Source organism: Streptomyces sp. NPDC054757 (assembly GCF_053612185.1).
This window is the reverse complement of record NZ_JBSHBW010000019.1, coordinates 117,123-158,983: the sequence shown is the minus strand read 5'-3', so window position 1 is coordinate 158,983 and position 41,861 is coordinate 117,123. Positions and strand designations below refer to the sequence as shown.

At 71.2% G+C, this 41,861-nt stretch carries 40 protein-coding genes and 5 tRNA genes (1 of these 45 only partly in view); 34 read left to right on the top strand and 11 right to left on the bottom strand.

From position 1 onward, the window contains the following. The first annotated feature begins 106 nt into the window (after positions 1–106). The 6 genes from ACWGKJ_RS22580 to ACWGKJ_RS22555 all read left to right on the top strand — a co-directional run bounded on the left by ACWGKJ_RS22580 (position 107) and on the right by ACWGKJ_RS22555 (position 1,448). Positions 107–826 carry an HAD family hydrolase gene (locus tag ACWGKJ_RS22580; RefSeq protein WP_385021606.1) on the top strand — a complete coding sequence of 240 codons (720 nt, stop codon included), beginning with the start codon at positions 107–109 and terminating at the stop codon, positions 824–826. 85 nt (positions 827–911) lie between these two features. Continuing rightward, positions 912–983: transfer RNA gene (locus ACWGKJ_RS22575), tRNA-Gln, on the top strand. 46 nt (positions 984–1,029) lie between these two features. Then, positions 1,030–1,102, top strand: a tRNA-Glu gene (locus ACWGKJ_RS22570). A gap of 61 nt (positions 1,103–1,163) precedes the next feature. Continuing rightward, positions 1,164–1,236 (top strand) — tRNA-Glu (locus tag ACWGKJ_RS22565). Positions 1,237–1,244: 8 nt separating this feature from the next. Continuing rightward, positions 1,245–1,316 (top strand) — tRNA-Gln (locus tag ACWGKJ_RS22560). 59 nt (positions 1,317–1,375) lie between these two features. Next, positions 1,376–1,448 (top strand) — tRNA-Glu (locus tag ACWGKJ_RS22555). A gap of 84 nt (positions 1,449–1,532) precedes the next feature. Here ACWGKJ_RS22555 and ACWGKJ_RS22550 read toward each other — a convergent pair. Beyond that, positions 1,533–2,174: a MerR family transcriptional regulator gene (locus ACWGKJ_RS22550; protein ID WP_385021609.1), complete on the bottom strand. Its 642-nt coding sequence runs from the start codon at positions 2,172–2,174 to the stop codon at positions 1,533–1,535. Positions 2,175–2,281: 107 nt separating this feature from the next. On the opposite strand from ACWGKJ_RS22550, the gene ACWGKJ_RS22545 reads away from it, so the two are divergent. Beyond that, entirely contained in the window at positions 2,282–2,797 is a 516-nt protein-coding gene (locus ACWGKJ_RS22545) for a DUF4188 domain-containing protein (RefSeq protein WP_385021612.1), read from the top strand. 90 nt (positions 2,798–2,887) lie between these two features. Here the strand turns inward: ACWGKJ_RS22545 and ndgR are convergent, their stop codons facing one another. Further along, entirely contained in the window at positions 2,888–3,604 is a 717-nt protein-coding gene (ndgR, locus tag ACWGKJ_RS22540) for an IclR family transcriptional regulator NdgR (protein WP_164265352.1), read from the bottom strand. 173 nt (positions 3,605–3,777) lie between these two features. Here ndgR and leuC point away from each other — a divergent pair, with 173 nt between their 5' ends. The 4 genes from leuC to ACWGKJ_RS22520 all read left to right on the top strand — a co-directional run bounded on the left by leuC (position 3,778) and on the right by ACWGKJ_RS22520 (position 6,936). Then, positions 3,778–5,202, top strand: coding sequence for a 3-isopropylmalate dehydratase large subunit (leuC, locus tag ACWGKJ_RS22535; protein WP_385021616.1), 1,425 nt, complete (start codon positions 3,778–3,780; stop codon positions 5,200–5,202). A gap of 5 nt (positions 5,203–5,207) precedes the next feature. Beyond that, on the top strand, positions 5,208–5,801 hold the full coding sequence (gene leuD, locus ACWGKJ_RS22530) for a 3-isopropylmalate dehydratase small subunit (RefSeq protein ID WP_385021619.1): 594 nt from the start codon (positions 5,208–5,210) through the stop codon (positions 5,799–5,801). Between the two features lie 104 nt (positions 5,802–5,905). Continuing rightward, positions 5,906–6,151, top strand: coding sequence for an SCO5555 family protein (locus ACWGKJ_RS22525; RefSeq protein WP_164265355.1), 246 nt, complete (start codon positions 5,906–5,908; stop codon positions 6,149–6,151). A gap of 125 nt (positions 6,152–6,276) precedes the next feature. After that, entirely contained in the window at positions 6,277–6,936 is a 660-nt protein-coding gene (locus ACWGKJ_RS22520) for an HU family DNA-binding protein (RefSeq protein ID WP_385021624.1), read from the top strand. A 104-nt stretch (positions 6,937–7,040) separates the two neighbouring features. On the opposite strand, the gene ACWGKJ_RS22515 is transcribed toward ACWGKJ_RS22520, so the two are convergent. Together ACWGKJ_RS22515 and cofC are read right to left on the bottom strand one after the other, a co-directional pair. Then, entirely contained in the window at positions 7,041–7,256 is a 216-nt protein-coding gene (locus tag ACWGKJ_RS22515; RefSeq protein WP_385021627.1) for a hypothetical protein, read from the bottom strand. Between the two features lie 92 nt (positions 7,257–7,348). Beyond that, the gene (gene cofC / locus ACWGKJ_RS22510; RefSeq protein ID WP_385021630.1) at positions 7,349–8,083 is read right to left on the bottom strand and encodes a 2-phospho-L-lactate guanylyltransferase; all 735 of its coding nucleotides are present in this window, start codon (positions 8,081–8,083) and stop codon (positions 7,349–7,351) included. Between the two features lie 138 nt (positions 8,084–8,221). Here cofC and ACWGKJ_RS22505 point away from each other — a divergent pair, with 138 nt between their 5' ends. From ACWGKJ_RS22505 to ACWGKJ_RS22495, 3 genes are read left to right on the top strand one after another with little or no spacing between them, the layout of a single operon-like run. Next, a complete protein-coding gene (locus ACWGKJ_RS22505; protein WP_385021633.1) occupies positions 8,222–8,974 on the top strand; it encodes a lysophospholipid acyltransferase family protein in 753 nt (250 codons plus the stop codon). Further along, positions 8,971–9,972 carry an NAD(P)H-dependent glycerol-3-phosphate dehydrogenase gene (locus tag ACWGKJ_RS22500; RefSeq protein WP_385021636.1) on the top strand — a complete coding sequence of 334 codons (1,002 nt, stop codon included), beginning with the start codon at positions 8,971–8,973 and terminating at the stop codon, positions 9,970–9,972. Before ACWGKJ_RS22505 ends, ACWGKJ_RS22500 begins: the two co-directional genes overlap by 4 nt. Before the next feature lie 34 nt (positions 9,973–10,006). Then, positions 10,007–11,170 carry a D-alanine--D-alanine ligase family protein gene (locus ACWGKJ_RS22495; RefSeq protein ID WP_385021639.1) on the top strand — a complete coding sequence of 388 codons (1,164 nt, stop codon included), beginning with the start codon at positions 10,007–10,009 and terminating at the stop codon, positions 11,168–11,170. 20 nt (positions 11,171–11,190) lie between these two features. Here ACWGKJ_RS22495 and ACWGKJ_RS22490 read toward each other — a convergent pair whose 3' ends face one another. Together ACWGKJ_RS22490 and ACWGKJ_RS22485 are read right to left on the bottom strand one after the other, a co-directional pair. Beyond that, positions 11,191–11,661, bottom strand: a complete 471-nt coding sequence (locus tag ACWGKJ_RS22490; RefSeq protein ID WP_385021643.1) for a DUF3515 domain-containing protein — start codon at positions 11,659–11,661, stop codon at positions 11,191–11,193. Positions 11,662–11,680: 19 nt separating this feature from the next. Continuing rightward, positions 11,681–11,914 carry an Lrp/AsnC ligand binding domain-containing protein gene (locus tag ACWGKJ_RS22485; RefSeq protein WP_385021646.1) on the bottom strand — a complete coding sequence of 78 codons (234 nt, stop codon included), beginning with the start codon at positions 11,912–11,914 and terminating at the stop codon, positions 11,681–11,683. A 282-nt stretch (positions 11,915–12,196) separates the two neighbouring features. Here ACWGKJ_RS22485 and ACWGKJ_RS22480 point away from each other — a divergent pair, with 282 nt between their 5' ends. Together ACWGKJ_RS22480 and thiD are read left to right on the top strand one after the other, a co-directional pair. After that, positions 12,197–13,162, top strand: a complete 966-nt coding sequence (locus ACWGKJ_RS22480) for a thiamine-phosphate kinase (protein WP_385021649.1) — start codon at positions 12,197–12,199, stop codon at positions 13,160–13,162. Next, on the top strand, positions 13,159–13,950 hold the full coding sequence (thiD, locus tag ACWGKJ_RS22475; RefSeq protein ID WP_385021652.1) for a bifunctional hydroxymethylpyrimidine kinase/phosphomethylpyrimidine kinase: 792 nt from the start codon (positions 13,159–13,161) through the stop codon (positions 13,948–13,950). Before ACWGKJ_RS22480 ends, thiD begins: the two co-directional genes overlap by 4 nt. A gap of 138 nt (positions 13,951–14,088) precedes the next feature. Here the strand turns inward: thiD and rpmB are convergent, their stop codons facing one another. Then, positions 14,089–14,274, bottom strand: a complete 186-nt coding sequence (gene rpmB / locus ACWGKJ_RS22470; RefSeq protein WP_015036441.1) for a 50S ribosomal protein L28 — start codon at positions 14,272–14,274, stop codon at positions 14,089–14,091. 243 nt (positions 14,275–14,517) lie between these two features. Here rpmB and ACWGKJ_RS22465 point away from each other — a divergent pair, with 243 nt between their 5' ends. The 9 genes from ACWGKJ_RS22465 to mutM all read left to right on the top strand — a co-directional run bounded on the left by ACWGKJ_RS22465 (position 14,518) and on the right by mutM (position 23,839). Continuing rightward, positions 14,518–16,326, top strand: coding sequence for a DAK2 domain-containing protein (locus ACWGKJ_RS22465; protein WP_385021655.1), 1,809 nt, complete (start codon positions 14,518–14,520; stop codon positions 16,324–16,326). A 48-nt stretch (positions 16,327–16,374) separates the two neighbouring features. Further along, on the top strand, positions 16,375–18,591 hold the full coding sequence (gene recG / locus ACWGKJ_RS22460; protein ID WP_385021658.1) for an ATP-dependent DNA helicase RecG: 2,217 nt from the start codon (positions 16,375–16,377) through the stop codon (positions 18,589–18,591). Between the two features lie 60 nt (positions 18,592–18,651). Continuing rightward, entirely contained in the window at positions 18,652–19,236 is a 585-nt protein-coding gene (rsmD, locus tag ACWGKJ_RS22455) for a 16S rRNA (guanine(966)-N(2))-methyltransferase RsmD (RefSeq protein ID WP_385021661.1), read from the top strand. Positions 19,237–19,262: 26 nt separating this feature from the next. After that, positions 19,263–19,754, top strand: coding sequence for a pantetheine-phosphate adenylyltransferase (gene coaD / locus ACWGKJ_RS22450; protein ID WP_385021758.1), 492 nt, complete (start codon positions 19,263–19,265; stop codon positions 19,752–19,754). 130 nt (positions 19,755–19,884) lie between these two features. Beyond that, positions 19,885–20,973 (top strand): ATP synthase F0 subunit B, encoded by a 1,089-nt coding sequence (locus ACWGKJ_RS22445; RefSeq protein WP_385021761.1) that lies wholly within the window; start codon positions 19,885–19,887, stop codon positions 20,971–20,973. A gap of 170 nt (positions 20,974–21,143) precedes the next feature. After that, positions 21,144–21,788, top strand: a complete 645-nt coding sequence (locus tag ACWGKJ_RS22440) for a YceD family protein (protein WP_385021763.1) — start codon at positions 21,144–21,146, stop codon at positions 21,786–21,788. 2 nt (positions 21,789–21,790) lie between these two features. Further along, positions 21,791–21,964 carry a 50S ribosomal protein L32 gene (gene rpmF, locus ACWGKJ_RS22435; RefSeq protein ID WP_030753522.1) on the top strand — a complete coding sequence of 58 codons (174 nt, stop codon included), beginning with the start codon at positions 21,791–21,793 and terminating at the stop codon, positions 21,962–21,964. Positions 21,965–21,983: 19 nt separating this feature from the next. Next, positions 21,984–22,787, top strand: coding sequence for a ribonuclease III (rnc, locus tag ACWGKJ_RS22430; protein WP_385021665.1), 804 nt, complete (start codon positions 21,984–21,986; stop codon positions 22,785–22,787). Positions 22,788–22,906: 119 nt separating this feature from the next. Further along, entirely contained in the window at positions 22,907–23,839 is a 933-nt protein-coding gene (mutM, locus tag ACWGKJ_RS22425) for a bifunctional DNA-formamidopyrimidine glycosylase/DNA-(apurinic or apyrimidinic site) lyase (RefSeq protein ID WP_385021668.1), read from the top strand. 75 nt (positions 23,840–23,914) lie between these two features. Here the strand turns inward: mutM and ACWGKJ_RS22420 are convergent, their stop codons facing one another. Continuing rightward, the gene (locus tag ACWGKJ_RS22420) at positions 23,915–24,808 is read right to left on the bottom strand and encodes a CAP domain-containing protein (RefSeq protein ID WP_385021671.1); all 894 of its coding nucleotides are present in this window, start codon (positions 24,806–24,808) and stop codon (positions 23,915–23,917) included. A gap of 139 nt (positions 24,809–24,947) precedes the next feature. Here ACWGKJ_RS22420 and ACWGKJ_RS22415 point away from each other — a divergent pair, with 139 nt between their 5' ends. From ACWGKJ_RS22415 to ACWGKJ_RS22400, 4 genes are all read left to right on the top strand, one after another. Beyond that, positions 24,948–25,229: an acylphosphatase gene (locus tag ACWGKJ_RS22415; protein WP_385021674.1), complete on the top strand. Its 282-nt coding sequence runs from the start codon at positions 24,948–24,950 to the stop codon at positions 25,227–25,229. A gap of 400 nt (positions 25,230–25,629) precedes the next feature. Then, positions 25,630–25,845 (top strand): hypothetical protein, encoded by a 216-nt coding sequence (locus tag ACWGKJ_RS22410; RefSeq protein ID WP_164267867.1) that lies wholly within the window; start codon positions 25,630–25,632, stop codon positions 25,843–25,845. A 220-nt stretch (positions 25,846–26,065) separates the two neighbouring features. After that, entirely contained in the window at positions 26,066–30,049 is a 3,984-nt protein-coding gene (locus tag ACWGKJ_RS22405) for an AAA family ATPase (RefSeq protein WP_385021679.1), read from the top strand. 155 nt (positions 30,050–30,204) lie between these two features. Continuing rightward, the gene (locus ACWGKJ_RS22400) at positions 30,205–31,623 is read left to right on the top strand and encodes a sugar porter family MFS transporter (protein WP_385021682.1); all 1,419 of its coding nucleotides are present in this window, start codon (positions 30,205–30,207) and stop codon (positions 31,621–31,623) included. Between the two features lie 22 nt (positions 31,624–31,645). On the opposite strand, the gene ACWGKJ_RS22395 is transcribed toward ACWGKJ_RS22400, so the two are convergent. Then, positions 31,646–32,626 (bottom strand): LLM class flavin-dependent oxidoreductase, encoded by a 981-nt coding sequence (locus ACWGKJ_RS22395; protein WP_385021686.1) that lies wholly within the window; start codon positions 32,624–32,626, stop codon positions 31,646–31,648. A 61-nt stretch (positions 32,627–32,687) separates the two neighbouring features. Next, a complete protein-coding gene (locus tag ACWGKJ_RS22390; protein ID WP_385021689.1) occupies positions 32,688–34,157 on the bottom strand; it encodes a purine-cytosine permease family protein in 1,470 nt (489 codons plus the stop codon). 193 nt (positions 34,158–34,350) lie between these two features. Here ACWGKJ_RS22390 and ftsY point away from each other — a divergent pair, with 193 nt between their 5' ends. Beyond that, positions 34,351–35,574 (top strand): signal recognition particle-docking protein FtsY, encoded by a 1,224-nt coding sequence (gene ftsY / locus ACWGKJ_RS22385; RefSeq protein ID WP_385021692.1) that lies wholly within the window; start codon positions 34,351–34,353, stop codon positions 35,572–35,574. Positions 35,575–35,707: 133 nt separating this feature from the next. Here the strand turns inward: ftsY and ACWGKJ_RS22380 are convergent, their stop codons facing one another. Continuing rightward, positions 35,708–36,364: a bifunctional DNA primase/polymerase gene (locus tag ACWGKJ_RS22380; protein ID WP_385021695.1), complete on the bottom strand. Its 657-nt coding sequence runs from the start codon at positions 36,362–36,364 to the stop codon at positions 35,708–35,710. 428 nt (positions 36,365–36,792) lie between these two features. On the opposite strand from ACWGKJ_RS22380, the gene nsdA reads away from it, so the two are divergent. The 4 genes from nsdA to ACWGKJ_RS22360 all read left to right on the top strand — a co-directional run. Continuing rightward, the gene (gene nsdA / locus ACWGKJ_RS22375) at positions 36,793–38,268 is read left to right on the top strand and encodes a transcriptional repressor NsdA (protein ID WP_385021698.1); all 1,476 of its coding nucleotides are present in this window, start codon (positions 36,793–36,795) and stop codon (positions 38,266–38,268) included. Between the two features lie 330 nt (positions 38,269–38,598). Further along, positions 38,599–39,993 carry an ammonium transporter gene (locus ACWGKJ_RS22370; protein WP_385021701.1) on the top strand — a complete coding sequence of 465 codons (1,395 nt, stop codon included), beginning with the start codon at positions 38,599–38,601 and terminating at the stop codon, positions 39,991–39,993. Then, positions 39,990–40,328: a P-II family nitrogen regulator gene (locus ACWGKJ_RS22365; protein ID WP_385021704.1), complete on the top strand. Its 339-nt coding sequence runs from the start codon at positions 39,990–39,992 to the stop codon at positions 40,326–40,328. The genes ACWGKJ_RS22370 and ACWGKJ_RS22365 overlap by 4 nt, the downstream gene beginning before the upstream one ends. A gap of 66 nt (positions 40,329–40,394) precedes the next feature. Further along, positions 40,395–41,861, top strand: the 5' portion of a protein-coding gene (locus tag ACWGKJ_RS22360; RefSeq protein WP_453315800.1) for a [protein-PII] uridylyltransferase. It continues 996 nt past the right edge of the window; only the first 1,467 of its 2,463 coding nucleotides appear in the window; it begins with the start codon at positions 40,395–40,397; the stop codon falls past the right edge of the window.

The window sequence follows — 41,861 nt, the reverse complement described above, 5'->3', positions numbered from 1 at the left end:
CCCGGTACGTCCAGTACAGGGGCGATCCTCCGCCTTGCGAGGCACCGCACCAGACGCCGCGGACTGATCCACGAAGATCGGCCGGACAGACCCTAAGCTGGTGCATATGCCCATCCGAGCGGTCCTCTGGGACATCGACGACACGATCTTCGACTACACCAGCGCCGACCGTACGGGGCTGCGGGAGCATCTGAAGGCCGAGGGCCTGCCCGACGGATACACCTCCGTCGAGCAGGCCCTCGTGCGCTGGCGGGAGATCACCGACGCACAGTGGGCGAGATTCGCCGCGGGGGAGACCGACTGGGAGGGCCAGCGCCGTGAGCGGGTGCGGATCTTCACCGGTACGGAGCTGAGCGACCAGGAGGCCGACGCCTGGTTCGCCCGGCACCTGGCGCACTACGAGGCCGCCTGGGCGCTCTTCCCGGACACCGTCCCGGCGCTCGACGCCCTCGCGTCCGGCTACCGGCACGGCCTCCTCTCGAACTCGGCCGCCCACAACCAGGACCGCAAGCTCCGCACCCTCGGCATACGCGACCGGTTCGAGATACTGGTCTGCGCCGCCGACCTGGGGGTGGCCAAGCCGGCGGCCGGCGCCTTCCAGGCCGCCTGTGACGCCATGCGGCTCGATCCGGCCGAGGTGCTGTACGTGGGAGACCATCCGGACATCGACGCCGCGGGGGCGCTCGCGGCGGGTCTGCGGGCGGTCTGGCTGGACCGGGCCGACCTCGGCGGACGGCCCGAACTGGACCGGATCACCGCGCTGGACCGGCTTCCCGGGCTGCTGCGGGGCGATACCCGTTTTGGAGCGCCGTCCACCTTCGGGTAATGTTCTTTCTGCGCCGCCCGAGCGGGCCGAAAGGCCGGAGCGGACAGCGCGAGCGGAACAAGACCCCTGAGGGGTTGCGTTTCATTGGGCTATGGTGTAATTGGCAACACAACGGTTTCTGGTACCGTCATTCTAGGTTCGAGTCCTGGTAGCCCAGCGCAGGATCAGCAGTAACGCATCTTGCAGTACGTCTCGCAGTACAAGCCCCCGTTGTGTAGCGGCCTAGCACGCTGCCCTCTCACGGCAGTAGCGCCGGTTCGAATCCGGTCGGGGGTACAGATCCTTCCCGTGAGTCGATCAGGGTCGCACCCGGCCGACTTGATGCAGGATCGCCAGGGCCCCCGTTGTGTAGCGGCCTAGCACGCTGCCCTCTCACGGCAGTAGCGCCGGTTCGAATCCGGTCGGGGGTACTCCACCATGGGCTATGGTGTAATTGGCAACACAACGGTTTCTGGTACCGTCATTCTAGGTTCGAGTCCTGGTAGCCCAGCGCAGGATCAGCGGTGAATCACCGCACCGTATGTTGCAGTACGAGATATTGCAGTACAAGCCCCCGTTGTGTAGCGGCCTAGCACGCTGCCCTCTCACGGCAGTAGCGCCGGTTCGAATCCGGTCGGGGGTACAGGACAGGAAGGGCCCTTCGCTTCGGCGAAGGGCCCTTCTGCGTAAGGCGGTTCGGCGGCCCGGAGGCCCAACTCCCGCCCTCTCACAGCCCGTAGCGCCGCGCGGACTCCTCCTGCTGCGCCAGCCTGTGCAGCGAAGCCAGCAGCGGCTCATGGAGCACGGTAGAGACGACGGCCGACTCCACCTGCTCCTTCTCCGACGGGTACGTCTCCATCATGTCCAGGTTCTGCCGGGCCACTTGGTGCATCAGCCGGGCCTGCTGGACCAGGTACGCGGTGTCGCAGGGGTAGCCCAGCCGCAGCCGGGTGGCCACCAGGGCCACCAGTGAACGGTGGACGGGGGAGAGCTCGCCGATCTCCCGTACGCTCGCCCAGCCCAGCTGGTCGAGGAGGCGGGCGACCTCGTCGCGGGCGGCGGCCGTCTCCGGCGCCTCCTCGTCCGGTTCTGGCCCGTGCGGCAGCGACCAGAGTGCGGCCCCCAGCCGGATCGTGCGGCCCAGGGACGCGTCGTCGACATGCCCGAGTACCTCCCGCGCCGTCGCCACCGGGAGCCGGCCGACCTGGATCAACGCCCGTACCAGACGCAGCCGGCGCAGATGGGACTCGTCGTAGTCGGACTGGGTCGCACTGATCCGGTGGCCGGGCGGCAGCAGCTGCTCCCGCAGGTAGTACTTGATCGTCGCGGCCGGGACCCCACTGCGCTCACTCAGTTCCGACAGTCGCATTCCTGGTGCCTTCCCTTGCGCCGCCTCGCAGGCGGTGCCACCATCTCGTCAATGGATAGTGGCGCTATCCAATATATCTGCCGTCCCGTACGGCGAAGGGGGACGCCATGTTCGCGAAACCGATTCCGGGCCGGACGACCGCAGCCGCTGAAGGTGATGTGGTCGTCCTGCTGATCGGGATGCGCATCAACCACTTCCGGGGGGTGCACCACTGGCTGCCGGTCCTGATGGCGATGCCGCGCATGCTCAGGGAGTTGGGCAGGGACAAGAGCCGGGGGCTCCTCGGCTACACGCTCCTGACGGCGTCACCGCGCACGTACTACGTCGTGCAGTACTGGGAGTCCAAGGAGAAGCTGTACGCGTACGCGAGCGCTCCCGACATGTTCCACCGCAGGGCGTGGGCCATGGTCAACCGCAAGGAGCGCAAGTCCCGCCAGCATGTGGGGCTCTGGCACGAGACGTACATCGTGCCGGAGGGGTCGTACGAATCCATCTACGCCGATATGCCGGTCCGTGGGCTGGCGGCGGCGACCGGTGTGCTGCCGGTCGAGGGGCGGGGCCGCGCGGCGGCGGACCGTCTCGCGCACCGCTCGGGGGCGCGCACCCGGTCCGACGCGGGCTGAGCGGCGCGTTGCGCGGGCTGCCACGACGCTGGGGCGGCCCGCCGGGGCGGGTTGAGCGGCCGGGAGACCTGGGGAGGGGCGGGGTGCGTGTCAGCTGGTGCGGCGCAGGGCCTCGGAGAGCCGTCCTGCGGCGTCGATGACCGCCTGGGCGTGCATCCGGCCGGGGTGGCGGGTGAGCCGCTCGATCGGGCCGGACACCGAGACGGCGGCGACCACCCGGTTCGATGGGCCGCGCACCGGGGCGGAGACGGACGCCACCCCCGGCTCGCGCTCGCCGATCGACTGGGCCCAGCCCCTGCGCCGTACGCCGGAGAGCGCCGTCGCGGTGAACCGGGCGCCCTGGAGCCCGCGGTGGAGCCGCTCCGGCTCCTCCCAGCCCATCAGGATCTGCGCCGATGAACCGGCCTTCATGGTGAGCGTGGAGCCGACCGGGACGGTGTCCCGCAGCCCGGAGAGACGCTCGGCCGCCGCCACGCAGATCCGCATGTCGCCCTGGCGGCGGTAGAGCTGGGCGCTCTCGCCCGTGACATCGCGCAGATGCGTCAGTACGGGTCCGGCCGTGGCGAGCAGGCGGTCCTCGCCCGCCGCTGCGGCCAGCTCCGAGAGGCGTGGGCCGAGTATGAACCGGCCCTGCATGTCCCTCGCCACCAGCCGGTGGTGTTCCAGTGCCACGGCGAGCCGGTGTGCCGTGGGTCGTGCGAGCCCGGTCGCCGCGACCAGCCCGGCGAGGGTGGCCGGGCCGGACTCCAGAGCGCTCAATACCAGAGCTGCCTTGTCGAGAACGCCGACGCCGCTAGAGTTGTCCATGCAACGATACTCGCGTCTCACTCTGTGAAACGCAAGTTCAATTTTCCAGGGAACTTGCCAACCTGTAGGGGCGGCCGTACGACGGTTCGCAGTTGCGCGCCCGGTACGGGGGTCCGGACGGGGACGCCCGATTTCTAGTTGGGCCGGCGAGGACGCCGGCCGGAGGGAAAGCGATGGGTAGGACACTCGCGGAGAAGGTCTGGGACGACCATGTCGTCAGGCGCGCCGAAGGCGAGCCCGACCTTCTCTTCATCGATCTGCACCTGCTGCACGAAGTGACGAGCCCGCAGGCTTTCGACGGTCTGCGCCAGAACGGCCGGCCGGTGCGGCGCCTCGACCTCACCATCGCCACCGAGGACCACAACACCCCCACCCTCGACATCGACAAGCCGATCGCGGACCCGGTCTCCCGTGTCCAGCTGGAGACGCTGCGCAAGAACTGCGCGGATTTCGGCGTACGTCTGCACCCGCTGGGCGACGTCGAGCAGGGCGTCGTCCACGTCGTGGGACCGCAGCTGGGTCTGACCCAGCCGGGGACCACCGTGGTCTGCGGTGACAGCCACACCTCCACGCACGGCGCGTTCGGCGCGCTGGCGTTCGGCATCGGCACCTCCCAGGTCGAGCATGTGCTGGCGACCCAGACGCTGCCGATGGCCCGCCCCATGACCATGGCCATCACGGTCGAGGGCGAACTGGCCGAGGGCGTCACGGCCAAGGACCTCATCCTCGCGACCATCGCCCGGATCGGCACCGGCGGCGGACAGGGCTACATCCTGGAGTACCGCGGCTCCGCCATCGAGAAGCTGTCGATGGAAGCCCGGATGACCATCTGCAACATGTCGATCGAGGCGGGCGCGCGGGCCGGGATGATCGCCCCCGACCAGACCACCTTCGACTACCTCAAGGGCCGCGACCACGCCCCGCAGGGCGCCGAGTGGGACGCCGCGGTCGAGTACTGGAAGACGCTGCGCACCGACGACGACGCGGTGTTCGACGCCGAGGTCTTCATCAACGGCTCCGAGCTGGCCCCGTTCGTCACCTGGGGCACCAACCCCGGCCAGGGCGCACCGCTTTCCGCCAGCGTCCCCGACCCGGCTTCGTACGAGGACGCATCGGAGCGCCTGGCCGCCGAAAAGGCCCTGGAGTACATGGGGTTGACCGCGGGCCAGCCGCTGCGCGACATCAAGGTCGACACGGTCTTCGTGGGTTCCTGCACCAACGGCCGGATCGAGGACCTGCGCAGCGCCGCCGCCCTGCTGAAGGGCCGCACCGTCGCCGACGGCATGCGGATGCTGGTCGTCCCCGGTTCGGTACGGGTCGCGCTGCAGGCCGTCGAGGAGGGCCTGGACAAGGTCTTCACCGCCGCGGGCGCCGAATGGCGGCACGCGGGCTGCTCGATGTGCCTGGGCATGAACCCCGACCAGCTCGCACCCGGTGAGCGCTGCGCCTCCACCTCCAACCGCAACTTCGAGGGCAGGCAGGGCAAGGGCGGCCGTACCCACCTGGTCTCCCCGCAGGTGGCCGCAGCCACCGCGGTCCTCGGCCATCTGGCATCGCCCGCCGACCTGTCCGACTCCCCGACCCTCGTGGAGGCCTGAGTTCCATGGAAGCTTTCATCCAGCACACCGGCCGGGCCGTCCCGCTGCGCCGCGGGAACGTCGACACCGACCAGATCATCCCGGCCCACTGGCTGAAGAAGGTCACCCGCGACGGTTTCGAGGACGGGCTCTTCGAGGCGTGGCGCAAAGACCCCGAGTTCGTGCTCAACCGCCCGGAGCGCGCAGGCGCCACGGTGCTGGTGGCGGGCCGCGACTTCGGCACCGGCTCCTCCCGTGAGCACGCCGTGTGGGCCCTGCAGAACTTCGGCTTCAAGGCCGTCATCTCGTCCCGGTTCGCCGACATCTTCCGCGGCAATTCGCTGAAGAACGGTCTGCTGACCGTGGTTCTCGACCAGAAGGTCGTGGAGGCCATCTGGACGCTGACGGAGGCCGACCCGGCCGCCGAAGTCACCGTGGACCTGGAGAACCGTCAGGTGCGCGCCGAGGGCATCACCGCGGACTTCGAGCTGGACGAGAACGCCCGCTGGCGCCTGATGAACGGCCTGGACGACATCAGCCTCACCCTTCAGAACGAAGCGGACATCACGGCCTACGAGGCGGCCCGACCCGCCTTCAAACCACGCACAATTGAGGTCTGAGCAGCACGTTCCCAAGACTGCGCCCCCTGCCGCCCGGCAGGGGGCGCAGTCGCTTGTTGAGCCCCCGCCGGGCGACAACTCGCCCCAGATGGCACAATCGGCGCATGGAACGCGACAACCAACTCAAGCTTTACGCGGAAGTCGCCGAACAATTGAAAGAAGCGCACGCGAGGGTGCGTGAACTGCAAGTCCCGGAGGGCGTACGGATGGCGCTGTCCCGGAAGCTGTTGGTCATCACGGCCGCGGCGAAGCACGATCTCACCGATGCAGCAACGCGGCTGGATCGGCTGATGAAGGACCTCGACGAGGGTCGATTCCCCGATGGCAACTCCCTTGGTGGATCTCCGTGACGGTTGAGTTCGTTGCGGCACAAGGGTGATTAGACCGTTTCGTGTTTGATTTGCGGTATATATCTGCCTAACGTGCGAAAAAGCCTGAACAGTTTCGTTCGGGCAATGTCTCCGAAGGGGAAGACGTGAACAAGGCGCAGCTCGTAGAGGCCATTGCCGACAAGGTCGGTGGCCGCCAGCAGGCCGCAGACGCTGTCGATGCCGTACTGGACGCGATCGTCCGCGCAGTTGTCGGCGGGGACCGTGTGTCGGTCACCGGCTTCGGCTCGTTCGAGAAGGTCGACCGTCCGGCCCGTTACGCCCGCAACCCGCAGACGGGTGAGCGCGTACGGGTCAAGAAGACCTCGGTGCCGCGCTTCCGGGCGGGCCAGGGCTTCAAGGACCTCGTCAGCGGCTCGAAGAAGCTCCCGAAGAACGACGTGGCCGTGAAGAAGGCCCCCAAGGGCAGCCTCTCGGGCGGTGCTTCCACCCGTACGGCAGTCAAGAAGGCCGCAGCGAAGAAGGCCACCGCCGCCAAGAAGACGGCCGCGAAGAAGACCACGACGGCGAAGACCGCCGCCAAGAAGACGACGGCGGCCAAGAAGGCCACCGCCGCGAAGAAGGCCACCACCGCCAAGAAGGCGGCCACGAAGTCGGCGACCCCGGCGAAGAAGGCCGCCACCGCCAAGAAGGCGACCGCGAAGAAGACGGCGCCGGCCAAGAAGGCCGTGGCGAAGAAGGCCCCGGCCAAGAAGACCACGGCGCGCAAGACCACCGCCAAGAAGGCCACCGCCCGGAAGAAGTGAGCGGCAGGGCCAACCACGCGTCGGGCCGGACTCCCTCGGGGAGTCCGGCCCGCGGTGCGTCCGAGGACGCTTGGTGGTACAACGCCCGGGGAGAGCCCCCGGGGTCAGAACGTCTGGAGCGTCACCAGCGTGACCCGCGGGGCGCTGCCACCGTCACCGCTGCTCTCCGCGGTCTCGATCCGTACGCGCTGTCCGGGCCGCAGCAGTCGCAGGCCCCCCGCGTCGAAGGCCGCGGCGCCGAAATCCACCGGGGTGCCGTCGTCGAGCAGCACACTGCCGCTGCGGGTCTCGGGGTCGTACGTGTACGCGGTCGCCTGCATGTGCGCAGCTTACGGCGTCCGGTCACGGCTCTCCCGGCTGCGGGCGGGGCGGCTGCGGGCAGGGCGGGCACGGACGGATAGGGGCGAGGCGGCTACGCGCGGGCCGCAGGATCCGCCGGGGGCGGCCCCGCGGTCCCGGTGTCCACGGGGCCGCCCGGCGGGCCCGTGATCCCCTGCTCCCCGGTGAACGCCGCGTACCGGCGGGCCGTGTAAGGGCCGAGCCCGAGGGCGGCAGCGGCCAGCAGATCCGCACCGGTGTCCACGTCCTGGCGGACCGAGTGGACGTCCCCGAGCAGAATTTCCACCGCCCCCGACGCGGAATGCCGGGCCCGTGACAGCCCGCCGAATGCCGGGCTCAATTCCGTACCGGGCCGCGCCGTCAGCAAAGTCGTACCGATTCCGGCGGCATCCGTGAGAAATGCACGGGGGAATTCAGCGGCCCGGTCGAGCACCCGCCGCAATTCCGCCGGGCGCAGCGCGGGGAGGTCGGCGTTCAGTGCCGCCACGGCGGCCCCGGGGCGCACCGCGCGGACCGCACGCGCGCCGTGTGCCAGTGCGGGGTTCAGGCCCGGCGCCGCCGTATCCGGCACAATCCGGGCACCCAGCGCGGTCAGTTCGGCGGCGGCCACCGCGTCGTTGGTGACGACGGCCACATCGCGCACGGCGGAACAGGCAAGCGCCGCCGCCACGGTGTCCTGTGCGAAGGCCAGCGCGAGTCCGGGACGCACCGTGTCGGAGGCGGTCGGCGCGAGTCTGCTCTTCGCCAGCGACAAGGGCTTCAGGGGTACGACCAGGGACCAGTTGACGGTCCGCTCCGTGTTCGGCATCGGCCCCATTGTCGCCCGGGCCCGCGATACCGGGCGGGCCGGGCCGGGCGTACGGTGTTCTCGACAGAGCAGGGGCCTGGGGCGACAGACGGTGTCCGGCAGCCAGGCAGCGTTGAGGTTCAAGAGGAAGGTGTCCGAGTGTCCGGCCGCAGAATCGGCTTCTGGTACCGCCTCGCGGCGGTCATTGCTAAACCGCCGCTGCTGGTTCTGTTCAAGCGGGACTGGAGCGGAATGGAACACATTCCGGATGATGGCGGATTCATCACCGCTGTCAATCACAACTCGTATCTCGACATGTTCTCCTACGGCCACTTCCAGTACAACACCGGCAAGGTCCCCCGGTTCCTGGCCAAATCGGCGCTCTTCAAGGTGCCCGTCGTCGGAACGCTGCTGCGCGGCACCGGCCAGATCCCCGTCTACCGCGAGTCCTCCAACGCCTTCGGCGCCTTCCGGGCCGCCGTGACGGCGGTCGAGAAGGGACAGTGCGTCGCCTTCTACCCCGAGGGCACCCTCACCCGCGACCCGGGTCAGTGGCCGATGACCGCCAAGAGCGGGGTCGCACGGGCGGCGCTGCTCACCAAGGCGCCGGTCATCCCGGTGGCCCAGTGGGGCGCCAACCTCGCGATGCCGCCGTACGCCAAGGAGAAGAAGCTCCGGCTCTTCCCGCGGAAGACCCTCCAGGTCAAGGCGGGGCCGCCGGTGGACCTGGCGCGGTTCTACGGCAAGGACCCGACGCCCGAGGTGCTGCGGGAGGCGACCGAGGCCATCATGGCTGCCGTCACCGCCCTGTTGGAGGAGCTGCGGGGCGAGCAGGCCCCCGCCGAACCGTACGACCACCGCAAGGCCCGCGCCGCAGAGCGCCGCAAGGCCGCAGGAGAGGGCACCACGTGACGCGAGCAGCGGTCTTCGGCAACGGATCCTGGGGCACGGCCTTCGCCATGGTCCTCGCCGACGCGGGATGCGAGGTGGCCCTCTGGGGCCGCCGTGCCGCTCTCGCCGACGCCATCAACACCACCCGCACCAACCCCGACTATCTGCCGGGGATCGAACTCCCCGCGTCGGTACGGGCCACCGCCGACCCCGCGGAGGCCGCCCGCGACGCGGAGTTCACCGTGCTCGCCGTGCCCTCGCAGACGCTCCGCGCCAACCTGGCCGACTGGACCGGGCTGCTGCACCCCGGCACCGTCCTCGTCTCGCTGATGAAGGGCGTCGAACTCGGCACGGCCAAGCGGATGAGCGAGGTCATCGAGGAGGTCGGCAAGGTCCCCGCCGAGCGCGTCGCCGTACTCACCGGGCCCAACCTGGCCAAGGAGATCGCCGGCCGGATGCCCGCCGCCGCCGTCGTCGCCTGCAGCGACGAGGCGGTCGCGCAGCGGCTCCAGACCGCCTGCCACACCGCGTACTTCCGCCCGTACACCAACACCGACGTCGTCGGCTGCGAGCTGGGCGGCGCCGTCAAGAACGTGATCGGCCTCGCCGTCGGCATCGCCGACGGCATGGGGCTCGGTGACAACGCCAAGGGTTCGCTGATCACCCGGGGACTCGCCGAGACCACCCGTCTGGGCCTGGCGATGGGCGCGGATCCGCTGACCTTCTCCGGACTCGCGGGTCTGGGCGACCTGGTGGCCACCTGCTCGTCGCCGCTCTCCCGCAACCACACCTTCGGCACCAACCTCGGCCGGGGCATGACGCTCCAGCAGACCATCGAGGCCACCAGCCAGACGGCCGAGGGCGTCAAGTCCTGTGAGTCGGTGGCCGATCTGGCCCGCAGGCACGGCGTCGAAATGCCCATCACGGAAACGGTGGTGGACATCGTCCACCACGGGAAGGCGCCGGTCGTCGCGCTGAGGGAACTGATGTCCCGCAGCGCCAAGGCCGAGCGGCGCTGACTCGGCAGGTACCAGCAGGTACCCTCAACGCGATATGAGCAGCGAGAACTCATCCCAGAGCCCTGAGCAGCAGCGTCGTAAGCCGCGTGTGGCGGTTGTCTTCGGCGGGCGCAGCTCCGAACACGCCATCTCGGTGGTCACAGCGGGCGCCGTCCTGCGCGCCATCGACCGGACGAAGTACGACGTACTGCCCATCGGCATCACCACGGACGGCCGCTGGGCGCTGACCGCGGACGATCCCGAGCGGATGGCCATCACCGACCGCGCCATGCCGTCGGTGGCCGCGATCGCCGAGGGTGCCGAGGGCGCCGTGGTGCTCTCCGTCGACCCCGGCAACCGCGAAGTCGTCTACAGCGAGCCGGGCGCGGTGCCCAAGGCGCTGGGCGAAGTCGACGTGGTCTTCCCGGTGCTGCACGGCCCCTACGGCGAGGACGGCACCCTGCAGGGGCTGCTCGAACTCTCCGGAGTGCCCTATGTCGGCGCGGGTGTCCTCGCCTCCGCCGTGGGCCAGGACAAGGAGTACATGAAGCGGGTCTTCCTCTCCTGCGGGCTGCCGGTCGGCCCGTACGAGGTGATCCGCCCCCGCGAGTGGAGCCTGGACCCGGCCGCCGCCCGCAAGAAGATCGTGGACTTCGCGGGTGAACACGGCTGGCCGCTCTTCATCAAGCCTGCCCGCGGCGGTTCCTCGATGGGCATCACCAAGGTCGACTCACTGGCCGGTCTCGACGAGGCCGTCGAGGAGGCCCGGCGCCACGACCCCAAGGTGCTGGTCGAGGCGCTGCTGCGCGGCCGAGAGATCGAGTGCGGGGTGCTGGAGTTCGAAGACGGGCCCCGGGCCAGCGTGCCCGCCGAGATCCCCCCGGTCACCTCCCACGACTTCTACGACTTCGAGGCGAAGTACATCCCCGGTGAGTCGGCGCAGGGCATGGTGCCCGCACCGCTGACCGCGGAGGAGACCGCCGAGGTGCAGCGGCTCGCGGTCGAGGCGTTCGACGCGGTGTCCTGCGAGGGCCTGGTGCGCGCCGACTTCTTCCTCACCGAGGACGGCGGGTTCGTCATCAACGAGATCAACACCATGCCGGGCTTCACACCGATCTCGATGTACCCGCGGATGTGGCAGGAGAGCGGCGTCGGCTACCCGGAGCTGGTGGACCGGCTGATCCAGGCCGCGGTCAGCCGCTCCACGGGGCTGCGCTGAGACCGTCCGCCGCCCTGCCCTCAGAGGCTGGACGGATCCGTCTTCCTGACGGCCGCCGCGAACTCCGAGAGCGGGGTGGCGTCATGGGCGTACTTCTGCCCGAGGGTCACCTCGACGTACGCCTTGCGGTATGTGGTCGTGAACCGGGGTCCGCTGTCCCGCTGCTCCAGCAGCCAGTTGACCCCGTTCGCGTCCACGGCCTTGGCCTGGGAGTCGTCCATCTCCGCGGGGCGCGGTACCCCGCAGCGCAGTACGATCGCCGCATCCCCCCAGGCGGCGGTCAGTTCGGACGCGGGCTCCGGATCGCCGCGGGTCAGCCCCGCGACGGTCTTCGGCAGCTCCTTGTCGAGCGCCCGGCAGAGCTTCACCTGGGCCGCGGGAGGTTCGGGAACCGCGACGGACGCCCTGTCGTCGGTCGAGGAACAGCCCGCGGCCGCCAGCAGCAGGGCAGCGGCGGAAAGGGACAGGAGCCGGAGGCGACGGAACTTCACCGGCTCAGCGTAGAGGGGGCTACAGATGGACGACCGGGCAGGTCAGGGTGCGGGTGATGCCTTCCACTTGCTGGACTCTGGCGACCACCATGCGGCCGAGCTCGTCGACGGTGTCGGCCTGGGCGCGCACGATCACGTCGTACGGGCCGGTCACGTCCTCGGCCTGGATCACCCCGGGGAGCTTCGCCACCAGCCCGGCGACGGCTGTCGCCTTGCCCACTTCGGTCTGAATGAGGATGTACGCCTGTACCACGGAACCTCCAAGGCGGCCACGAGGATCATGTGGGGGAGAGAAAGGGACGCCACGGTATCGCGTCCTTCCGGGCGGCGGGGAGACCCGCGCACCCGGCAGTCACACGCGTACGGGGCGCAAGGGATACAGAGTTGACGTACCTGATTGACGGTACCCACGGCGGTGGGGGCCCGCGAGCGCAAGCCGACCGGGGCGTACCGGGCACAGGGGCACATCCCCTGGCAGACAGGCCGGCGGGCGGCCCGGACACGAGGTCCGGATCATGAGGAGAGGCGACGGGCGATGAAGGGCACTGTGGGGGAGCTCGGGGAGTTCGGGCTGATCGGAGAGCTCACCTCCCGGCTCACGACGACCCCGGCGGTACGGCTGGGGCCCGGCGACGACGCCGCGGTTGTCTCCGCCCCCGACCGGCGGGTCGTGGCGAGCACGGACATCCTGCTGGAGGGGCGGCACTTCCGCCGGGACTGGTCCACCGCGTACGACGTGGGCCGCAAGGCCGCGGCGCAGAACCTCGCGGACATCGCGGCCATGGGCGCGGTCCCCACCGCGATCCTCCTCGGGCTCGTCGTGCCGGCCGACCTCCCGGTCACCTGGCCCACCGAGCTGATGGACGGGATCCGCGACGAGTGCCAGGTGGCGGGGGCGGCCGTGGTCGGGGGCGATGTCGTACGCGGAGAGACGATCACCGTCTCCATCACCGCACTCGGCGATCTGCGCGGCCATGAACCGGTCACCAGATCAGGCGCCGGGCCGGGCGACGTGGTGGCCGTCACCGGATGGCTCGGCTGGTCCGCCGCCGGGTTCGCGGTGCTCTCCCGCGGATTCCGCTCGCCCCGCGCCTTCGTGGAGGCGCACCGGCGCCCCGAACCGCCGTACCACGCGGGCCCCGCGGCCGCCGGACTCGGCGCCACCGCCATGACCGATGTCAGCGACGGGCTGGTGGCCGACCTCGGGCACATCGCCGAGGCCAGCAAGGTCCGGATCGACCTGCGGGCGGGGCTCATCGACATCCCCACGCAGATGAGCGACATCGGCCAGGCCGTCGGTGTGGACCCGCTCCAGTGGGTGCTCACCGGGGGAGAGGACCACGCGATCGTCGCGACCTTCCCGCCGGAGGTGAAACTGCCCGCACGCTGGAAGGTGATCGGCGAGGTGGTCAACCCCTCCGCGCTGCCCCATGTGACGGTCGACGGTGCGCCGTGGACCAGCAAGGGCGGCTGGGACCACTTCGGGGAGGACCCGTCATGACCGCGCCACCGCTGGTCCTCACCGTCGCCGGATCGGACTCCGGCGGCGGCGCCGGCATCCAGGCCGACCTGAAGACGATGCTGGCACTCGGGGTGCACGGCATGAGCGTGCTCACCGCGGTCACGGCCCAGAACTCACAGGGCGTGCAGGGTGCGTGGGAGCTGCCGGCCGACGCCGTACGCGCCCAGTACCGCGCGGTCGTCGACGACATCGGCGTCGACGCGGTGAAGACCGGGATGCTGGCGTCGGCCGAACTGGTGGAGACCGTGGCCGGTCTGCTGGCCGGGACCCGCGCCCCGGTGGTCGTCGACCCGGTGGGGGTCTCCAAGCACGGCGACCCGCTGCTCGCCGCTTCGGCGCTCGACTCGGTACGGAAGCTGCTGCTGCCGGTGGCCACCGTCGCCACCCCCAACCTGGACGAGGTGGCGCAGCTCACCGGGGTCCGGGTGGAGAGCGAGGCCGATCTGCCGCGGGCGGCCGCGGCCGTGCTCGCCCACGGCCCGGACTGGGTGCTGGTCAAGGGCGGTCATCTCGCGGGTGACGCGGTGGACCTGCTCACCGACGGCAGCGAGGAGCACTGGCTGCGGGCGCCCCGGTTCGACAACCGCCATACGCACGGCACCGGATGCACACTCGCCTCGGCGATCGCAGCGCAGCTGGCACACGGTCTGACCGTGCCCGGCGCGGTGGCCGCCGCCAAGGAGTACGTCACCGGCGCCATCGCGGCCGGATTCCCGCTCGGCTCGGGCATCGGACCGGTCGACCACGGCTGGCGGTTCCGCCGGTGAAGCGCTGAATTCCCCGCACGGGCACGCGAAAAAGCCGGTCCACCGAGGTGGACCGGCTTTTCAAGGCAACCGCAAGGGGCTGCGCTACGACGAAACGTCGGCGGGGCCAGTCCCCGCACAGGCGGGGAGCACCACGAATTAGCGCGAGACCTTGCCGGCCTTGATGCACGAGGTGCAGACGTTGAGCCGCTTCGGCGTCCGACCGACCACTGCACGCACGCGCTGGATGTTGGGATTCCAGCGACGCGGAGTACGGCGGTGCGAGTGCGAAATGTTGTTGCCGAAGCCCGGCCCCTTGCCGCAGACGTCGCAGTTGGCAGCCACGGGTCACTCCAAAGACTTCAGGTGCACTTACAGTGAATTCCGGCGCGCCGGAATCATTGACTGAAGTGGCGGTACCGGAGGAATGGCCCGATTCTCATCGGGCAACCGAAGCAGCATACAACGACTGCGCCGGTGGAACGAAACTACCATGGCCGGCACCGCCCCCTTCCCGGTCCTGGCCCCGTCCCGCCTCCCGGCCGGGGGCTACCCTGCGGTGCAACCCCGCTGCTCAAGGAGGTTCAGGTGCCGCAGCCGCCCGACACCATGGACGCGGTCGTGGTCCGCACCTGGTGCTCACTGGCGCTGGAGGCGCTGGGCAGGGACCGCGAGGAGATCGACGCGATCAACGTCTATCCGGTCGCCGACGGGGACACCGGGACCAACCTCTACCTGACCATGGAATCCGCGGCCCAGGCGGTGGAGGCGGTCTTCGTGGCACACGGGACCGTGGGCGGTTCCGGCACCGCCGACGGTCCCGGCGCCGGAGGCTCGGTCCCCGCACTCGCGGACGCGGTACGGGCGATGGCACACGGCGCGCTCATCGGGGCCCGCGGCAACTCGGGCACGATCCTGGCCCAGCTGCTGCGCGGAATGGCCGAGGTGCTCGGAGCGCCCCGGGGGGAACCCGGGTCCCCGGGCGGTGATGATGATCACGCGGGGCTGCTGGGCGAGGCGCTCCGGCGGGCGGCGGAATCGGCGTACCGGGCGGTCGCGCACCCGGTGGAGGGCACGGTCCTGACCGTGGCCACCGCGGCGGCCGAAGCCGCTGCGGCCGCCGGTACGGGCACCTCCTCCGCCGCCTCCCGTACGGACACCGCCGCCCTCGCCTCTGCCCCCGTCCTTGCTCCCGTCCCTGCTCCTGCGTCCGCTCCCGTCCCTGCTCCCGGGTCCGCTCCCGCACGTACCCGCGCCGGCTGCACGGCGGTGGCGCGGGCGGCGTACGAAGGGGCGCGCACGGCGCTGGAAGCCACCCCCGGACAGCTCGCCGTGCTCGGCCGCGCGGGCGTCGTGGACGCCGGCGGCCGGGGACTTGTGGACGTGCTCGCCGCGCTGGCCGGGGCGTTCTCCGGCGAGACCCCGGCACCCGAGCGGCGGCGCGCCCCCGCCGTGCTGCCCCCGCACTTCACCGACGAGTGCCCGGCCGACGGCGGCCCCGCCTTCGAGGTGATCTACCTCCTGGAGGCCGGCGACGACGCCGTGGACCGGCTCCGCACCCGGCTGGACGGCCTCGGCGACTCCCTCGTCGTCGTCGGCGGCGACGGCCTCTGGAACGTCCATGTCCATGTGGACGACGCCGGGGCGGCTGTGGAGGCCGGAGTCGACGCGGGCCGTCCGTACCGGATCCGCATCACCCACTTCGGCGCGGCCGGGACCCCGGCGCCCGAGCGGGTCCAGCGCGCGGTGGTCGCCGTCGTCCCCGGCGAAGGGCTGGCGGCCCTGTGCCAGGAGGCCGGGGCCGCCACCGTGCTGGCCCGCCCGGGGGAGCCGCCCGCCAGCGGCGAACTGGTCGACGCGATCCGCCGCGCGCACGCCCGCGAGGTGGTGCTGCTGCCCAACGACGCCGAGCTGCGCCACACGGCGGCAGCGGCGGCCGAACAGGCCAGGGCGGAGGGCGTACGGGTGGCCCTCGTCCCCACCCGGGCCGCGGTCCAGGGCGTCGCCGCGCTGGCCGTGCACGAGCCCGAGCGGCGCTTCGACGAGGACGTCGTCGCGATGACCGCGGCGGCCGGCGCCACCCGCTACGCCGAACTGGCCCTCGCCGAGCGGCAGTCCTGGACGTCGGCGGGCATCTGCCAGGCCGGCGACGTACTGGGGCTGATCGACGGCGATGTGGCGGTGATCGGCGCGGACCTGGCCACCACGGCGGAGACCGTCCTCCACCGGATGCTCTCCGCGGGCGGCGAACTGGTCACGCTGGTCCTGGGCGACGGGGTGCCGGCCTCGCTCGCCGACCGCCTTGAGGGGTTCGTTCGCGGCGGGCACCTGGCGGTCGACACGGTGGTCTACGACGGCGGCCGCCAGGCGGCCCCGCTGCTGATCGGGGTCGAGTAGCGGCAATCCGCGGCCGCCGCACCCCCGCTGTCGGACCCATGGTGTGCAATGGACCGCGTGCCCGCGCTCGATGAACCTCTCAAGAACACGCTCGGCGCCCCCACCGCCAAGGTGATGGCCGACCAGCTCGACCTGCACACGGTCGGCGACCTCCTCCACCACTACCCGCGCAGATACGCGGAGCGCGGTGAGCTGACCCGGCTCACCGAACTGCCCCTGGACGAACACGTCACCGTCTTCGCCCAGGTCGCCGACGCCCGGGTGCTCACCTTCAACCAGGGCAGGGGGCGGCGCCTGGAGGTCAACATCACCGACGGCAGCGGCCGGCTGCAGCTCGTCTTCTTCGGCAAGGGCATCCACAAGCCCCACAAGGAGCTGCTCCCCGGCCGCCGTGCGATGTTCGCGGGCAAGGTCTCCCAGTTCAACCAGAGGTTCCAGCTCGCCCACCCCACGTACGAACTGCTGGACGCCGACACCGACGCGGGCGCCGTCGAGGCCTGGGCGAACGAGCTGATCCCCATCTATCCGGCCTGCAAGGGCCTGGAGTCCTGGAAGATCGCCAAGGCCGTCGACGCCGTACTGCCCGCGGCCCTGGAGGCCGCCGACCCGCTGCCGCCCGCGCTGCGCGACGGGCGTGGGCTGACCACACTGCCCGACGCGCTGCAGAAGGTGCACCGCCCGCGGTCGAAGGCCGATGTCGCGACGGCGCGGTCCCGGCTGAAGTGGGACGAGGCCTTCGTCCTCCAGGTCGCGCTGGCCCGGCGGCGCCACGCCGAGACCCAGCTGCCCGCGGTGGCGAGGAAGCCCGTACCGGGCGGGCTGCTCGACGCCTTCGACGCCAGGCTCCCCTTCACTCTCACTGAGGGACAGCGGAAGGTCACCGCGGAGATCTTCACCGGTCTCGCGACCGAGCACCCGATGCACCGGCTGCTCCAGGGGGAGGTCGGCTCGGGCAAGACCATGGTCGCCCTGCGGGCGATGCTCGCGGTCGTCGACGCCGGCGGCCAGGCCGCCCTGCTCGCGCCCACCGAGGTGCTCGCCCAGCAGCACCACCGCTCCATCACCGAGATGATGGGCGAGCTGGCCGAAGGCGGGATGCTCGGCGGGGCCGAGCACTCCACCAGGGTCGTGCTGCTGACCGGTTCCATGGGGGCCGCCGCCCGCCGCAAGGCGCTGCTCGATCTGGTCACCGGCGATGCGGGGCTCGTCATCGGCACCCATGCGCTCATCGAGGACAAGGTCCAGTTCCACGATCTCGGCCTGGTCGTCGTGGACGAGCAGCACCGCTTCGGTGTGGAGCAGCGCGACGCACTGCGGGGCAAGGGGAAGCAGCCGCCCCATCTGCTGGTCATGACGGCCACGCCCATTCCCCGTACGGTCGCCATGACGGTCTTCGGGGACCTGGAGACCTCCGTGCTCGACCAGCTCCCGGCGGGCCGTTCACCGATCGCCACCCATGTCGTACCGGCCAGCGACAAACCCCACTTCCTGGCCCGCGCCTGGGAGCGGGTGCGCGAGGAGACGGAGAACGGCCACCAGGCGTATGTGGTGTGCCCGCGCATCGGGGACGGCGACGACGAGCCCGGGAAGCGGAAGCCCGCGTCCGAGGAGGTGACCGAGGCGCCCGACGCCGGCCCGGACGCCGACAAACGGCCCCCGCTCGCGGTGGTCGAGACCGCCGGGAAGCTCAGGTCCGGGCCGCTCGAAGGGCTGCGCGTCGAGGTGCTGCACGGGCGGATGGCGCCGGACGACAAGGACGACGTCATGCGCCGCTTCGCGGCCGGCGAGGTGGATGTACTGGTCGCGACGACCGTCATCGAGGTCGGGGTCAACGTGCCCAACGCCACCGTCATGGTGATCATGGACGCCGACCGGTTCGGCGTATCGCAACTGCACCAGCTGCGCGGCCGGGTGGGCCGGGGCTCGGCGCCCGGCCTCTGCCTCCTGGTGACCGAGGCCCACGAGGCCGGTCCCGCGCGTGCCAGGCTCGGTGCGGTCGCCGCCACGCTCGACGGCTTCGAGCTGTCCCGTATCGACCTCGAACAGCGCCGCGAGGGCGATGTGCTGGGCCAGGCCCAGTCCGGGGTGCGCTCATCGCTGCGGATGCTCGCCGTCATCGACGACGAGGAGATCATCGCGGCGGCCCGCGAGGAGGCCGCCCAGGTCGTCGCCGCCGACCCGGAGCTCACCGGGCTGCCCGCCCTGCGCACCGCCCTGGACGCCCTCCTCGACCAGGAGCGCGAGCGGTACCTCGACAAGGGCTGAGACACTGGCCGGGACAGGAGCCCCACCAGGAGAGACTCCGCCCCACCGAGAAGGACTGAGATGACCCGCGTGATCGCCGGTACGGCAGGCGGGCGCCGCCTCGCCGTACCGCCGGGCAACGGCACCCGCCCCACATCCGACCGTGCGCGCGAAGGGCTCTTCTCCACCTGGGGAGCGCTGCTCGGCACCCTGGACGGGGCCCGGATCGCCGATCTGTACGCCGGGTCGGGCGCCGTCGGCCTTGAGGCACTCTCCCGTGGTGCGGCGCACGCCCTGCTGGTCGAGGCGGACCCCCGGGCCGTGGCCACGGTCCGCGACAACGTCCGCACGCTCGGTCTCCCCGGGGCCGAGGTGCGGACCGGCAAAGCGGAGCAGATCGTGACGGGACCGGCACCGGAGGCCCCGTACGACGTGGTCTTCCTGGATCCGCCGTACGCCGTCACCGATGACGATCTTCGCGAGATCCTGCTCACACTCCGTGCCCAGGGGTGGCTCACCGAGGGCGCCCTCGGCACGGTGGAACGGAGCACAAGAGGCGGGGAGTTCACGTGGCCCAGGGGATTTGAGCCGCTGCGGGCCCGCCGGTACGGCGAGGCCACGCTTTGGTACGGTCGCGCCGCCTCTCCGTGCGAAGACGCACGATGACCGGACCCGGGAGCGAGGGACTTCAGTTGCGCCGCGCCGTCTGTCCGGGGTCATTCGACCCCATCACCAATGGACACCTCGACATCATCGCCCGTGCCTCCAGGCTGTACGACGTCGTACACGTGGCCGTGATGATCAACCAGTCGAAGCAGGGTCTCTTCTCCGTCGAGGAGCGGATGGACCTGATCCGGGAGGTCACGGCCGACTTCGGGAACGTCGAGGTCGAGTCGTTCCACGGCCTCCTCGTCGACTTCTGCAAGCAGCGCGACATCCCCGCCATCGTGAAGGGGCTCCGCGCGGTCAGCGACTTCGACTACGAGCTGCAGATGGCCCAGATGAACAACGGGCTCTCCGGCGTCGAGACGCTCTTCGTCCCCACCAACCCGACGTACAGCTTCCTCTCCTCCAGCCTGGTCAAGGAGGTCGCGACCTGGGGCGGCGACGTCTCGCACCTGCTGCCCCCGCTGGTCCGCGAGGCCCTCACCCAGCGGCTCCGTGAGAAGCGGGACGCCGGCTGACGGCCGGCGGCGGCCCGGATGACGGCCGCACGGTGAACTGACGAACCGTCACCAGGTGTCGGGCGGGCGCCCACTGGCCGTACAGTCGTCCCCGTCCGTCTCCAGGCCGGAAGAACAGGTGGCGCACACGGTGGACGTGCAGAAGAAGCTCGACGAGATCGTCGACACGGTCGGCAGTGCCAGGTCCATGCCCATGTCCGCCTCCTGCGTGGTCAACCGCGCCGAGCTGCTGGCGATGCTCCAGGAGGTGCGGGACGCCCTGCCGGGCTCCCTGGCCCAGGCCGAGGAGCTGATCGGCGGCCGCGAGCAGCTGGTCGAGCAGGCCAGGGACGAGGCCGAGCGGATCATCGAGGCGGCGCACGCCCAGCGCGGCTCCCTCATCTCCGACACCGAGGTCGCCCGGCAGTCCCAGGACGAGGCCGACCGGGTGCTCGCCGAGGCCCGCAGGGAGGCCGAGGAGATCCGCGCCGAGGCCGACGACTACGTCGACTCCAAGCTGGCGAACTTCGAGGTCGTCCTCACCAAGACCATCGGCTCCGTCGACCGCGGCCGCGAGAAGCTGCTCGGCCGCGGCCCAGGCCTGGACGAGGAGGGCTACGAGGACCCGGAGGCCCCGGAGCGCAGCCAGGACCCCGAGACGCTGCGGCTGCGCGCCGACGAGTACGTCGACACCAAGCTCGGCGCCTTCGAGGCCGTCATGGCCAAGACCCTGGAGGCGGTGGGGCGCGGCAGGCAGAAGCTGCACGGCCGGGTCGCGTCCGACGAACTGGGTCTGCACATGGCCGAGCAGGACGAGATGGGCCGCAGGCACAGCAGCGACGCGGACTTCCTCTCGGACCTGGCCGAGCCGCAGGCCCCGGCCGCCGACCGGCCGCCCGCCCAGGCGCCCGTCCCGATGGCCGCCCAGCTGGAGCCGGACGCGATGGCGCAGCACCCGGCGGACGTACCGGTCCAGCAGTACGATCCGTACGGCTACCAGCAGCAGCCGCAGGACCCGTACGCGTACCAGCAGCAGCAGTACGCCTACCAGCACGACCCGTACGCGTACCAGCAGCACGTCCAGCAGCAGGACGGCTACGGCTACCCGGGGCCCGACCAGCTCCAGCACCAGCAGCAGGCACACCAGCCCCAGCAGCAGGGCGCCCTCGACGAGACCAGCCTCTTCGACACCAGCATGATCGACCTGGATCAGCTGCGCGCGTACGAACAGGGGCGGTAGCCCGGGGCCGAAGGGGCCGATTGGGTCTACGGCGGCCGGTCCAGTATCCTGGCTCTTCGGTCGCCCGTACCTCCGTGATCCGTGCTGCCCGTTCCGACGGTCCCAGGACGGTCCCCGACGCGGCGGCGCCCCCACCCCCAGACCTCAGTGATCCGAAAGCAGGAAGAGCCCTGAACGCGCGCCTCGACCACCGCAACCCCCTCGTGTTCGACACACACGAGCTGGGCCGGCGTCCCGGTGCGCTCCAGCGGCTCACCCGCTCGGTCGCGGCCCCCAAGGACTTCGGTATCGACGGGGTCATCGGAGTGCCGGAGGGCACTCCCGTAGAACTGGAGCTCCGCCTTGAGTCGGTCATGGACGGGGTGCTTGTCACAGGCACCGCCCGTTCGACCGCGAAGGGGGAGTGCGTAAGGTGTCTGGAGCCGCTGGAGCGAGAGCTCGAAGCGGATTTCCAGGAGATGTTCTCGTACCCCGAAGCCGACGACCGGGGCCGCAGCAAGAAGGCGGACCCGGCTGACAGTGCCGACGACGAGGACGAGGAAATCACCCCCCTTGAGGACGGCTTGTTCGACCTCGAACCCGTGCTGCGTGATGCGGTGGTGCTCGCACTGCCGATGCAGCCGGTGTGCCGGGAGGATTGCTCCGGTCTGTGTTCCGAATGCGGGATCAGGCTGGACGACGAACCCGGTCACCACCATGACGCCGTCGACGCACGTTGGGCGGCGCTGCAGGGACTCGTCGGGACCGGCCAGGTCGGCGAGAAGGACAACGTTGACGGCGCCGAACCTGGCGTCGACGAGAAGCAGGAGAAGTAGCCGTGGCTGTTCCGAAGCGGAAGATGTCGCGCAGCAACACGCGCCACCGCCGGTCGCAGTGGAAGGCTGCGGTCCCCACCCTGGTTGCGTGCGAGCGCTGCCAGGAGCCGAAGCTCCAGCACATCGCGTGCCCGAGCTGCGGCACCTACAACAAGCGCCAGGTCCTCGAGGTCTGAGCGGCTGGTGAGAGGCGCAATGTCTGACGTCAACAAGACGGACAATGCCTCGTCCCACACGCTTCTGGAAGGGCGGCTCGGGTACACCCTCGAGTCCGCCCTTCTGGTGCGTGCGCTGACCCACCGGTCGTACGCGTACGAGAACGGCGGTCTGCCCACCAACGAGCGGCTGGAGTTCCTCGGGGACTCCGTGCTCGGTCTGGTGGTCACGGACACGCTCTATCGCACCCACCCCGACCTCCCGGAGGGCCAGCTGGCCAAGCTCCGGGCGGCGGTGGTCAACTCGCGTGCGCTCGCAGGGGTGAGCCGCGGGCTCGAACTCGGTCTCTTCATCCGGCTCGGCCGGGGCGAAGAAGGCACGGGCGGGCGGGACAAGGCATCCATTCTCGCCGACACACTGGAAGCGGTGATCGGCGCCGTCTATCTCGATCAGGGCCTCGAAGCGGCGTCCGAGCTGGTGCACCGGCTCTTCGACCCCCTCATCGAGCTGTCCTCCAACCTCGGTGCGGGCCTGGACTGGAAGACCAGCCTCCAGGAACTCACCGCGAGCGAAGGTCTCGGGGTCCCGGAGTATCTGGTCAGTGAGACCGGTCCGGACCACGAGAAGACCTTCACCGCTGCCGCTCGCGTCGGTGGTGTCTCGTACGGCACCGGCACCGGCCGCAGCAAGAAGGAAGCGGAACAGCAGGCGGCGGAGTCCGCGTGGCGTGCGATCAGCGCCGCGGCGGAAGAGCGCGCGGTGGCGGCCGAGTCCGCTCCCGCGGCTGACGGAGAGGACGCCGACACCTCTTCGGCTCCGGCCGCCGGTACGGCCTCGGCCTGACGCCGGTTTCTTTCCCGCCCGTCCCCTCCGGGGGGCGGGCGGTTCTTTTCATGGTCCCTCCCCGTCCCCTCACCGCCCACCGGTGAGCCACCCCTGATGAACCACCCCTGAGGAGCAGCGTGCCCGAGTTGCCCGAGGTCGAAGTCGTACGGCGCGGACTGGAGCGCTGGGTCGCCGGCCGCACCGTCGCGGATGTGCAGGTGCTGCACCCCCGTGCGGTACGCCGTCACACCGCGGGGGGCGAGGACTTCGCCGCGGCGCTGCGCGGGCACCGGTTCGGTGCGGCCCGCCGCCGGGGGAAGTACCTCTGGCTGCCGCTGGAGGCCGCGGCCGGTACCGGGGCTTGTGCCACCCCGGCCGCCGCGCCTGCCGCACCCGGGGGCGGGGAGCCCGGCGCCGCGTACTCGGTCCTCGGCCATCTCGGGATGAGCGGACAACTCCTGGTCCAGCCCTTGACGGCCCCCGACGAGAAGCATCTGCGGATCCGTATCCGCTTCGACGACACCGAGGGCACCGAGCTGCGCTTCGTCGACCAGCGGACCTTCGGCGGGCTCTCGCTGCATACGAACACCCCTGACGGGCTGCCCGACGTCATCGCGCACATCGCCCGCGACCCCCTGGACGAGGAGTTCGACGACGCCGCGTTCTACACGGCGCTGCGGCTGCGCCGCACCACGGTCAAGCGCGCCCTGCTGGACCAGTCGCTGATCAGCGGGGTCGGCAACATCTACGCGGACGAGGCGCTCTGGCGCGCCCGGTTGCACTACGAGCGCCCCACCGCCACCCTCACCCGCCCCCGGACCGCGGAACTCCTGGGCCATGTACGGGATGTGATGAACCAGGCCCTCGCGGCCGGCGGGACCAGCTTCGACAGCCTCTACGTCAATGTGAACGGCGAATCCGGCTACTTCGACCGTTCGCTCGATGCCTACGGGCGGGAGGACGAGCCGTGCCGGCGCTGCGGCACACCGATGCGCCGCCGCCCCTGGATGAACCGGTCGAGCTACTTCTGCCCGCGCTGCCAGCGCCCGCCCGCAGCGCCGCGCGCCTGAGCGCCGGTGCGGCCGGGGAGCCGGCCGGGGCGGCTCGGTGTGCGTCCAGGCGGCCGGAGCCGGTTCAGCAGCCGTTCAGTAGCCGAAGTCCTGGGTCCACCAGGGGCCGCCGGTGCCGAAGTGGACCCCCACACCGAGCGTCGTGAAGTCGCAGTTGAGTATGTTCGCGCGGTGGCCGGGACTGTGCATCCAGGAGTCCATCACGGCGGCCGCGTCCGCCTGGCCGCGCGCGATGTTCTCGCCGCCCAGCCCCTTCACACCCGCCTTGTCCGCCCGGTCCCACGGGGTGGCCCCGTCGGGATCGGTGTGGTCGAAGAAGCCCCGGGACGCCATCTCGTCGCTGAAGTCCCCGGCCAGTGAGGCGAGATCCGCGTCGGCCCGCACCGGCCGGCAGCCGGCCTGGGCCCGCTCCTTGTTGACCAGGTTCAGGACCGCGGCCGCCGCCGTGCTCTCGGCGCCGGTGGCCGCTTCGGTGTGCGCGGCCTCCGTGCGGGGCGCGGTGGTGGGGGCCGCCCTGTGGGTGGACGGGGTGCCGGCTGATCCGCTCCGTGCGGCGAGTCCGCTCTTCGTACGCTGCGACGGCACGGCGGAGGTCTTCGGCCGGTGCGGGGACGGGGAGGCCGAAGGGGTGTGCGCCCGTGCGGCGGCCGAGCCGGCCGGTGTGGAGGGGGCACCCGGGGTGGGGGTGGCCGATGAGCCACCCTGGGTCTGGAGGTCGGGCACCGGGTCGGCGCGGACCTGGTCGCTGCCGCCCGAGCCGCCCACCGTGTAGGTGTCGCCCCCGGGCAGCAGCCCCGATGCCACCGCCACGGCGCCCACCGCGACGGCCGCCGAGACTCCCAGCAGACCGGTGCGTACGGGAGAGGAGCGCCGGCCTCTGCCGTGCGCCCGGTCCGGCCGCCGGTTCCCGGTGGCCGCCGGATCGTCGGCGGCGTCGGGTCCGGCGGCGGAGCGGCTGTGGCGTCCCATGCGCGGTGCCCTTCCTCGTGCTCGGCGTCGGCGTCGGCGTGACTCACCCGTACGGGTGAAGTTCACTGGCTCGGGACTGTAGCCCATGAGGCCCGGGGGCGAAGTGCCACCGGGGCGATCGGCCGGTTAGCGTGCAGACATGAACGAAGACGTACGGCTCGCGGCCTGGGTGCGCGGCAAGGTCCAGGGCGTGGGGTTCCGCTGGTTCACCAGGGCGAACGCTCTGCGGATTGGCGGGCTCACCGGATTCGCGCTCAATCTGGAGGACGGCAGGGTGCAGGTCGTCGCCGAGGGGCCGCGGGAGAACTGCGACCTTCTCCTGGAGTGGCTGAGGTCGGCCGACACACCCGGACGCGTCGACGGTGTCACTGAGATCTGGGACACTCCCCGCGGTGTCTACCAGAGCTTCGAGATCCGCTGAAAGGGTCGGCCCCTGCGGCGTCCCGGAGGGCCCGCTCATCCGCCCCCGGCCAAGGGGAGAGGCAGAAAAAAGCCTGGTGGTTGCCAATGACGGCGCTCCGTGCCAGGCTGCCGCAGTAGGAATGATCTCCACGCCCCTGGGCCCCGCAGGAGAGCCGCACCGGACGCTGTCCGGCGTGTGCCCCCGGGTCTGCCCTTCGATACGGGCTGTGATCGTGTTGACCGTCAAACTTTTTGGTGAGACTCTGGAAGCCCCGCGCACCTCAGCTGCTCGGCAGCGTGAAACGCAGAGAAAACAGGAAACACAGCAGGGAAACAGAGGCTGCCGAGTTCCGCGGGTGCGATTCCCCCTACGACCCACCACTCTACGGTCGGTCACTCAGTGTGGAGGACCATCCATCATGGCAAAGGCGCTTCTCGGTTACGTCGGCGGTTCCGACCCGCGACTTCTCTCCGAGATGCGACGGCTCCAGCAGCGCGTCCAGGACCTCGAATCCGAGCTCGTACGGATCCAGTCCGAGAACGACGCGCTGGCCGCCGCAGTCCAGCACCACGGAGACTCGTTGCTCGACGGTATCGACATGGACGTACCCCAGGCGGAGCCTGCGCTCACCTGACCCACACCCCACAAGGGTACGGGCGGGCTGATCCGTAAAGCCGCTTGAAATCCAATGCGCAAGGATATGCAAGGGACGCTTCGGCGTCCCTTCTTTCTGTTCCCCCGGCCCGCCCCGGTCCTTCCCCCGGTCACACACCCCCGCCCAGGCTTCCTTTACCGTCTGATGTGCCCTGCACCTTCAGGGGCGAAACCGGCAGTGAAAGGTAGAGTCCGGCGGCGTGCACCTCAAGGCCATGACCCTCCGCGGGTTCAAATCCTTCGCCTCGGCCACCACCCTCCGGTTCGAGCCCGGCATCACTTGTGTCGTGGGGCCCAATGGATCGGGCAAGTCCAATGTGGTCGACGCGCTCTCCTGGGTCATGGGAGAACAGGGCGCCAAATCGCTGCGCGGCGGAAAGATGGAAGACGTCATCTTCGCCGGGACGACGGGACGGCCACCGCTGGGCCGCGCCGAGGTCTCGCTCACCATCGACAACTCCGACGGTGCGCTGCCCATCGAGTACGCGGAAGTCACGATCACCCGGATCATGTTCCGCAATGGCGGCAGTGAGTACCAGATCAACGGCGACACCTGCCGGCTCCTCGACATCCAGGAACTCCTCTCGGATTCCGGGATCGGCCGGGAGATGCACGTCATCGTCGGACAGGGGCAGCTCGACTCGGTCCTGCACGCGGATCCGATGGGGCGCCGGGCCTTCATCGAGGAGGCCGCGGGCGTACTGAAGCACCGCAAGCGCAAGGAGAAGGCGCTGCGGAAGCTGGACGCGATGCAGGCCAACCTCGCGCGGGTGCAGGACCTCACCGACGAACTGCGCCGCCAGCTCAAACCGTTGGGACGGCAGGCCGCGGTCGCCCGGCGCGCCGCCGTCATCCAGGCCGATCTCAGGGACGCGAGGCTGCGGCTCCTCGCCGACGACCTGGTGACCATGCGCCGGGCGCTGCGCAGCGAGATCGCCGACGAGGCCGCGCTGAAGCAGCGCCGGGAGACGGCGGAGGCGGCGCTCAGGGCCGCGCTCTCCCGTGAGGCCGGTCTGGAGGAAGAGGTACGACAGCTCGCTCCCCGGCTCCAGCGCGCCCAGCAGACCTGGTACGAGCTGTCGCAGCTGGCCGAGCGGGTGCGTGGCACGGTCTCGCTCGCCGACGCCCGGGTGAAGAGCGCGTCCGCCGCGCCCGATGAGGAGCGGCGGGGCCGCGACCCGGAGGACATGGAGCGCGAGGCGGCCAGGATCCGGGAACAGGAGGCGGAGCTGGAGGCCGCCCTGGAGTCCGCCGAGCGGGCCTTGGAGGACACCTCGGCGCACCGGGCCGAACTGGAACGGGAACTGGCCGCCGAGGAACGCAGGCTCAGGGACGCCGCACGTGCCATCGCCGACCGGCGCGAGGGGCTCGCCCGGCTGAACGGACAGGTCAACGCCGCCCGCAGCAGGGCCGGTTCGGCGCAGGCCGAGATCGACAGGCTCGCCGAGGCACGGGACGGTGCCCAGGAGCGCGCCGAAGCGGCCCAGCAGGAGTACGAGCAGCTCAGAGCCGAAGTCGACGGGCTCGACGCCGGTGACCGGGAACTCGCCGACCGGCACGGCGCGGCGAAGTCCGCGCTGGCGGAGGCGGAGAGCGGGCTGACCGCGTCCCGGGAGGCGGCCACGGCCGCCGAGCGGGAGCGGGCCGCGCTGTCGGCCAGGCACGAGGCGCTGGCGCTCGGACTGCGCCGCAAGGACGGCACCGGTGTGCTGCTCGGCGCGGACGACCGTCCGGCCGGTCTGCTGGGCCCGGTCGCGGAGCTGCTCACAGTGGCCGCGGGTTACGAGGTCCCGGTGGCGGCGGCACTGGGCCTGGCCGCCGACGCGCTCGCGGTACGTGACACGGCCACCGCGGCGGACGCGATCCGCCGCCTCCGCAAGCAGGACGCGGGCCGCGCGACGCTGCTGCCCGGCACCGCCGCGGCGGTGCCGCGGGATTCCGGCGCCGGGGGGCTGCCGGGCCAGGCGCGTACGGGGGCCGGAGGCCCATCGGGCGACGGGGCTGCGGAGGTGCCGGATGCCCGCCGGGGCGAGGGCGAAGGCGGGGAGGCGGCCCCGGAGATGCCGGGCGCCCGGCAGGGCGGGGACGGTACGGAGGTCGCTTCAGGGGGACCCGGCGCCGGGCACAGCGCGGAGAGCACGGAGCCGCCCGCTTCGGGGGTGCCGGATGCCCGGCGGGGCGAGGGCGAGCAGGCGGCTTCGGAGGTGCCGGATGCCCGGCACGGCGAGGACGGTACGCAGACCGCCCCGGGTGACCGGGCGGACGGGAGCCCGGGGGAGCGGGGGGACAGCGGCACCGGTTCCCGCCGCGCTCAGGGCGGGGGGTCCGGCAGCACGTCCGGTGGGCCGCGGCCCGGCCCGGACCGCGCCGCCGTCGCGCTCGCCGCGCCCTTCGCCGTCGATCTGGTCGGCGGCCCGGCCGAGCTGCTGCCCGGGGTGCACCGGCTGCTGCGCGACATCGTCGTCGTACCCACCCTCGAAGACGCCGAGGAGCTGATCGCCAGGCGGCCCGGCCTCACCGCGGTGACCGCCGAAGGCGACGTCCTGGGCGCGCACTTCGCACACGGCGGGTCGGCCGGTGTGCCCAGCCTGCTGGAGGTGCAGGCGTCCGTGGACGAGGCCGCCGCGGGTCTGGCGGAGCTGGCCGTCCGGTGCGAGGAACTGGCCGGAGCGCAGCGGGCCGCCGCCGCCCGGCGCGCGGAGTGCGCGGCGCTCGTCGACGAGCTGGCTGAGGCGCGGCGGGCGGCCGACCGGGAGAAGTCCGGCGTCGCCCAGCAGCTCGGGCGCCTCGCCGGGCAGGCGCGCGGCGCCGCGGGCGAGGCCGAGCGGTCGGCGGCGGCCGCCGCCAAGGCCCAGGAGGCCCTGGAGCGCGCGACCGGCGAGGCCGAGGAGCTGGCGGAACGCCTGCTGGTGGCCGAGGAGTCACCGGTGGAGGAGGAGCCGGACACCTCCGTACGGGACCGGCTCGCCGCCGACGGCGCCAATGCCCGGCAGACCGAGATGGAGGCCAGGCTCCAGGCCCGTACCCATGAGGAGCGGGTCAAGGGGCTCGCGGGGCGGGCCGAGGCACTCGACTGGGGAGCGCGCGCCGAGCGTGAGGCGCGGGCGCGCGCCGAGCGGCGCCGCGCCCGGCTGCGCCATGAGGCGGCGGTCGCGTCGGCCGTCGCGGACGGGGCGCGTCAGCTGCTCGCCCATGTCGAGGTGTCGCTGGTCCGCGCCGGGCAGGAGCGGACCGCGGCCGATGCGGCGAAGGCCGGGCGCGAGCAGGAGCTGACCGAGGAGCGCAACCGGGGCCGGGACCTGAAGGCCGAACTCGACCGGCTCACCGACTCGGTGCACCGCGGTGAGGTGCTCGGGGCCGAGAAGCGGCTGCGGATCGAGCAGCTGGAGACCAGGGCGCTGGAGGAGCTGGGCGTGGAGCCCGCCGGGCTTGTGGCCGAGTACGGCCCCGATCAGCCGGTGCCGCCGTCCCCGGCCGCCGAGGGCGAGGAGCTGCCCGGCGATCCGGACCATCCGCGGAACCGGCCGGTGCCCTTCGACCGGGCCGGGCAGGAGAAGCGGCTCAGGTCGGCCGAACGGGCGTACCAGCAACTCGGGAAGGTGAATCCGCTCGCCCTGGAGGAGTTCTCCGCGCTGGAGGAGCGGCACAAATTCCTCTCCGAGCAGCTGGAGGACCTGAAGAAGACGCGGGCCGACCTGCTCCTCGTGGTCAAGGAGGTCGACGAGCGGGTCGAGCAGGTCTTCACCGAGGCCTACCGCGACACCGCACGCGAGTTCGAAGGGGTCTTCGCCCGGCTCTTCCCGGGCGGCGACGGACGGCTGATCCTCACCGACCCGGACAACATGCTCACCACCGGAGTGGACGTCGAGGCACGGCCGCCGGGCAAGAAGGTCAAGCGGCTCTCGCTGCTCTCCGGCGGGGAGCGGTCGCTGACCGCGGTGGCCCTGCTGGTGTCGATCTTCAAGGCCAGGCCCAGTCCGTTCTATGTGATGGACGAGGTGGAGGCCGCGCTCGACGACACCAACCTCCAGCGGCTGATCCGGATCATGGAGGAGCTCCAGGAGAGCTCCCAGCTCATCGTGATCACTCATCAGAAGCGCACGATGGAGGTCGCCGACGCGCTGTACGGCGTCTCCATGCAGGGTGACGGGGTCTCCAAGGTCATCAGCCAGCGCCTCCGCTGAGAGCCGTGGCCCGGCGCATCCGCCACGCCGGTCCCGCCCGGGGAGAGCGGTCCCTCGCCCGGCGGGTCCCCAAGTGGTGCGTGCACGGAAGCTGTGCGCAACTGGAGGGGCCCGTACCCCATGGCCGTCATCGAGGACGGGCCCGAGGAGCTCATGTGACCAGCACGGCGCACACACCGCAGGCCGGAGGCGGCCCGGCTGCCCCCGACCACCTCGCGCACGTCATCTTCATCACGGCGGCAGCCGCGATGGGCGGTTTCCTGTTCGGCTACGACAGCTCCGTGATCAACGGAGCCGTCGAGGGCATCCGGGACAAGTACAACGTCGGCTCGGCGACGCTGGCGCAGGTGATCGCCATCGCCCTGATCGGCTGTGCGATCGGCGCGGCGACGGCCGGCCGCATCGCCGACCGCATCGGCCGTATCCGCTGTATGCAGATCGCGTCCGTGCTGTTCACCATCAGCGCCGTCGGTTCCGCCCTGCCGGTCGCCCTGTGGGACCTCGCCCTCTGGCGCATCATCGGCGGTTTCGGCATCGGGATGGCCTCCGTGATCGGTCCGGCCTACATCGCCGAGGTCTCGCCGCCCGCCTACCGCGGCCGGCTCGGCTCCTTCCAGCAGGCCGCGATCGTCATCGGCATCGCCGTCTCACAGCTCGTCAACTACGGCATCCTCCAGACGGCCAACGGAAACCAGCGCGGGAAGCTGCTGGGCGTCGAGGCATGGCAGCTGATGCTCGGGGTCATGGTGATCCCGGCGGTCATCTACGGTCTGCTCTCCTTCGCGATCCCCGAGTCACCCCGCTATCTGATCTCGGCCGGCAAACCGGACCGGGCCAAGAAGGTGCTCACCGAGGTCGAGGGCGACCACATCGACCTCGAAGGACGGGTCCAGGAGATCCGGCTCGCCATGAAGCGCGAACACAAGTCGACGTTCAGGGACCTGCTGGGCGGCGGCTTCTACTTCAAGCGCATCGTCTGGATCGGCATCGGGCTCTCGGCCTTCCAGCAACTGGTCGGTATCAACGTCGCCTTCTACTACTCCGCCACCCTCTGGCAGTCCGTGGGTATCGACCCGTCGACCTCGTTCCTGTACTCGTTCACCACCTCCATCATCAACATCATCGGCACCGTGGTCGCCATGCTCCTGGTCGACCGGATCGGCCGCCGGCCGCTGGTGCTGATCGGCTCGGTCGGCATGGTCATCGGACTCGCCCTGGAGGCCTGGGCGTTCTCGTACCATCTCGTCGGCGGCAAGCTGCCGACCCTCCAGGGCTGGGTCGCGCTGGTCGCCGCCCACTGGTTCGTGTTCTTCTTCGCCATGTCGTGGGGTGTCGTCGTCTGGGTCTTCCTCGGCGAGATGTTCCCGAACAAGATCCGTGCCGCCGCTCTCGGGGTGGCCGCTTCGGCCCAGTGGATCGCCAACTGGGCGATCACCGCCAGCTTCCCGAGCCTCTCCGACTGGAACCTCTCGGCGACGTACGTGATCTACACCCTCTTCGCCGTGCTCTCGATCCCCTTCGTGCTGCTGTTCGTGAAGGAGACCAAGGGCAAGACCCTGGAGGAGATGGGCTGACCCCCCCGGCCCGGTCCGCTGCTCAGTCCCCGATACGGGGCAGCACGCGCTCCGCGAAGAGGTGCAGACTGCGCCAGCCCTCGTCCACCGGCATCCCGCCGCACAGCGGATGCAGTACGAGACTTCCGGCGCCGCCCGCGGCCAGGGCCACGCACTCGTCCGGGGTGACGATCCGGTAGACACCCTCCTTGCGCAGCCCCTCCACCGTCTCCGCCGCCGAACGGACCGCGGAGTGGATGTCGGACGACTGCCAGGAGGCGTAGGTACGCGCCTCGTGCAGGAAGTGCTCGCCGTACTCGGCCCAGGCCCGGTCGGGGTCCTCGGCTATGTGCAGCAGGGGCGTCTCGGCCTCCGGCATCATGCAGAAGCCCTCGGTCCCGTGCTCCGCGCGCTGCTCGTGGTAGTACGTCTCAAGTTCCGGCAGATACGCGCTCGGGAAGAGCGGCAGCCCGAGCCGGGCCGCCCGGCGCGCCGCCGCCCGGGACGAGCCGCCGACGAGCAGCAGCGGGTGCGGGGTGGTGTACGGGCGCGGGGTGACCCGGACGGTACGCCCCCGGTACTCGAACGCTTCGCCGGTCCACGCCGTCAGCAGGGTTTCGAGCAGCTCGTCCTGGAGCCGCCCGCGCCTGCTCCACTCGACGCCCTGCTGCGCGTACTCCTCCGGCCGGTAGCCGATGCCCGCGACCGTGGCCAGCCGGCCCGCGCTGATCAGGTCCAGTACGGCGATGTCCTCGGCGAGGCGCAGCGGATCGTAGAGCGGGCCGATGATCGCGGAGACGGTGACCGCGATCCGCCGGGTGGCCCCGAAGACGGAGCCCGCGAAGACGAAGGGGGAGGGCAGCCAGTTGTTTCCGGCGCCGTGGTGTTCCTCGGTCTGGACGGTGTCGACGCCTCGGTCGTCGGCGTACGCGGCCATCTCCAGGGCGGTGCGGTAGCGGGCGGAGAGCGATTCGGGGGTCGCCCGCGGATCGACGAGATTGAACCTGACGACTGTGAAGGCCATGACGGGAAATCCCCCTTCGCCGGGTGGGAGCTGGCGAAGGGGGACGGTAGCTGACGCGGCGTCAGATAGGTAGGGGTGCGGCCTCGCGGTCCGCGTCCGGGCCGGGTCCCTGCGTACCGGACCGCGCCTTCGGCTTCGGCAGTACGGCGTAGAGCACGCCCGAGACCAGGATGGTGACCACCCAGCCGAGGCCGTTGCGGCCGAGCCAGCTGTCGGCGAAGGGGCCGCTGAACCAGGCGGAGTCCGCGGTGCCCGCCGTGGTGAACAGCAATCCGGTGACCAGCGCGGCCAGCCAGGCGATGACGGCGGCGGGGCTGAAGCCGCCCCGGTACCAGTAGGCGCTGGTCCTGGTGGTGTCCATCAGGGCCACCGGGTCGTAGACGCGGCCGAGCAGCATGTCCGCGCCGAACACCCCGATCCAGGCGGAGAAGGCCACCGCGAGCAGCGAGAGGAACGCGACGAAGGAGCCGAGGAAGCTGGTCGCCGCGAGCATCAGGATCAGCCCGAGCACCACGCTGATCACCGCGTTCACCGAGACCGCCCAGGCCCGCGGCACCCGGATGCCGAGGGTCAGCGCGGTGAAGCCGGCCGAGTACATCGACATCGCGTTGATCAGGACCATGCCGACCACGGCGATCAGCAGATACGGCACCGCGATCCACATCGGCAGCACCTTGCCCAGGAAGGAGACCGGGTCGGCGGCGTGCGCGAGGTCCGGCGTGGAGACCGCCATCACCGCGCCCATCAGCACCATCGGCAGGACGACGATGCCCGCACCGCCGATGGACGCCCCGATCATGCCCCCGCCCGATGAGCGCCGCGGCAGATACCGCGCGAAGTCCGGCCCTGACGGGACCCAGCTGAGACCGCCGGCCGCGATCAGGCCGATGCCCGCGACCAGGGAGGCCGTGGTGCCGGCCGGCTTGGCGAAGACGGCGGACCAGTCGGTGTCGGCGATCAGATAGACGAGGACCAGGACGGAGAAGATCCCGAAGAGATAGGTGGACCACTTGTTGCACAGGTGCAGGGCGTTGATGCCGAGGCCCGAGATCAGGAAGGTGGCGGCGACGAACAGCAGCAGGGTCACGATGATCAGCGGCGTGCTGCTGTGGATGGAGAAACAGATGTCGAGGACGGTCAGCAGCGCGTACGCGCCGGTCACCGCGTTGATCGTCTCCCAGCCCCAGCGGGCGATCCAGATCAGTGAGCCGGGCAGCAGATTGCCGCGCTGGCCGAAGACCGAGCGGGACAGGGCCATGCCGGGGGCGCCGCCGCGCTTGCCCGCGATGGAGATGAAGCCGACCAGCCCGTAACTGATGACCGGGGCGGCGAAGGCGGCGATCAGCGCCTGCCAGAAGTTCAGCTTGTCGGCGACGACCAGACTCGCGCCCATCGCGAGCAGCAGCACACTGATATTGGCGGCAACCCAGGTCGGGATCAGGTCGCGGACACGGCCTTTGCGTTCATTGTCCGGGACCGGTTCGAGACCGCGGGTCTCCACCGCGCCTTCGACGTCGGAGGCGTGGGGCATGGGGTACTCCGTGCACGTGTGAGGGGAGTTGGGGACGGGGCGAGAAGTGATGTGACGCGCGTAGACAGCGACATCATGGTAGGGGCGGCGGGAAAATTTCAAATAGAGGATTTAGTCCCTTGTGCGAACCCACGAAGGTGCGCACGGCCGGGCTGTGACCGAACGCCGAGCCGTGACTGATACTGGGTGGGTTATGGAAATCGTGATCCTTGCTGTAGTCATCGCCCTGGTCGCTGTCGGCGCGATCAGCGGGCTCGTGGTCAGCAGCCGCAAGAAGAAGCAGCTGCCCCCCACAGCACCGCCGAGTGCGCCGACCATCACAGCGCCTCCCGCCGAACCCCAGGTCGGCGAGGACGCTGCCCCACCGCGCGACGAGTCGCGCCGCACCATCGAGGAGGTGGATCTCCCGCCCGCCGACGAGGCCGTGGGCGCCCCCGTCGCCGTCGAGGACCCGGTGGTCGCGGAGCCGGCCCCGCCGCGGATCGAGATCCCGGAACCGGCCGAGGGCCGTCTCGTACGGCTGCGTGCCCGGCTCGCCCGTTCGCAGAACTCGCTGGGCAAGGGACTGCTCACCCTGCTCTCCCGGGACAACCTCGACGAGGAGACCTGGGAGGAGATCGAGGACACCCTGCTCACGGCCGATGTCGGAGTCGCGCCGACCCAGGAGCTGGTCGAGCGGCTGCGTGAGCGGGTCCGGGTGCTCGGCACCCGCACCCCGGAGGACCTCCGCGTCCTGCTGCGCGAAGAGCTGCTGAATCTGCTCGGTACGGACTTCGACCGCGCGGTCAGAACCGAGGGCGGTCTGGAGACCCCGGGCGTCGTCATGGTCGTCGGGGTCAACGGCACCGGCAAGACCACCACCACCGGCAAGCTCGCCCGGGTCCTGGTGGCCGACGGCCGCAGTGTGGTGCTCGGCGCTGCCGACACCTTCCGGGCGGCCGCCGCCGACCAGCTCCAGACCTGGGGCGAACGGGTCGGGGCGCGCACGGTCCGCGGCCCTGAGGGCGGCGACCCGGCGTCGATCGCGTACGACGCGGTGAAGGAGGGCATCAAGGAGAGCGCCGATGTCGTCCTCATCGACACCGCCGGTCGGCTGCACACCAAGACCGGCCTGATGGACGAGCTCGGCAAGGTCAAGCGGGTCGTGGAGAAGCACGGCCCGCTGGACGAGGTGCTGCTCGTGCTGGACGCGACGACCGGGCAGAACGGCCTGGTGCAGGCGCGGGTGTTCGCCGAGGTGGTGGACATCACCGGCATCGTGCTGACCAAGCTGGACGGTACGGCCAAGGGCGGCATCGTCATCGCGGTCCAGCGCGAACTGGGCGTACCGGTCAAGCTGGTGGGCCTCGGTGAGGGCGCCGACGACCTGGCCCCCTTCGAGCCCGAGGCGTTCGTGGACGCGCTGGTCGGGGACTGACCCCGGACCGGTATCCGGCGGTGAGCCACCGCCGGACGACCCCGTACCACGCGAAGGGCCCCGCCACACGGTGCAGATGTGGCGGGGCCCTTCGCGCTCTCCCGCACCGGCGCCGGCCGGCACGGAAGGCGGGTCAGGCGGGTACGTGACGGTGGCAGATGTAGGCGAGAGTGCCGAGCAGTAGCCGGGCCTGGGGCGGGCCGCCGGCCGTCCCGGGCGACGGGGGCCGCAGCCAGCGGGCCGGGCCGAGGCCGCGGTGGTTCGACGGCGGGGCGGTGATGTGCTCGCCGGGGCCCAGGCCGTGCAGGTCGAGGTCCGCGTCGTCCCAGCCCATCCGGTAGAGCAGCTCGGGCAGTTCGCGGGCGGCGCCGGGGGCCACGAAGAACTGCGCCCGGCCGTCCGGGGTCGCGCTCACCGGGCCCAGGGGGAGCCCCATCCGCTCCATCCGGATCAGGGCCGTGCGCCCCGCGGGCTCCGCGACGTCGATGATGTCGAAGCAGCGGCCCACCGGCAGCAGGACCGCGGCGCCCGGCGTCAGCGACCAGGCTCTTGCGGCCTCACCGAGGGTGGCCCCCGCGGGCACCTCGGGCGCGAACCCGAGGGGATGGGCGCCCGGGGACGCGCACCCGGCCTCTCCGCAGGAGCAGTTGCCCGCCGCCGCGCGCGCACCGGGCACCACGTCCCAGCCCCAGAGTCCGGTGAACTCGGCCACGGTCGTGCTCTCCGATGTGCGGCCGCGACGCCGGGTGCCGGAGCGGATGTCCCGGATGCCGCCGATAGTGAAGCCCATGCCCCCTCCAACGGGTCGTACGCGCCGGTGGTTACGACCTGGAGCCTCTCCGTCACCCTGTGTCGCAAACACCCTGGTCGGGGAGGCGTGGGGGGACGTTGGGGGTGGTGCGGAACGGTTCACGCGCCCCGGCGTGCATCGCTCCACCCGATCCTGATCGTCGAGTTTCCAGTGAATCGCGCCTGGCGGCAGGCGCGTTCATGTGAAGGGGTGGCGAATGGTGGCGTTTCCGGGATCGCCTCGCCAGGCGCGTGATCGTAGGATTACTTTCAGTGCACGAACCCTCGGGTCGGATGCGTTCACGGGTATGCCGGGGGCAAGCCGGTTCTCTGTTCGACAGGGTGCGAAGTGCCGGACAGTAGACCTCAACTCACGGCATTCTGATATGGGTTGGCGTAACGAGGCTTCAGCGGGATGGGGGCGTTCCAGTGGGCGGCAGTGGCGACGGCGAGACGGGTGCCGGCAAACGCCCGAACGAGAAGCTCGGTTCGTGGTTCGTGCGCAGCGGATGGTCGAAGGGCGAGCTGGCGCGCCAGGTGAACCGACGGGCGCGGCAGATGGGCGCGCACCACATCAGCACCGACACCTCGCGGGTGCGGCGCTGGCTCGACGGTGAACAGCCGCGTGAGCCCATTCCGCGCATCCTCTCGGAGCTGTTCTCCGAACGCTTCGGCAGTGTGGTCGCCGTCGAGGACCTGGGGCTGCGTGCGGCGCACCAGTCGCCGTCCGTCTCCGGCGTCGACATGCCCTGGGCGGGCCCGCAGACCGTCTCGCTGCTCAGTGAGTTCTCCCGCAGCGACCTGATGCTCGCCCGGCGCGGCTTCCTGGGCGCCTCGCTCGCCCTGGCCGCGGGCCCCACGCTCATCGAGCCGATGCAGCGCTGGCTGGTGCCGACGCCCCCGGGCGAGACCGCCGCCGAACTCCCCGCCGACCACGCACGGCGCCCCTCCCGGCTGTCGCGGCCCGAGCTCGAACTGCTGGAGTCCACCACGGTGATGTTCCGCCAGTGGGACGCCCAGTGCGGCGGCGGGCTGCGCCGCAAGGCGGTCGTCGGGCAGCTGCACGAGGTGACCGACCTGCTGCAGGAACCGCAGCCGGGGGCCACGTCGAAGCGGCTGTTCCGGTGCGCCGCCGAACTGGCCGAGCTGGCCGGGTGGATGAGTTACGACGTAGGTCTCCAGCCCACCGCCCAGAAGTACTTCGTGCTCGCCCTGCACGCGGCCAAGGAGGCCGGGGACAAGCCGCTCGGCTCGTACATCCTGTCCTCGATGAGCCGCCAGATGATCCATCTCGGCCGCCCCGACGACGCCCTGGAACTCGTCCACCTCGCCCAGTACGGCAGCCGCGAGTGCGCCACCCCCCGCACCCAGGCGATGCTGTATGCGATGGAGGCCCGCGCCTACGCCAACATGGGCCAGCCGAGCAAGTGCAAACGAGCCGTGCGGATGGCCGAGGACACCTTCTCCGACGCGGGCGTCGACGGCGAGCCCGAGCCCGACTGGATCCGCTTCTTCTCCGAGGCCGAGCTGAACGGCGAGAACGGCCACTCGTTCCGCGACCTCGCCTATGTGGCGGGCCGCAGCCCCACCTACGCCTCGCTCGCCGAGCCGGTACTCGACAACGCGGTCGCGCTCTTCGAGAAGGACGAGGAGCACCAGCGTTCGTACGCCCTGAACCTCGTCGGCATGGCCACCGTCCATCTGCTGAAGCGGGAGCCGGAGCACTCCACGTCGTTCGCCGCCCAGGCCCTGGACATCGCCACCCGTGTCCGCTCCGAGCGGGTCAACACCAGGCTCCGCAAGACCGTCGACACGGCGGTCAGGAACTTCGGCGAGGTCCCGGCGGTCATCGACCTCACCGAGCGGCTCGCCGCGCAGCTGCCCGAGACCGCCGAGGCGGTCTGAGGCGGGCGGCGGTACACGACTGCGGGACACCGCAGGAGTACACGACTGCTGGACACCGCCGCAGGACACAACAGCAGAGCGCCGCAGCAGGACCCCAAGGCCCCGGCCGCGACAGTCACCCCGTGATGCCCGACTCGGCTCCCCCATGCCAGGTCAACAGGGTGACCGTCGTGGCCGGTTCTCCACCCCGGGGCGGGGGGATACGGCAGGGCCTCCGATCACCCGTCCGGCCCCGCGCTTCATCCGGGCGTAACACGCCGCGCCTCTTCGTCACCGCGGTGAAACATCACGGGGCGCCCGCCGAAACCGCGCGGCGTCAGTCTCTGAGGCATGACCCTTGCTGCAGAAGCCTCGAAGCTGTCCCCCGCCAACACCGGGTTCATGCTCATCTGCTCGGCCCTGGTGATGGTCATGACCCCGGGCCTGGCCTTCTTCTACGGAGGCATGGTCCGGGTCAAATCGACCCTCAACATGCTGATGATGAGCTTCATCAGCCTCGGGATCGTCACGGTCCTCTGGGTGCTGTACGGATTCAGCGTCGCCTTCGGATCGGGCAACGGATTCCTCGGCTGGTCCAAGGGGTACATCGGACTCAGCGGCATCGGACTCACCCAGCTCTGGCCGGGCTACACCATCCCGGTCTATGTCTTCGCCGTCTTCCAGCTGATGTTCGCGATCATCACCCCGGCCCTGATCAGCGGGGCGCTGGCCGACCGGGTGAAGTTCACCGCCTGGGCGCTGTTCATCGTGGGCTGGGTGACCGTCGTCTACTTCCCGGTCGCGCACTGGGTCTGGGCGTCCGACGGCTGGCTCTTCACGAAGGGCGTCATCGACTTCGCCGGCGGTACGGCGGTCCACATCAACGCGGGCGCGGCCGCGCTCGGCGTGATCCTGGTGACCGGCAGGCGCATCGGCTTCAGAAAGGACCCGATGCGCCCGCACAGCCTCCCGCTGGTGATGCTCGGCGCTGCGCTCCTGTGGTTCGGCTGGTTCGGGTTCAACGCCGGATCGTGGCTGGGCAACGACGACGGCGTCGGCGCGGTGATGTTCATCAACACCCAGGTCGCCGCCGCGGCGGCGATGCTCGCCTGGCTCGCGTACGAGAAACTCCGCCACGGCTCCTGCACCACGCTCGGAGCGGCCTCCGGGGCCGTGGCCGGACTGGTGGCCATCACCCCGTCCGGCGGCGCCGTCAGCCCGCTCGGCGCGATCGCGGTCGGTGCCATCGCGGGGGTGCTGTGCGCCATGGCCGTCGGCCTCAAGTACCGCTTCGGTTTCGACGACTCGCTCGACGTGGTGGGCGTCCATCTGGTCGGGGGCGTCGTCGGATCCCTGCTCATCGGCTTCTTCGCCACCGGCGGAGTGCAGTCCGACGTGGCGGGCGTCTTCTACGGCGGCGGCTTCCACCAGCTCGGCATCCAGGCCGTCGGGGTCTTCTCGGTCCTCGGCTACTCGCTCGCCGTATCGGCGGGACTGGCCTTCCTGATCGACCGGACCATGGGGATGCGGGTCACCGACGAGGTCGAGGTCGCAGGCATCGACCAGCACGAACACGCCGAGACGGCGTACGACCACAGCGGAGCGGGCGGCGGCTCCAGGACAGCCGCGACCGCCCCGGGCCAGGGAACCGGCCGGCCGGCCGATGCGGGCCCCCCGGCCGGACCGGGCCCCACGGACAGGAAGCCGACCGGGTCGGGCCCCGCGAACAAGAAGGTGGACGCATGAAGCTCATCACCGCGGTCGTGAAGCCGCACCGGCTGGACGAGATCAAGGAGGCCCTCCAGGGCTTCGGCGTCCAGGGCCTCACGGTCACCGAGGCCAGCGGCTACGGCCGCCAGCGCGGCCACACCGAGGTCTACCGGGGCGCCGAGTACACCGTGGACCTGGTCCCGAAGATCCGGATCGAGGTCCTGGCCGAGGACGCGGAGGCCGAACAGCTCATCGATGTGGTGGTGCAGGCGGCCAGGACCGGCAAGATCGGCGACGGCAAGGTCTGGAGCGTCCCGGTCGAGACCGCGATCCGGGTCAGGACCGGCGAACGCGGCCCTGACGCGCTCTGACGACGAGAGCCTGACGCGCTCTGAACGACGAGAGACGGGAACTGCCGGGTGACGAGTGCCGACGACATGACCGACACGACCGGTCAGCAGGACGACGACCGGGAATCCGGCGGTTACGCGGCGGCCCGGCTCCGCCTCCTCCAGGAGAAGACGGACCCGGGGCCGCCCCGCCGCGCGGCCCTCGCCCGGCTCACCGACGCGTGGACGGCCGCGCTCTTCACCCCGGCCGCAGAGGCCGCCGGGGTGCGCGGCGCCGCCCTGGTGGCCGTCGGCGGGTACGGACGCGGTGAGCTCTCCCCGCGCAGCGACCTGGACCTGCTCCTGCTGCACGACGGGAAGGCCGAGCCGGGCGCCATCGCCTCGCTCGCCGACCGGATCTGGTACCCGGTGTGGGATCTGGGGCTGGACCTCGACCACTCCGTACGGACCCCCGCCGAGGCGCGCAGGACGGCGGGCGATGACCTCAGGGTTCAGCTCGGTCTCCTCGACGCCCGGCATGTCGCGGGCGACCCGGGGCTCACCGCCGGGCTGCGCACCGCCGTACGCGCCGACTGGCGCAACCAGGCCCCGAAGCGGCTGCCCGAGCTCTACGAGCTGTGCCAGGAGCGCGCCGGACGCCAGGGCGAGCTGCGGTTCCTCCTGGAACCCGACATCAAGGAGGCCAGAGGCGGACTCCGGGACGCCACGGCGCTGCGGGCCGTCGCCGCGTCCTGGCTGGCCGACGCGCCCCGCGAGGGGCTCGACGGCGCCCGCAGACAGCTCCTCGACGCCCGGGACGCGCTGCATCTGGTGACCGGGCGCGCCACCGAACGCCTCGCCCTCCAGGAACAGGACCAGGTCGCGGCCGAGATCGGCCTGCTGGACGCCGACGCCCTGCTGCGCGAGGTGTACGAAGCCGCGCGGACCATCTCGTACGCCGCCGACGTCACCTGGCGCGAGGTCAACCGGGTGCTGCGCGCCCGCTCCGCACGTCCCCGGCTGCGCGCCCTGCTCGGCGGTGGCGCGGGCAGGACCGCGGCGGCCCCGCGGACCCCGCTCGCCGAAGGCGTGGTGGAGCTGGAGGGCGAGGTGGTGCTGGCCCGCACCGCGCGACCCGAGCGCGACCCCGTACTGCCGCTGCGGGCGGCAGCGGCGGCGGCCCAGGCCGGGCTGCCGGTCTCCCCGCACGCCGTACGCAGGCTGGCGGGCGGCGCACGCCCCCTGCCGGTGCCCTGGCCGGCCGAGGCACGTGAACAGCTGGTGACCCTGCTCGGCGCCGGCCCGTCCACGGTGCAGGTCTGGGAGGCGCTGGAGGCGGAAGGGCTGATCAGCGGGGTGCTGCCGGACTGGGAGCGGGTGCGGTGCAGGCCGCAGCGGAACGCCGTGCACACCTGGACGGTCGACCGGCACCTCGTCGAGACCGCCGTGCGGGCCTCCGCGCTGACCCGCCGGGTGGCCCGGCCCGACCTGCTGCTCGTCGCCGCCCTGCTGCACGACATCGGCAAGGGCTGGCCCGGCGACCACGCGGTGGCGGGCGAGACCATCGCACGCGAC

What these genes read in the sequence shown, in the direction of transcription:
- ACWGKJ_RS22580 (WP_385021606.1), top strand. Translation starts at nt 107, where the DNA reads ATGCCCATCCGAGCGGTCCTCTGGGACATCGACGACACGATCTTCGAC.
- ACWGKJ_RS22550 (WP_385021609.1), bottom strand. Translation starts at nt 2,174, where the DNA reads ATGCGACTGTCGGAACTGAGTGAGCGCAGTGGGGTCCCGGCCGCGACG.
- ACWGKJ_RS22545 (WP_385021612.1), top strand. Translation starts at nt 2,282, where the DNA reads ATGTTCGCGAAACCGATTCCGGGCCGGACGACCGCAGCCGCTGAAGGT.
- ndgR (WP_164265352.1), bottom strand. Translation starts at nt 3,604, where the DNA reads ATGGACAACTCTAGCGGCGTCGGCGTTCTCGACAAGGCAGCTCTGGTA.
- leuC (WP_385021616.1), top strand. Translation starts at nt 3,778, where the DNA reads ATGGGTAGGACACTCGCGGAGAAGGTCTGGGACGACCATGTCGTCAGG.
- leuD (WP_385021619.1), top strand. Translation starts at nt 5,208, where the DNA reads ATGGAAGCTTTCATCCAGCACACCGGCCGGGCCGTCCCGCTGCGCCGC.
- ACWGKJ_RS22525 (WP_164265355.1), top strand. Translation starts at nt 5,906, where the DNA reads ATGGAACGCGACAACCAACTCAAGCTTTACGCGGAAGTCGCCGAACAA.
- ACWGKJ_RS22515 (WP_385021627.1), bottom strand. Translation starts at nt 7,256, where the DNA reads ATGCAGGCGACCGCGTACACGTACGACCCCGAGACCCGCAGCGGCAGT.
- cofC (WP_385021630.1), bottom strand. Translation starts at nt 8,083, where the DNA reads ATGCCGAACACGGAGCGGACCGTCAACTGGTCCCTGGTCGTACCCCTG.
- ACWGKJ_RS22495 (WP_385021639.1), top strand. Translation starts at nt 10,007, where the DNA reads ATGAGCAGCGAGAACTCATCCCAGAGCCCTGAGCAGCAGCGTCGTAAG.
- ACWGKJ_RS22480 (WP_385021649.1), top strand. Translation starts at nt 12,197, where the DNA reads ATGAAGGGCACTGTGGGGGAGCTCGGGGAGTTCGGGCTGATCGGAGAG.
- thiD (WP_385021652.1), top strand. Translation starts at nt 13,159, where the DNA reads ATGACCGCGCCACCGCTGGTCCTCACCGTCGCCGGATCGGACTCCGGC.
- recG (WP_385021658.1), top strand. Translation starts at nt 16,375, where the DNA reads ATGGACCGCGTGCCCGCGCTCGATGAACCTCTCAAGAACACGCTCGGC.
- rsmD (WP_385021661.1), top strand. Translation starts at nt 18,652, where the DNA reads ATGACCCGCGTGATCGCCGGTACGGCAGGCGGGCGCCGCCTCGCCGTA.
- rnc (WP_385021665.1), top strand. Translation starts at nt 21,984, where the DNA reads ATGTCTGACGTCAACAAGACGGACAATGCCTCGTCCCACACGCTTCTG.
- ACWGKJ_RS22420 (WP_385021671.1), bottom strand. Translation starts at nt 24,808, where the DNA reads ATGGGACGCCACAGCCGCTCCGCCGCCGGACCCGACGCCGCCGACGAT.
- ACWGKJ_RS22415 (WP_385021674.1), top strand. Translation starts at nt 24,948, where the DNA reads ATGAACGAAGACGTACGGCTCGCGGCCTGGGTGCGCGGCAAGGTCCAG.
- ACWGKJ_RS22410 (WP_164267867.1), top strand. Translation starts at nt 25,630, where the DNA reads ATGGCAAAGGCGCTTCTCGGTTACGTCGGCGGTTCCGACCCGCGACTT.
- ACWGKJ_RS22395 (WP_385021686.1), bottom strand. Translation starts at nt 32,626, where the DNA reads ATGGCCTTCACAGTCGTCAGGTTCAATCTCGTCGATCCGCGGGCGACC.
- ACWGKJ_RS22390 (WP_385021689.1), bottom strand. Translation starts at nt 34,157, where the DNA reads ATGCCCCACGCCTCCGACGTCGAAGGCGCGGTGGAGACCCGCGGTCTC.
- ftsY (WP_385021692.1), top strand. Translation starts at nt 34,351, where the DNA reads ATGGAAATCGTGATCCTTGCTGTAGTCATCGCCCTGGTCGCTGTCGGC.
- ACWGKJ_RS22380 (WP_385021695.1), bottom strand. Translation starts at nt 36,364, where the DNA reads ATGGGCTTCACTATCGGCGGCATCCGGGACATCCGCTCCGGCACCCGG.
- ACWGKJ_RS22370 (WP_385021701.1), top strand. Translation starts at nt 38,599, where the DNA reads ATGACCCTTGCTGCAGAAGCCTCGAAGCTGTCCCCCGCCAACACCGGG.
- ACWGKJ_RS22365 (WP_385021704.1), top strand. Translation starts at nt 39,990, where the DNA reads ATGAAGCTCATCACCGCGGTCGTGAAGCCGCACCGGCTGGACGAGATC.